This window comes from Variovorax sp. P5_A3 (genome assembly GCF_056400665.1).
Window position 1 is genome coordinate 1 of sequence record NZ_JBFUKW010000016.1, and the last position, 57,671, is coordinate 57,671.

The window sequence follows — 57,671 nt, forward strand, 5'->3', positions numbered from 1 at the left end:
CCTCAGCGCCGATGATAGTGCGGGTTCCCGTGTGAAAGTAGGTCATCGTCAGGCTCTTACAGCCCCCTCAAAGCCCAGCCCCACAAGGCTGGGCTTTTTGGCTTTTTACGGCTTCTACCGCAAGAAAAAGACGCAAATCTGAGCCGCGCCAATTTCAATTGACTGGCGAGCGGGCCTTGCTTCCACGTCGGTGCTGAATAAGGAACGCCAGCAATCTCGCTTCCGACGCGCGCAGATGGTGTGTGCTTCGGATGCCATTGGCGATCCTTGCCCAGATATCGTTAATGACCTCCGGGTCATCGGCAAGCGTCGCGCCGAGCGCGAGGACCGCTGGATGGACATAGGCACTCTTGCAGACGGCCGGGGTGTTGCCCAGCCGGGCTGCCACCGCTCCCAGGATTTCCTTCGCGTTGTATCGCCGGACATTCGGCCCCTTGTCTGCATCGCCACCATCGCATGCCAGGCGAGTGAGTTCCAGCGCTTGTGCGGTCCCGTGCCAGGTCCGGAAATCCTTCGCCGTGAAGTTCTCGCCGGCCACTTCCCGCAGGTAGCCATTGACGTCGGTGGACGAGACGCCGTGGATCTCGCCGCTCCCATCCTGATACTGAAAGAGTTCCTGTCCCGGCAATTGCTGGCATCGGCGAACGATCATCGATATTCGCGCGTCGCTGATCTTCGCTTCATGCACGACCCCGCTCTTGCCGCGAAATTTGAGCTTGAGAGACGCGTCTCCAAAATCGGCGTGCTTGTTGCGAAGCGTGGTGAGGCCATAGGAGCCGTTGTTCGTCGCGTATTCCTCATTGCCGACTCGCAGAAAGGTCGTGTCGAGCAAACGCACGAGCGTGGCCAGCACCACCTTCCTGTCCAATGGCGCACGCGGCCTCGGCTGCAGGTCGCGGGCCACTCGGCTGCGAATCCTCGGCAGCGCGCGACCGAAGGCCTCGAGACGATCAAATTTGGTTTCATCCTTCAGTGAGCGCCAGTCCACGTGATAGCGATACTGCTTGCGGCCCCGAGCGTCGAAACCGGTCGCTTGAAGATGCCCGTTCGCCAACGGGCAAATCCAGACGTCCCGATAGGCAGGCGGAATCGCCAACTGCCGAATGCGCGAAATCTCGTCGACGTCGCGCAACCACTGCCCGTCCGCGTCGCGATAGCCAAACCCCGTGCCGCGTTTAACCCGCCGCCATCCCGGCATACCGGCGTCGACATACACAAGCCGGTTGACGGGCGGAGGAGGGCGATGATTCGATGCAGGCATGAGGTTTGCGACAATCGCGTGCAGGACGCGCCATGAAGTGCGTCGAAGCGTGATAGCACCGGATCTGCGCCGGTGTAGGACGCGACAAACGTTGCCGGTGCGTTGCGCACCTGTGTCGACGTCCCTTCCCTTTTCTTCGGAGAGTTTCCATGTCCCCAGTCTGGTCCGCTCGCGCCCGTTGGTTGGCGCTGCCTGTCGTCGTCGCACTTGCCGCAGGTTGCGCGTCTACCCCTGCGCCGAAAGTCGCCGAACCCGTCAAGGTCAAAGTCTTCGTCGCCGCCATGTTCGAGATCGGCCAGAACACCGGCGATCGCGCGGGCGAATTCCAGCATTGGTACGAGCGCTATTGGAAGGCCGCCACGCCCATCACCGTGCCGGGAGCGCTGTCGCCCGTGTATTGCAACGCCGACGGCGTCTGCGGCTCGGTGCTCGGGATGGGCAAGGTCAACTCGTCGTCGTCGATGCAAGCGATCTTGCTGAATCCGAACTTCGACTTCTCCAAGGCCTACTACGTGATTTCTGGCGTGGCCGGGACGCCGCCGTCGCGCGGCACGATCGGCGAAGTCAGTTGGGCCACCTGGCTGGTCGACTACGACCTCGGCCACCGCTGGGCGCCGGAAGAGAACAAGGCCGGCGAGCCGACCTTCATGCCGCGCAAGGGCTATGAGGAATACCGCCGATTCAAGCTCAACCCCGAACTCGTCGTGTGGGCCATGAAACTGTCCGCCGACACGCCCCTGAAGGACGCAGACTCCGCACGCGCCTACCGCATGCGCTATCCGCAAGCCGCCGCGCGGCGCGCACCCTTCGTAGGCACCGGCACGCACATGACCGGTGACACCTTCTTCCATGGCCCCGGCATGTCGAACCAGGCGCAGTACATCGCCAAGCTGTACGGCGCGGACGACTATGTGATCACCGAAATGGAAGCCGCCGCGATCACCCTGGTGATCAAGCGCACGCACGGCACCGATCGCGTGATGAGCCTGCGCGGCGCCGTCAACTTCGACCAGGGCAACCCACGCGAAACCACGCTGCAGCACCTGGATCCGGCCCCCGGCGAAACAGCCGGTGGGTTTGCCGAAACGGTCCAGAACATCGAACTCGTCGGCAGCCGCGTGGTGGATCACATCGTCACGAACTGGCCGCAGTGGCAGGGCGGCGTCCCTGCGCGCTGAAGCTCGCGCTAGAAAAGCGACGCGGTCATCGCTGCCGAGCCCGCATCGTCCGGCGTTCGCCGACGACCGTTCGCCTTGGCCTGATCGACCGCCTGCGCGGCCGCATCGCCAACCTTGGCGAGCGCGCCCACGCGTACCCCGAGCAGGCGCAGCGGCCGCTCGAGCGGCACCCGCTTGAGACACTGGCCCGCGATCTGCCGGATCGCCCCGGCGTCAGCCGTGAAGTGATCGATCGTCTGGTCGCGCGTCGCGATCCTGAAGTCGTCGTAACGCAGCTTGATCCCGATCGTCTTGCCAACATAGCCCTTGCGCTGCAGGTCCTCGGCGACTTTCTCGCAGAGGTGCGTGAAGATGGCGCCGAGCTCGGCACGGTCTCGCACCGCCTGCAGGTCGCGATCGAAGGTGGTCTCGCGGCTCATCGAGACGGGCTCGCTCTCGGTGACGACGGGACGGCTGTCACGCCCCCAGGCAACCTCGTGCATCCACGCCCCGGTGGCCTTGCCGAAGGTGGCGATCAGCCAGTCGCGATCGCGGGCCGCGAGGTCTCCGATGGTGCGAATCTCGTACCGCTGCAGCTTTTCGTCGGCCTTGGGGCCGATGCCGTTGACCTTCCGGCACGGTAGCGGCCAGATGCGCGATCGAAGGTCGTCCTCGAACACCACCGAGATGCCGTTGGGCTTGTCGAACTCGCTCGCCATCTTGGCCAGCAGCTTGTTGGGCGCGATGCCGATCGAGCAGGTGAGCCCCGTCGCGTCGAAGATCGACTTCTGGATCAGCCGCGCGAGCACTCGCCCGCCTTCGCGCTGACCACCGGGCACTTCGGTGAAATCGATGTAGACCTCGTCGACACCCCGGTCCTCCATGACCGGTGCGATCTCGGTGATGACCTGCTTGAACCGTCGCGAAAACCTGCGGTACTCATCGAAGTCCACCGGCAGGATGATCGCCTGGGGACAAAGCTTCGCAGCCTTCATGAGCCCCATCGCGGAGCCGACGCCGAACTGCCGGGCCGGGTACGTAGCGGTCGTGATCACGCCGCGGCCCGCGTAGTCCTTGAGCAACGGAAACGCCTCGATCGGAATCTCCCCCAGCGTGGCGCCCTCGGGCAGGTCGCGGATCGCCTCGTCGACCTTGCGCCGCCCACCGCCGATCACCACCGGCAGACCCCTGAGCTGCGGGTAGCGCAGCAACTCGACCGATGCATAGAAAGCATCCATGTCGAGGTGGGCGATGCGGCGGATCGGTGCTGTCGTCACGGCCGACATTGTCGTCTGACGGGCGCCGGGCATGCATGGGCGAGCCAGCGCGGACAGCGCACCGACCGCTAAACTCGCGCCGCCATGTTCGCCGCCATCGCACGTCTCACGCGGCGCCTGCCGCAGACCGCCACCGCGCCCTTCTGCCCTTCGGAAGTGCGCGGCACCGTCGACGTCCGGACCGGATGGCCATCGTCCTGCAACTGATGTCGATGCTCGGCCTGGTGGGCACCATTGCCGTGTGCTTCCTGGTCGAGATGATCCTCGTGCAGCCACCGGTGCGCGCCCTGCTGGGTGGTCTGGTGCCGCGGCCTCGCGAGATGGTCAAGCCCGAGTTCTGGTATCTCACCGTCGGCGTGATCGGCGCCACGGTGATGCCGCACAACCTCTATCTGCATTCGTCGATCGTGCAGACGCGCATCGTGCGCAACGACGAGGCCAGCAAGCGCGATGCGATGCGCCTCCTGCGCTGGGACACCATCGGCTCGCTCGCGATTGCGTTGATGATCAACGCCGCGATCATGGTGCTGGCCGCCAGGGCCTTTCATGCCAGCGGCAACACGCAGGTCGCGGACATCCAGGAAGCCTTCCACCTGCTCGATCACGAGCAATCGCACCCAAATGGGGCCCTTTGCCAACACGCCCCTGGTGCGGCGCACCGCTTGGACCATCTTCGGCATGGTCTGCGCCGCCAATCTCTACGTGCTCTGGACGCTCCTGACCTGAGCACGAATGGCGTGGATGAAATCGAGGCTTGCGCTTCGCAGGCGCCCGGTGCCATCATCGCCGTATGCAAACCGTCGCATTCATGCTCTGGCGCCGCCTCGGCACACCGGGTCATGATGTGTGCCGTCTCGATCGCAACGGCGAGAACTGGCAGATCGACGGTGCCGCGGCTTTCCGCAACGAAGACGGCCGCGCGGCCCAACTGCACTACAGGGTGCGCTGCGACCGCGCCTGGCACACGCAGTGGGCGACAGTGCGCGGCTGGCTCGGCGGCGAGGCGATCGACATGTCCATCGTGCGCGACGCGCATGGGAGCTGGAAGTTCAACGACGCGGCAGTGCCCGAACTGGGCCACTGCGTCGACCTTGATCTCGGCTTCACGCCGGCCACCAACCTGTTGCCCCTGCGCCGGCTGCACCTGGCGCAAGGCGAGGCGTCCGCCGCTCCCGCGGCGTGGGTCGACCTGGACAACGGTAGCCTGGCGGAACTCCAGCAGCACTACGAGCGGCGCGGCGAGGCCGAGTACTGGTACACCGCGCCGCGCTTCGACTACGCGGCCATGCTCGAAGTCACCTCCGACGGCTTCGTCCGCCGCTACCCAACCCTGTGGGAAGCCGAGGCCTGAAGCCGCGAGCCTCTCTCCCACGCGATCTCAGGCGGTCGCGGCCGGCCGGATGTTCTGGTTGACGCGAAACAGGTTACCCGGGTCGTACTGCCGCTTGATTGCCGCGAGCCTGTCGTAGTGCTCGCGGTAGGTGGCCTTCACACGGTCCTCGCCCTCGTCCATCATGAAGTTGATGTATGCGCCGCCCGCCGAGTACGGATGCAGCGCGTCCCAGTACTTCTTGCACCATTCGCTGATCCGGTCCCCGTTGGCGGGGTCGGGGTCCACGCCGACGATCACCGAAGCAAATCGCGCGTCGCGGTAGCTGAAGGGCGTGTCCTTGCGCCCCACGCGCTGCACCGCACCGTCGATCGGGTACAGGTGCATCGACGATTGCATCGTCGGCATCTGCGCGCCGTACTCCACGTGCAGACCGATCGCTTCTTCCGGCAGTTCGTTCACGAAGTCGGCGCGCCAGTACCACTGGTGTCCGGGTGGGTACAGGGCATCGAAGGCACTCTGGAGCATCGGATAAGGCATCGGCCCGACGCCGTACAGCGCGGGGTCCATCGCCCGCACCGGCGCGAAAGCCTCGTCGGCCTGTGCCGGATCACCGCTGTAGCACCAGACCACGCCGCACATCTTCTTCAGGTGCAGTTCCTCCGGGAAGGGCGGGCCGGGCGGCACGGTGAGAAACGCGAAGAAGCCCCCCAGCTCCGTCGGCGCCTTGCCGATGAAGTCGCGATACCACTTGAACACCTCGGCCGCGCGCTCCATCGGCCACAGGGTCGGCCCTGCGATCACCGTACTGACCGGATGCAGGCGGTATTCGAAGGACGTCACCACGCCGAAATTGCCACCGCCGCCGCGCACCGCCCAGAACAGGTCGGCGTTCTCCTTGGCATTGGCGGTGACGAAGCTCCCGTCGGCCAGCACCATGTCCACGCCCAGCAGGTTGTCGATCGTCAATCCGAAGCGCCGCGACAGGTGTCCGATTCCCCCACCCAGCGTCAGTCCGCCGACGCCGGTGGTGGAGATGATGCCGGCCGGCGTCGCCATGCCGAAGGCGTGGGTGGCGTGATCGACGTCGCCCCAGGTGCAGCCGCCCTCGGCGCGCACGGTATGGGCCTTGGGGTCGATCCGAATGCCCCGCAATCCAGTGAGGTCGATCACCAGCCCGTCATCGCAAGTGCCCAGTCCGCCACCGTTGTGTCCGCCGCCCCGCACGGCGAGCAGCAGCTTGTTGTCGCGGGCGAAATTGACCGACGCGATCACGTCCGCCACGTCGGTGCAGCGCGCGATCAGGCGCGGCCGCTTGTCGATCATCGCGTTGTAGACCTTGCGGGCCTCGTCGTAGCCGGCGTCTTCCGGCTGGATCAGGCTGCCGCGCAGTTGCGTCTTGTAGGCGGCGAGTTGGGCTTCATTGAACATGGTTCGCTCCTTGAATGTGGAGCAAAGTCTAGGAAGCCGCGGTCGTGTTGACGATCCACCGGACTGATCATTTTGCGCAGGCCCTCGCGCCCCCGAATGATCAGAATTGACTATGCGTCGCACGTTGACCACGCAGCGGATTTGTCGCCCAATCGCTGGCGCGGGGCCGATCGGGCACCCGCACGACAGGAGAGGGGTATGGCACTGTTCCTTATCGAGCGCCAGTACGCGGAAGAGCTGGAGATCGCGGCGGCGGACGTCGCGAACATCCAGCGCATCAATGCCGACGTCGGCGTGAACTGGTTGTTCTCGTTTCTTTCCGCGGATCGCAAGAAGACCTACTGCCTCTACGAGGCTCCCAGCCCCGAAGAGATCCGCACGGCGGCACGCCTGGCGCATCTGCCGGCCGATGTGGTGATCGAAGTCAGCCAGATTCGCCCTGAAGCCGTCGTGTAGCGGCCTTGCACGCAGGGAACCGGAGGACCCGCCGTGCACTGTGCCCGATGCGGACGCGAAAACCGGGCCGATGCCGCCTTCTGCGATGGCTGCGGTGCGGTGTTGCAGGGTGTGGCTACCGTGACCGCGACCGTCCATGACGACACCGCGCGGCCTTCGGGCGAACGATTCGTGGGCCGCGAGCGCGAACTCGCCACGCTCGAAAGCGGACTCGCGCGCGCCCTGGGCGGCACGGGCGGCACCGCGGCGCTCGCCGGCGAGCCCGGCATCGGCAAGTCGCATACCGCCCAGATCCTGGCGCAGCGCGCTGTCGCGCTCGGCATGCAGGTTCTCTGGGGCCGCTGCAACGAAGAGCCCGGCGCCCCGCCGTACTGGTCCTGGTTGCAACTGCTGCGCGGATGGATCGAAACCCACGACGACGAGACGGCACGGCGCGTCCTCGGTCATGACGATTCCGCGCTGGCCGAGATCCTGCCCCATCTGGCGCAACGGCTGCCTGCCGGGGCGCTGGTATTGCCGGCAATCGATCCCGCGCAGGCCCGTTTTCGCCTGTTCGACGCAATGGCCGGCTTCTGGAAGCGCGCCGCTGCCGAGCAGCCCCTGCTGCTTGTGCTCGACAACCTCCACTGGGCCGATGCCTCGTCCTTGCGCCTGCTCGAATTCATCGCGCCGGACCTCATGGCCAGCCGCATCCTGCTTGTCATCACCTACCGGGACATCGAGCTGTCGCGACAGCACCCGCTGTCGGGCACGCTCGGCGAGCTTGCGCGGCACCAGGGCTTCGAGCGCTTGCGTCTGACCGGCCTCGCCCGCGAGGAGACGGTCCGCATGATGATGCTGGCCGGCGGCGGTACGGTGCCGCCTGCGCTCGCCGACGCCGTCCACCGGCAGACCGAAGGCAACCCGCTCTTCGTCGCCGAGATGACGCGCCTGCTCATCCAGGAGCAGGTGCTCGGCGAAGGTCCGCGTGGCGGCGGCGCCCTGCTGGCCGTCGGTGGTCCGCGGCGCATTCCGGAAGGGGTGCGCGAGGTGATCGGCCGGCGGCTGAATCGCCTGTCCCCCATGGCCAACCAGGTGCTGGCCTGCGCGTCGGTGATCGGCCGTGCATTCGACATCGGCCTGCTGGTCCGCATCGTCGAGGATGTGGAGGAAGACGCCTGCACCGACGCGCTCGAAGAGGCGCTGCAATCCCGCGTCATCGAGGCTGTCGAAGGGCCGGGCCGCTACCACTTCGGCCACGCGCTGTTCCGCGAGACCCTGTACGACGAGATTCCGCCGCCTCGGCGCAGCCGCCTGCACCTCAAGGTCGGTCGCGCGATCGAGGACATCCATGGCGAAGATTCGGCGCTCCATCTGCCTGCGCTGGCCTACCACTACTGGGCCGCCTTGCCGGGCGGCGACGCGGCGCGTGCGAGCCACTACGCGCAGCGGGCGGCCGCGAGTTCCGATGCCCTCCTGGCCCATGAGGAAGCGGCGCGCTACTACCGTCTCGCGCTGCAGGCGATGGATGTCGGCCGTGGCGGTGATGCCCTCGTGCGCTGCCGCGTGCTGAATTCGCTGGGTGAAGCCCACACGCGCGGCGGCGAGTACCTGCAAGCACGCGAGGTGTTCGAACAGGCCGCGCGGACGAGCATGCAGTCCGACTTTTCCCTCGAACTGGCACGCGCCGCCCTCGGCTTCGAGATGGCAAGCTGGTGTCCGGGCCTTCCCGGTTTCTCGGCGGCACGCCTGCTGCGCGATGCGCTCAACGCGCTCGGCGCGGAGGACCGGGTCACGAAGGCGCAACTGCTGAGCGCGCTGGCCCGCGCACTGATCTTCAGCGGCGAGGAGACGCAGGCGATGAAGGTGCACGAGGAGGCCGTCACCGTGGCCCGCCGCGCCGGCGACCCGGGCACGCTCGCGACAACCTTGCTCGCCGCGCTCTCGGCCCGTTGGCAGCCCAATCGCATCGCCGAGCGCATGGCGAGTGCCGACGAGGCCATCCAGATCGCGCGACGGCACGGCGACCGCTTCCTGCTGTACTCGGCGCTCGCCTGGCGCATGTTCGACGCCTTCGAGCTGGGCGACATGGCGACCTGGCACGATCACCTCGAAGCCTACGCGCGAGGCGCGGAAGAACTGCGGCAACCCTTCTTCATGTACGTCGCGTCGTCGTCACGCACCCTTCACGCATTGTTCGAAGGCCGCTTCGACGATGCCGAGCGCTACGCCAAGCGCACCTTCGAGATCGGCGACCGCATGCCCGGGCTGGATGCGGCCGGCGTCTACGGCGTGCAGATGTTCACGCTGCGCCGCGAGCAAGGCCGCTTGAAGGAGGTCGCGCCCCTGGTGCGCCATTTCGTGCAGCAGAACGCCCAGACCAACGTGTGGCGGCCCGGGCTCGCGCTGATCTACGTCGAACTGGGGCAACTCGACGACGCGCGCACCGAGTTCGAGGTCCTGGCGAACGATCGCTTCCAGTCCTTTCCGCGCGACGGCGTCTGGCTGGCAAGCCTGGCCTACCTCGCGCAGGTCTGCGCCGCGTTGGGCGATGCGGCGCGTGCGGCGCAGCTCTACGAGCTGCTCGAGCCGTGGCGCGCGCGCAATCTGCTCGTGGGTACGTCCATCGCGTGTTTCGGCGCAGCCGATGCCTTTCTCGGCATGCTCTCGGCCACCATGCGGCAGTGGAGTGACGCCGATACGCACTTCCGGGCGGCACTGGAAATGAACGAACGGCAGAACGCCCGGCCGGCGCTGGCGCAGACGCGCCATGGCTATGCGCAGATGCTGCTTGCAAGAGATGACCCTGGCGATCGCGAAGCGGCGCTCGGCCAGCTCGAAGAAGCCGCGACGGAGACCGCAGCGTTGCAGATGCGCGCGCTGTCAGGGCGCGTCGATGCCTTGCGAGCGGGCGTTGCCTCCGTGTCGGTGATTCACTATCCGGCCGGATTGAGCGGCAGGGAGGCGCAGGTGCTGCGGCTCGTGGCCGTCGGCAAGGGCAACCGGCAGATCGCGCGAGAGCTCTTCGTCAGCCCCAACACGGTGGCGAACCACGTGCGAAGCATCCTGAGCAAGACGCACTCGGCGAATCGAACCGAAGCGGCCGCTTTCGCGATCCACCACGACCTGCTCAAGGAGGCCGATCGCCGACCACAGTGACTCAATGGTCGTGGTGCAGGTAGCTCGCCTGTCGCGGCAGGCGCAGGCTCACGACGAAGGCCAGCACCATCATCCCCGTCACGTACCAGTAGAACGCCGATTCGTGGCCCAGCGACTTGAGGCCCAGCGCCACGTATTCGGCCGAGCCGCCGAACAGGGCATTGGCCACTGCATACGCGAGGCCCACGCCGAGCGCGCGCACTTCAGGGGGGAACATCTCCGCCTTCACGATGCCGCTGATGGACGTGTAGAAGCTCACGATCGCGAGCGCCAGGATGATCAGCAGGAACGCCACGACCGGGCTCGTCACGCCTTGCAGCAGCGTGAGAATCGGCACCGTCATGAGCGCGCCGAGTCCGCCGAACAGCAGCATGTTGGTGCGGCGCCCGATGCGGTCCGACAGCGCGCCGAACACCGGCTGCATGCACATGTAGACGAAGAGCGCGAAGGTCATCACGTAGCTTGTGGTCTTGATCGGCATGCCCACCGTATTGACCAGGTACTTCTGCATGTAGGTCGTGAAGGTGTAGAAGATCAGCGAACCGCCGGCCGTGTAGCCCAGCACTGTGAAGAAGGCGGCCTTGTGGTGCTTGAAGAGCCCCGCGAGGCTGCCGGCCTCCTTGTTGGCCCGCGACTCTGCCGTCTGCGTCTCGTGCAGCGTTCGGCGCAGGAAGAGCGCGACCACCGCAGCGATGGCCCCGATCACGAAGGGGATGCGCCAGCCCCAGGCCTTCAGCTCGGCTTCGCTCAGCAGCTGTTCGAGGACCACGATCACCAGCACCGCCAGCAGTTGGCCGCCGATCAGCGTGACGTACTGGAACGACGAGAAGAAGCCCCGCTGCCCACGCAGCGCGACTTCGCTCATGTAGGTCGCGGTGGTGCCGTATTCGCCGCCCACCGACAGCCCCTGGAACAGCCGGCAGACCAGCAGCAGGAAGGGCGCCCACGCGCCGATGGCCGCATAGGTGGGCAGGCATGCAATCGCGAGCGAGCCGGCGCACATCATCGTGACCGAGATCAGCATCGACGTCCTGCGCCCGTACTTGTCGGCCACGCGGCCGAAGAGCCAGCCGCCGATGGGCCGCATCAGGAAGCCGGCCGCGAACACGCCCGCCGTATTTAGCAACTGCGCGGTGGGGTCCGACTTGGGAAAGAAGGAGGGCGCGAAATAGAGCGCGCTGAAGGCGTAGACGTAGAAGTCGAACCACTCGACCAGGTTGCCCGAGGAGGCCGCCATGATGGCGAAGATACGGTGCCGTTTCTCTTCGCTCGTGTAGGGTCGGTGGGAAGTGCCGGTATCGCCGGGCGCGGAGCCCGCGGCGGACGTGATTGTGCTCATGGAAAGGCGCCTCTCTGGCTGTCTGCGTGTTGTAGTGGCGCGCATCATTTTGCCTCGCTCCGGCCACCGGCGCTGTCGGCCGGTGACGCGATCCTGCACAGGGCTCAGAAGGTGCCGGGCAGCAGGATGCTCGAATCGACTTCGTCGATGTTCGTGCGGCCGCAGAAGGCCATCGTGACGTCGAGTTCCTTGTGGATGATCTGCAGCGCGCGTGTCACGCCGGCCTCGCCGAAGGCGCCCAGCGCATAGAGGAAGCTGCGGCCGATCATCGTGCCGTGCGCGCCGAGTGCGCGGGCCTTGAGAACGTCCTGGCCGCTGCGGATGCCACCGTCCATCCACACTTCGATCTCGGTGCCCACGGCCTCGGCAATCGCGGGCAGCGCCGCGATGGAGGAGGGCGCGCCATCGAGCTGGCGACCGCCGTGGTTGGAGACGATCAGCGCATCCGCGCCGCTGGCCGCGGCGAGCCGCGCATCCTCGACATCCATGATGCCCTTGAGGACCAGCTTGCCGCCCCAGAGCTTCTTGATCCACTCGACGTCGGCCCAGCTCAGCGTCGGATCGAACTGCTCCGCGGTCCACGACGAGAGAGAGGACAGGTCCTTCACGTCCTTGGCGTGGCCTGCGATGTTGCCGAAGGTGCGGCGCTTCGTGCCCAGCATGCCCATGCACCAGCGCGGCTTGGTCGCGAGGTTCATGAGGTTCTTGATCGTCGGCTTGGGCGGTGCGGTGAGGCCGTTCTTGATGTCCTTGTGCCGCTGGCCGAGGATCTGCAGGTCGAGCGTGAGCTGCAATGCCGACACGTTCGCGGCGCGCGCGCGCTCGATCAGCCGTTCGATGAAGTCGCGATCCCGCATCACGTAAAGCTGGAACCAGAACGGATGCCGGCCGGTGGCCTCGGCGATGTCCTCGAGCGAGCAGATGCTCATCGTCGACAGCGTGAAAGGGATGCCGAAGGCCTTGGCCGCGCGGGCGCCGAGGATCTCGCCGTCGGCGTGCTGCATGCCGGTCATGCCGGTGGGCGCGATCGCCACGGGCATCGCGACCTCCTGGCCGATCATCGTCGTGCGGGTCGAGCGGCCTTCCATGTTGACGGCGACGCGCTGGCGCAGCTTGATCTTCTGGAAGTCGCTTTCATTGGCACGATAGGTTCCTTCGGTCCAGGCCCCGGAGTCCGCGTAGTCGTAGAACATGCGCGGCACCCGGCGCTCGGCAATGACTCGCAGGTCTTCGATGCTCGTGATCTTGGAGAGGTCTGGCACTGGGATGGGCTCCTTGGATTCTGTTGGTGGCGTGGTGCCTATTATCCGCAGAGCGTGCACCAGTCCGGCACGGGTGTTGCTTTCCCTTGGTGCATGGAGACCCCCGTCCTGCCGAAACCGGCCAGCCATCCTCTCTGGCAGCACCAGCTCGGCCTGTTGCTGGAGTCGACGGGCGAGGGCATCTTCGGCATCGACCTGGATGGCCATTGCATGTTCATCAATCGGGCCGGCGCGGAGATGCTGGGCCACGAGCGGTCCGCGGTGCTGGGCCGCAACATGCACGAGCTCACGCACCACTCTCATCCCGACGGCTCGCACTACGCCGACACCGATTGCCCGATCTTCAACGCGTTCCGGCGCGGCCTGCCGTGCCGCATCGACACCGAAGTGTTCTGGCGGCGCGATGGCAGCGCCTTCGCGGTCGAGTATTCGAGCCACCCGATCATGGACGGCGCGCAGGTGCGCGGGGCGGTCATCACCTTTGTCGACATCACGGAGCGGCGTCGTTCGGCGCTGGCGCTGCAGCACGCTAAAGATCAGCTCGGCCTGCGCGTCGAGGAGCGCACCCGGGAGCTGAGCGATGCCCTCTCGCAATTGCGAGAGCTGTCGGCATGGCTCGACAAGGTGCGCGAGGACGAACGCACGCGCATCGCACGCGAGGTGCATGACGAGCTCGGCAGCCTTCTCGTCGCGCTCAAGATGGACGTCAACTGGATCGGCAAGCGCCTCGGCGAACAGCAGGAGCGCACGCCCGAGGCCGCCGAGGACATGCGCACCCTCATGCGTTGCAAATGCCAGAACATGAGCGGACTGATCGAACGTGCGGTCGAGAACGTCGGCCGCATCATCACCGACCTTCGGCCGAGCATCCTCGACCACCAGGGGCTGTGGGCCGCGCTCGAATGGCAGGCCAACGAGTTCGTGCAGTCCGCGGAACTTGCGCTGGACTGGCACATGGAAGTCGAGCCCGGCGTCGATCTGCCCGAGGAGGCGGCGATCGCGGTGTTCCGCATCTTCCAGGAGATGCTGAGCAACGTCGGCCGCCACGCGAAAGCCGCCCGGCTCGACATCCGCATCGACGCGGTGGATTCGCGCCTGCAGATCAGCGTGCGCGACGACGGCATCGGCGCGCCGGCCCGCGCCTTCGAGGCCAGCACCGCCTACGGCGTGCAAGGCATGCGCGAGCGTGCGAGGCACTTCGGCGGACTCATCGACATCGAAAGCACGCCCGGCGCGGGCAGCACCTTCCGCCTGGAGATGCCGCTCGCATGAGTTCGCCGGCGGTCATCCGCGTGTTGATCGGCGACGACCATCGCATCGTGCGCGAGGGACTGAAGCAGGTCCTGGGCGACCTGTCGAACGGTGCGCCCGAGATGGTTGTGCAGGCCGAGGCGCAGACCGGCCCCGAGGTGCTCGATGGCGTTGCCGCCCTTGGCGGTCCGCAAGGCCTCGACATCGTGCTGTTGGACATCGCGCTGCCCGCCCGCGATGGCCTCGACGTGCTGCAGGCCCTGCGAAAGCAATGGCCGACGCTGCCCGTGCTGATGCTCAGCACCTACCCCGAGAAGCAGTACGCGGTTCGGTGCATCAAGCTCGGGGCGGCCGGCTATCTCAACAAGAGCGCGGATCCGGATGACATGGTGGGCGCGGTGCGCAAGGTAGCGGCAGGCGGCGTGTATGTGTCGGCGGCCACGGCCGAGGCGCTGGCCGCCGCCGTCGGCAAGTCGTCCTCGCAGGGTGCCGAAGCGCTCTCGCACCGCGAGCACCAGGTCTTCAGGCTGCTCACCGCGGGGCGGACCGTGAGCGAAATCGGTGCGCAGCTCGGGCTTGCGCCCAACACGGTCAGCACCTACCGCGCCCGCATCCTCGAGAAGACAGGCACGAAGAACGACGTGGAGCTCGCGCTGTATGCCGAGCGGCACGGCAAGGCCTCGCCCACTACCTGAAACGCACTTCGCATCGAGGGCCGTGTAGTGCTGGCCCTACATGGCATCGACCAGCGGCCCGCGATTTCATGCGAACCGGCCGAATGGGCACGCAACCGGCCCGGCCCTTGCATCGTCGCCTCATCTTTTCAACGAGGTGCATCATGTCCCGACTGCCCGAAGCCAAAGGCTGCGATCCCTACGACGCCGACCGGCCCCTGGTGATGCGCTGCGCCTGCGGCCAGAACCACGCGCCAGCCGACCACGTCGGCGCGATCGAGGACTCCAACTCGAAACTGGAGGCCAGCCTCATGAAGGCGCTGTTCCCGGTGGACAGCGTGCGCCGCAGCTTCCTGCGCGCAGTGGGTGCCAACACGGCGCGCGCAGCCATCCTGTCGGTGTTGCCGCTCGGCGCGCTGCAGGCCATGGCGCAGGACAAGGGTCCGATCGAGAAGAAGGACCTGAAGATCGGCTTCATCCCGATCACCTGCGCGACGCCGCTGATCATGGCGCACCCGCTGGGCTTCTATCAGAAGCAGGGGCTCAACGTCGACATCGTCAAGACGGCCGGTTGGGCGCTGATTCGCGACAAGATGCTCAACAAGGAGTACGACGCGACGCACTTCCTGTCGCCGATGCCGCTCGCGATCTCGATGGGCGCCGGCTCCAACGCGACTCCGATGAACGTCGCGACCATCCAGAACACCAACGGCCAGGCCATCACGCTCGCCAACAAGCACAAGGACAAGCGCGATCCGAAGCTGTGGAAGGGCTTCAAGTTCGCGGTGCCCTTCGAGTACAGCATGCACAACTTCCTGCTGCGCTACTACGTGGCGGAAGCGGGGCTGAACCCCGACACCGACATCCAGATCCGCGTCGTGCCACCGGCCGAGATGGTCGCCAACCTGCGTGCCGGCAACATCGACGGCTACCTCGGCCCCGACCCTTTCAACCAGCGGGCCGTGTTCGAGGAAGTCGGCTTCATCCATATCCTGACCAAGGAGATCTGGAACGGCCATCCCTGCTGCGCCTTCGGCACCTCGGCCGCCTTCATCCAGCAGAACCCCAATACCTTCGCCGCGCTGTACCGCGCCGTGCTCACCGCATCGGCGATGGCGCGCGACCCGAAGAACCGCGAGCTGATCGCGAAGGTGATCGCACCCGCGCAGTACCTGAACCAGCCCGAGACCGTGCTGACGCAGGTGCTCACCGGTCGCTTTGCCGATGGCCTGGGCAACATCCGCACCGTGCCCGACCGCATCGACTTCGACCCGATCCCCTGGCAATCGATGGCCGTGTGGATGCTCACGCAGATGAAGCGCTGGGGCTACGTCAAGGGCGAGGTCGACTACAAGCAGCTCGCCGAGAAGGTCTTCCTCATCACCGATGCCAAGAAGCACATGAAAGAGATCGGCCAGACGCCGCCCGAGGGCGCCTTCCCGAAGTTCACCATCATGGGCAAGGTGTTCGATCCGACGAAGCCAGACGACTACGTCCGCAGCTTCGCGATCAGCAAGCTGGCCGCCTGAACCGGGCCGCATCATGCGCAAGGCGCTCAACCTCAAGGCGGCGTTGCTGTCGGTATTGCTCTTCCTGGTGTTCATGGCGGTGTGGCAGGTCGCGACGATGCCGACGGGCGGCACGGTGTCCCAGGCCGGCATGTCGGCGGAACAGATCGAGTACCAGAAGATGCTCGGCAAGGACCCGGGCCAAGTGAAGTCGGCAGGTTTCCCGACTCCCGCTGAGATGGGCGCCACGGCCTGGAAGCACCTGTCGAACCCCTTCTACGACAACGGCCCCAACGACAAGGGCATCGCGATCCAGCTCGCCTGGTCGCTGGGTCGCGTCGCGCTCGGCTTCCTGCTGGCCTGCCTGTTGGCCGTGCCGCTGGGCTTCGTGATCGGCATGTCGCCGCTGCTGCAGAAGGCCTTCGATCCCTTCATCCAGGTGCTGAAGCCGATCTCGCCGCTGGCGTGGATGCCGCTGGCGCTCTACACCATCAAGGACTCATCGACCAGCGGCATCTTCGTGATCTTCATCTGCTCGGTGTGGCCGATGCTGCTCAACACGGCCTTCGGCGTGGCCTCGGTCAAGCGCGACTGGCTCAATGTCGCGAGCACGCTGGAGGTCAAGCCGCTGCGCCGCGCCTTCCGCGTGATCCTGCCCGCGGCCGCGCCGACCATCCTCACCGGCATGCGTATCAGCATGGGCATCGCATGGCTGGTGATCGTGGCGGCCGAGATGCTGGTGGGCGGCACGGGCATCGGCTACTTCGTGTGGAACGAGTGGAACAACCTCTCGCTCACCAACGTGATCTTCGCGATCGTGGTGATCGGCGTCGTCGGCATGCTGCTCGACATGGCCTTCGCCGGGCTGCAGAGGAAGGTGACCTATGTGGAGTGACCGAGGCATTGCGATGAAGCCCTCCGCCGACCCCACATTCACGACGCCGCTGCGTCCCGGCAGCGCGGCATTCCTGAGCGTGGAGGGGCTCTCCAAGTCCTTCGTGGAAGGCAAGCCCGTATTCGCCGACGTGAGCTTCGCGCTCGATCGCGGCGAGTTCGTCTGCATCATCGGCCACTCCGGCTGCGGCAAGACGACGATCCTCAACGTGCTGGCGGGCCTGGACACCGCTTCGGACGGCCACGTGATCATGGACGGGCGCGAGATCGCCGGGCCGAGCCTGGAGCGTGGCGTGGTCTTCCAGAGCCATGCGCTGATGCCGTGGCTCACCGTGCGACGCAACATTGCCTTCGCCGTCCAGTCGCGCTGGCCGGAGTGGCCGGCCGCGCAGGTCGACGAGCAGGTCCGCAAGTTCGTGGCGCTGGTGGGTCTCGAAGGCGCCATCGACAAGAAGCCTTCGCAACTCTCGGGCGGCATGAAGCAGCGCGTCGGCATCGCGCGCGCCTTCTCCATCCAGCCCAAGATGCTGCTCCTCGACGAGCCCTTCGGTGCACTCGACGCGCTCACGCGCGGCACCATCCAGGACGAGCTGATGAGCATCGTGCGGCAGACGCAGCAGACCGTGTTCATGATCACGCACGACGTGGACGAGGCGATCCTGCTGGCCGACCGCATCCTGCTGATGAGCAACGGCACCGAGACCGCGGCCGGCTACCGCCCGGGCCGCATCGCGGAGACGGTGGTCAACCCGCTGCCGCGCGAGCGCACGCGTGCAGGGCTGCATCACCTCGATGGCTACTACCCGCTGCGCAACCACATCGTCGATTTCCTCGTCACGCGGGCCAAGGCCACGTGACGCATTCACTTCCATTTCATACACAACCAACGCAAACAGGAGCATCCGCATGAACCGCAACGACGTCACCGAGAAGATCATCACCGTCAAGGTGGCCAAGGGCATCCAGTGGGCCGACGTGGCGAAGAAGGTCGGTCTTTCCAAGGAATGGACGACCGCTGCCTGCCTCGGCCAGATGACGCTCGACGCCGCGCAGGCCAAGGTCATCGGCAAGATATTCGGCCTGACGGCCGAGGAGCAGAAGTGGCTGCAGGTCGTGCCGTACAAGGGCTCGCTGCCGACGGCGGTGCCGACCGATCCGCTGATCTACCGCTGGTACGAAGTGGTGAGCGTGTACGGCACCACCATCAAGGAACTGATCCATGAGGAATTCGGCGACGGCATCATGAGTGCGATCGACTTCAGCATGGACATCCAGCGCCAGGCCGACCCGAAGGGCGACCGCGTGAACGTGGTGCTTTCGGGCAAGTTCCTGCCGTACAAGACGTACTGAGCCGGGTTTGCCAATCTGCAATCTGATCAGCGTCCGGAACGCTCCCCGCCCTCCGAGAGCATCCGCTCCAGCGTGGCCATGCCCGCCGGCACATTGAGAGTGGCTCCGTTGGCCTCCAGGCTCAGCCCGAACGCATGGAGCGTCCTGAAGAGGTTGTGCTCCCGGCACTGCTCTCCCATCTGGCCGATGCGCAGGATGTTCAAGCCGAAGGAGCCGGAAATCTCTACCTTGTGCGTGCGGGACATGTAGGTTCTTGCACGATCGGCATCCACGTTGTCGGGCAAGTTGATCCCGATGACCGAATTCAGCCTGGAGGGCTTGTCGACGAGCAGCGACAAGCCCATGGCCTCGATGCCCGCCTGGAGCGCTTCGGAGCACAGCCTGTGCCGGCGAAAGCGGGTCGGCAAGGTCTCCTCGCACACCAGTCGAAGGGCCTCGTGGATGGCCAGGATGCCGGAAACCGGGGCCGTGTAGTGGTACGAGTTCTGGTTCCAGAACTTGTCCGCGAGCCTTGCATCGAGGCACCAGTGCGGCATCTCGGCGTCGCGGCGCTCGATCCGGTCCCAGGCTGCTTGCGAGAACGCCAGCAGGGACACGCCCGGAATGGAAGACAGGCCCTTCTGCCCACCGGTGATGACGGCGTCGATCTGCCACGCGTCCATGTCCAGCGGCATCGTGCTGAGCGTGCAAACCGCGTCGACGATGACGAGGCAGCCATGGGACTTCGCCACGGCCGCGATCGCCTGCAGGTCGCGGTTGTGCACGGTGTTGGAGGTCTCGCCCTGCACCAGCGTCAGCACCTCGTACTTCTGCGCCCTGAGGTGCTCGTCGACAAGGTCCGGGCTCGCACTTCGGTTGCCCGGGATCTCCAGGACATCCACCAGGCCGCCGACACGGCGGGCCATCTCGGCCATGCGTTGGCTGAAGTAGCCGTTCGCGACGCTGAGCACCCGGTCGCCGGGTGCGACGAGATTGGTGATCGCCATTTCCATCGCCGCGGACCCGGGCCCGGCGACACCCAGCACATGCGACGAGGAAGTCTGAAAGACATACCTGCCCATGTCCTTGACCTGGCCGATGACCTTGCCCATCGTCTCGCCCAGATGGTTGATGACGATCGAGTTGGCATAGGCGACCCGGTGCGGAATGGGCACCGGCCCGGCGCCCATCATCAGCAGGGGTTCGTCGGGAAGGATGCTTTCGAGGGGAGCGATGCTCGGCGGTGAGAGGTGTGTGATGGTCATTCGAGGAAGTTTTCAAGTCCTATTGGTTCGCCTGCAGCATCGCGGCCATCTTCTGGTGGATCAGGTTGACCGCCTTGAGCGGGCGAAGCATCACCTTGAATTCGACGATCTTGCCTTCGTCGTTCCACTTGATCATGTCGACGCCATTGACCTTGATGCCGTCGATCTCGACCTCGAACTCCAGCACCGCATCGCGATCGCCGGCGATCTCCCGGACATAGCGAAACGACGGGTTGAAGAAGACCTGGAACGCGGCGGCGAGATACGCCTTCGTGATGGCCTTCCCGACCTGGGGCGTGTGCACCACCGGTGAGAGGAAGACCGCACCATCCGCAAGAAGCGCGTCGAGTCCGCGTACGTCGTGTTCCTTGACGAGCTGGTGCCAGTGGGCGATCGGGCTTTCGGGAGATGCGGAGGCGGTCATGGGGTTCCTCGTAGGGCAGCAGGCCGTGGTGATTGTGAACCCGGATGTCACGCGTTGCGTACGCGCGCGCCCGGTGCGGTCGTCGAAGGCGCCGCATTGTCGACAGGTCGGAAACGTCCGTCGACCTAAAGGCGTTATCCGTCTTCGTTCAACGATTTTTCTCGTTCCACAAATTCATCCGAATCAATAAAGTGGCCGGGCGCATTTTCTTCAAATGCGTACTACGACAAGTTTGTGATTTGATTTTGCCCCGGCCTGTAGGTCCATTTGGGCAATTCGAGTACCGCCTGTTTTTAAACCCCCTTGAGTATTGAGGTGTATTTGTGACTCAAAAGAAGACGGTCGTTCTGGTCAATAAAAGCGGCGATAACAACGGTCGCAACGCAAGTGATGCGAGCGCCCTTGGCAGCGCAAAACCGTCGAAGATCAAGGCCCAGCCGAACGTCAAGTACCTGCTCAAGGGAGAGGGCGATACCGCCCCCGCCAATGCCACGTTGACGCGCGTCGGCGACGACCTGCATATCACCCTCGAGGGCGAAAAATCTCCCGCCCTTGTATTGGAGGGCTATTTCAGCCTGGCCCAGCCGCCGGGTATTTATGGGGTGGCCCAGGACGGCCAACTTTATGCCTACGGCCGCACCGATGGCGGCGCCATCTTTTCGCTGGCCGATGGTGGATCGTCGATGATTGCACTGGCCGGAAATCCGATCCCGCCGGGTGAAGACGACGACTTCGCGTTCTGGCCTCTCATGCTTGTCGGTGGATTTGCGGCGGCTGGTTTTTCAGCCGTGAAAATCGGTGGCGGTTCGAAGTATTCCGCGCTCCCTGAGGTGGTCAAGGACGCTCCGCCGCCCGAAAAGTCCTGGATCGCCAGTGGCGTCAAGGGCGCCATCGACGACGTGGGTGCGGTCACGGGCCCGATCGCCAACGGGGAAGAGACCGACGACACGCGTCCCGAATTCAAGGGCAAGGGTGATGCCGGCTCCACCATCATCATCGAAGACAACGGCCAGCCCATCGGCACGGCCAAGGTCGGCGAAGACGGCACGTGGTCGTTCACCCCCGAGGTGGACCTGGCCGAGGGCGAGCATTCGATCGTCATCATCGAGACCGACAAGGCAGGCAACGAGAGCGACGCATCGGATCCGTACGAGTTCACCGTCGACACGACCCCTCCGGACGCGAGCAAGCTCGCCATCAACGGCGTCGCGGACGACGTGGGTGCGGTGACGGGCAATGTGGATCGCGGTCAAGCTACGGACGACAGCCGTCCGGTCATTAGCGGCACTGGCACGACGGGCGACACCATCATCGTGATGGTGAAGGACGATCTGGGCAGCCGCGAACTGGGCCGTACGACGGTCGACGAGAACGGCGAGTGGACGCTGGCGGTGACGACGCCGCTGGTGTCGGGCAACAACGAGTTCACTGCGATCGAGATGGACCTCGCGGGTAACGCGACCGCACCGAGCGCTCCGTATGCCGTGGTGGTGGATGTCACGGTGCCGACCGTGCCGGTGATCCAGAACGTGCAAGACGACAAGGGTGACGTGCACTTCATGCAGAAGGGCGAAGTGACCGACGACGCCAAGCCGACCATCATCGGCACGGCGGACAAGGGCAGCACCATCGCGATCTATGACGGCGCCACCCTGCTGGGCGCCGCGCAGGCCGATGCGAATGGCAACTGGAACTTCACGCCCACCGACGAACTGAAGGACGGCGCGCACAGCATCACGGCGACGGCCACCAACTCGGTGGGCCAGACCAGCGAAGCGACGGGCATCTGGAACTTCGCGGTCGATACCGCAAAGCCGGACGCAGTCAGCGACCTGGTCGTAACGGACGACGTGGGTGCCAGGACGGGCCCCTTGAGCAGCGGCGACACGACGGACGACAGTGCGCCGACCTTCGTGGGCACGGCCGAGCCGGGCAGCACGGTGTCGGTGTACGACAACGGGGTCAAGATCGGCGAAGCGGAGGTCGACGAAACGACCGGAGACTGGAGCTTCACGCCGAGCACGCCCCTGGCGGACGGCGATCACGCCTTCACGACAGTGGTGACCGACCCCGCGGGCAACGCCAGCGCGCCGAGCTCGCCGGTGAACGTGACGATCGATACCACGGATGTGACCGTGTCGATCGGCGCCCTGCTGGACGACCAGGGCGCCATCACGGACAACATTGCGCCCAACGGCGTGACGGACGACCTGCGCCCGGAAATCCAGGGCACGGGCAAGGCCGGCAGCACCATCACGGTGTACGACGGCGATACCGAACTAGGCACCACGGAAGTGAAGCCCGATGGCACCTGGAACTTCACGCCAGAGACGGACCTGAGCGAGGGTGAGCACAGCATCACGGCCACGGCCACCGACAAGGCGGGCGAGGTGAGCGAGCCGACCGCGCCGTTCAACTTCAGCGTGGACACGCAAAAGCCCGAGGTGCCGAGCATCGGCGTCGCAACGGACGACGTGGGTGCCATCCAAGGGCCGCTGGCCGATGGCGACACGACGGACGACCCGACGCCGACGCTGTCGGGCACGGCCGAGCGGGACAGCACGGTGTCGGTGTACGACAACGGCAACCTGCTGGGCACCGCCAAGGCCGACGACCAGGGCAACTGGAGGTACACGCCGACGACGCCGCTGCCTGAAGGCGAGCATGAGTTCACCGTCACGGCCACCGACAAGGCGGGCAACGTCAGCGACAAGTCGGACCCGTTTACTCTGATCACCGACTACACAGGGCCTGATGCGACCGTTGAAATCCTTGGCATCGCGGACGACACAGGCGTCCCGACTGACTTCATCACCAAGGATGACTCGATCACCGTGAGCGGCAGCATCAGCCGTCCGCTCGAAGATGGCGAACGTGTGCAAATTTCGTCTGACGGCGGCAGTACCTGGACCGACGTCAATGTCGTCGGGCAGACGTGGACCTCCGGTCAGACGTCGCTGTCTGAAGGCGAGAACACCTTCGACGTGCGCATCATCGACAAGGCGGGCAATCCCGGCGGCACCGACAACCAGGTCGTGACGCTCGACACCACGCCACCGACACAGACGGTCTCGATCGTCAGCTACGTGGACGACGAGGGCAGCATTGCGGGCGAATTCGACTTCAACAGCCATCCGACCACGGGCGACGCCAGCCCGCTGCTCAAGGGCACGCTGAGCGCAGGCCTTGCGGCAGGCGACTCGGTCGAGATCTATCGCGATGGCGTGCTGCTCGGCACGGCCAGCGTGAACGGCACCGACTGGACCTTCCAGGACGGCGGCTTGGACAATGGAGACCACGTCTACACCGCCAAGGTGGTCGACCTCGCCGGCAATGCCGGTGCGACCTCCGATCCGGCGGCGCTGACCCGCGAGTCCCTGCTCTCGCTGCAGGCGAACGACACCGTGGTCCACGAGGCCGCCCTGAATGGCGGAACGGGCAAGGACTGGCTGGCCGACGACGGCAGCGACACCAGCGACCTGAGCGCCAGCGGCACCTTCAACCTGGGCCCGACGGTGACGGGCATCACGATCACGCTCGGCGGGCAGCCCACCGGCCTCACACTGGCCGACCTGGCCTCCGGCAAGACCGTCACGGTCGGCGGCGACACGTTGACCATCACCAACCTGGGCAGCGGCCAGTACGGCTACACCTACACGCTGGTTGCACCGAAGAGCCACGACACCAGCGGCGCCAACGTGGGCGAGATCGTGAACAACGATTTCAAGATCACCGCGACCAACGACAGCGGCAGGTCGGTCTCGGCCACCGGCGAGATCCGGGTCGTCAACGACGAGGTGACCGCATCGCCCGATGACTTCGTCATCGACATGCCGAACGTTGCAGACGGCGTGGTGATCACGCTGATACTCGATCACTCGGGCAGCATGCTGACCACGGACGGAAATCCCATGTCGCGTTGGAATCTGGCCAAGGAGGCCACGCTGAATCTGCTCGACAAGTACGCAGAGAGCTATCCGGATTCGACGTCCTTCGAGATCAACCTCGTGGTGTTCGACGGCGCCTCCGGCGCCACCAACTACACCTCGATCGCGGCTGCCAAGGCGGCCATCAATGCGGTGCCCGATCCCACCAACGGCGGCACCAACTACAGGGCCGCACTCGAAGATGCCCAGAGGCTCATCCAGGCTTCCATGAGCAAGGACCCGGACCATGATCAGAAGGTCTACTTCATCACCGACGGCGTACCGTCAGTCGGCTTCGAGCAGCCCGCCGGCTGGTCGACTTTCGTGACCGACAACAAGGATGCCCTGGATGTCTACGCCGTCGGTCTCGGCCCGGCGGTGGACACGCCGACTGCGACCGACGAAATCAAGAAGGTTCTTGCTGCCGGCGATCCGACCGATCTGTTCATTCCCGTCGTGAATGCGGAAGACCTGTCCGATGCCCTGATGGAGACGCTTCCCATCGTCGACGGCAACCTCTTCGATGCGACAGCGAACGGCCGACTCGAGGGCGTGGCGCTCGGCGCCGACGGCGGCTTCACGATCTCCCAGGTGACGATCGGCGGCGTCGACTACACCCTCGACAGCGGCGGCGTCGTCACCATCAAGGTCGCCAGCGGGCTGACCATGACGCTCGACGAGCAGGGCAACTACAAGATCATCACCTCGGTGGCCTCCCCGAACCTGAAGGTGCCGATGACCTTCACGTTGACCGACGCGGACGGAGATACGTCGGTCGTCACGGAGCAGCTCCAGTTCGGCGATCCATCGCGCTCGCCGCTGGTCATCGCGGCCCACGAGACCGGCGTGCGCCGTGACGCGAGCGCAGCTCATGACGGAAGCTGGGTCGACGCGATGCACCGCGATGAAGGACTCGGTTCCTTCTTCGACGTCAAGGCGGCCGACGAACTGGTCGGCACTGCCGGTAACGACACATTCAGGGTCAACGCTGCGGACTTTGGCCATCTGGGCGGCGGCATCGGATTCGATACGCTGGTGATGGATGCCAGGGACATTCACATCAACGGCGCCGACGGCGAGGTAGATCTGCTCGGCGGAGAGGCAGGACCCGACGGCTGGGCCGCCGGAGGTGCGACCCAGGTGGGTGGTGTGACCTACAACGTCTACACCAACCTGGTAGGCACTGCCGAACTGCTGGTCGAAAACAAGGTCCACGTCGCGATCCTGTAAGCCTCTCATCGGGCGTGGCGGCCGGTCGGCTGCCACGCATCCGGCAAGCTTTCTCACAACGGCGCAGAATGCCCGGCCGTAGTCCAGAGAGAGAACTTCACATGCGATTCCTGGTAGTTGGCGCTGGCGCGCTGGGTGGTTATTTCGGCGGGCGTCTGCTGGCCGCCGGCGAGGACGTGACCTTTTTGCTGCGGCCCCGTCGCGCGGCGCAACTCGCGAAGACGGGCCTCGTGATCAAGAGCCCGCACGGGGACCTGACACTGCCATCGCCGCCGTCGGTGCAGGCTGATGCAATCGGTGGCCCCTTCGACGTCGTGATCGTGGGCTGCAAGGCCTATGACCTGCCCGAGACGATGAATTCGTTCGCGCCGGCCGTCGGCCCGGACACCGTGATCCTTCCCCTGCTCAACGGCATGCGTCACCTCGACGACCTCACGCAGCGCTTCGGCCGCGAACGCGTACTCGGCGGCCTGTGCATGATCTCGGCGGCGCTGGACGACCAGGGCACGGTTCTTCATCTCAGCGACGTGCACGGCCTGACCTATGGCGAAATCGACGGCTCGCGTTCGCCGCGCTTGCAGGCGCTGGAGGCGGCATTCGCCAAGGCCCGCTTCGATGCCGTCGCGTCCGACCACATCCTTCAGGACATGTGGGAGAAATGGGTGCTCATCGCCTCGGCCGCCAGCATGACCTGCCTCATGCGTGCCACCGTCGGCGACATCGTGGCGAGCGGGGCTGCCGATCTCGCCAACGGCATGGTGGGCGAATGCGTCGCCATCGCAAGCCACAACGGATACGCGCCACGGGCAATTGCCATCGAGCGGGCTCGCGCGGTCCTGACGACGCCCGGCTCGATGATGACCGCATCGATGTTCAAGGATATCGAGCGCGGCGCGCCCATCGAGGCCGATCACATCGTGGGGGATCTGCTGCGGCGCGGCGCGGAGGGCGGTGCGTTGTCCCTGCTGCGCGTGGCCTTCGCGCACCTCAAGGCTTACGAGGCGCGGCGGGCGAGGGAAGCGCGCCCGGCCGCCTGAGTCTGCTCCTTACTTCAGCCTGCAGAATGGCCAGCCTTCGATGTTGGCCCAGATGCTTGCGCGAATCCACGCGACCACGACATGCGGGTCTTGAGCTTGCGGCACGGTCGTCATCCTGATCAACATCATGGGCCTCCGTCAGTTGGATGTTCGAGCTGTTTTCATGATGTAGTTGTACGTGCGCCCGGCGGACTCCGCCCAGCGGCTCGCGGCGCACGATGTCGTGGGCTGCGGCGCGGCGTTCACGTCCGCCATTCGCCGATGTACGGTCGTCGGTGCCGGCTGACAGGCGTCAGACGCAAACCCGTACAACTCAACGATTCGCGCCCGCGGCCACGCCGGCGCCGCGCACCTCGAGCCTGAGCTCGTCGACCACCTGGCCGCGCGCATCGACCAGCTCGATCCGATGCCGGCCAGGCCAAGGCAACCACTGGGCGATGTTGCCGCGCGCGAAAGGCTTGCCGTCGATTCGCCACTGCAGCCCGCGGCCTTCACCCTCGAAGCGCACGCGCTGTCGATTCGGTGGGATGTCGGGGTCGAGCGCGATGATGGTGCCGTTGGACGGCGCCGTGATGCGCGGCGCCGATTCGGTCGCGGGTGCCTCGGGCGAGAGCGCGAACACCGCCTGTTCGGTGCCTGCGATGAACCACTCGCTGCGCTGAGCTTCGAGTTCGTCGCCGAAGCGAACGCGCGCCTGCACAAGGCCTGCTGGCGGCGCCGGAGCACGGCTGGCCTCGTTGCGATGCAGGAAGCCCATCACCTCGGCCCAGACCGGCGCCGCACCGCTCGTGCCGCTGACGTCCCACATCGGTGCACCGCTCGCATTGCCGACCCATACGCCGACGGTGTAGCGCTGCGACCATCCCACAGCCCAGTTGTCGCGCATGTCCTTGCTGGTGCCGGTCTTCACCGCAGTCCAGAAGCGGGTGCCGAGCACGCTGTCGAGGCCGAAGGTGCGGGCGCGTGCGTTGGTATCGCTCAGGATGTCGCCCACGATGAAGGCAGCGCGCGGATCGATGGCCGGGAGGTCGCGGCGCATCGGGCGTTGCGTCGCCATGAACCGCGTCTCTCCGAAACGGCCGCCGTTCGCGAGCGTCCGGTAGCCGTTCGTCAGTGCCAGCAGCGAGACTTCGGCACTGCCGAGTGCCAGGCTGTAGCCGTAGTAGTCGCCGCTCTGGGCGAGTGCCAGGCCAGCCAAGCGCAGCTGGCGAGCGAAGGCCTCGGGCGACACCATCACCAGCGTGCGAACCGCCGGCACGTTGAGCGAGGCGGCCAGTGCCGTCCGCACCGACACGTAGCCCTTGAACTGACGATCGTAGTTCTGCGGGATGTACAGGCCGCTCGCGGTGTTGATCTGGGCCGAGGAATCGTCGAGCAGCGAAGCGGCCGTCAGCCGCCGCTCGGCGATGGCCTCCGCGTAGAGGAAAGGCTTGAGCGTGGAGCCCGGCTGGCGCTGCGCGAGCACGCCGTCGACCTCGGCCGCTCGGCTGAGGCCACCGGACGATCCGACCCAGGCAAGCACTTCGCCGTTTGCGTTGTCGATCACGACCAGCGCGCCGTCTTCCACGTTGCGCCCGCGGAGTTCGCGCAGGTGGCGCTGCAGCGTGCCGAGCGCGAAGCGCTGGAGTGGCGCGCGCAATGTCGTCCGAACGGTCCCTGCGCCGGGGCCGGCTTCCTTCAATGCGCGCCGCGCGAGATGGGGCGCGATGCCTTCGCTCGCGTCGAAGCCGCGGCGCTGCAATGCCGCGGTCGCGAACATGTCGAGCGCGTCGCAATCCGGCTTGCGCTCCGACTCCATCGCGCCCATCAGCTCGCAGGTGCGCTGCGCGACGAGCGCCGGTTTGGCATTGGGCGCCCGCACCAGGGCCGCAGCCAAGGCGGCTTCGCGCGCATCCAGTCCGTGCGGCGCCTTGCCGAACAGGGTGCGCGAGAGCGCATCGATGCCGACGATCTCGCCGCGAAAAGGCACGGTGTTGAGGTACGCCTCGAGGATCTGGTCCTTGCGCCAGTTGCGCTCCAGCCGCTGCGCGGCCACCGTCTGGCCGAGCTTCTGGGTGAGGCTGCGGCCATCGCCGCCACGCCGCAGGTCGTCGTCGAGCAGGCCGGCGAGCTGCATGGTGATGGTCGATGCGCCGCGCGTGCGCGTGTTCCACAGGTTGCCCCATGCGGCGGCGGAAACGGCGCGCCAGTCGACGCCGCTGTGTTCGTAGAAGCGCTTGTCCTCGCTGAGCACCATCGCAGTGCGAAGGGCGGGGGAGATGTCCGCCAGCGCGATCCACTGGCCGCGGCGCACGGCGGTGTCGGTGCGCACGCGCTGCAGTGGCTCGCCGTCCCGGTCGAGCACCACCGTGTCGGAAGGGCGGAATTCGCTGCGGACTTCGTTGAAGGTCGGGAGCGCCCACGCGGACCCCGCGAGCGTGGCAGCCAGCGCGATGGCGAACAGGCGACGGTCCGGCACGGCGATGTTCCCGGCTCGCAGGTCAGGCCATGCCGGGCAATTGGGCCAGGTCAGGCGAGGCCACGTGCCGACAGATCGCTCCCGGCGTGGTGAACCAGATGTCGCCGCTGTCGCGCAGGCCCGCGAGATGCTGCAGCGCGCGGCGCAGATGCCGCAGGCGGTAGGGCTGGCCGACGATGTAGGGATGCAGCGCGACGCCCATCACCAGCGGCTGGCGGCGCGACTGCTCGACCATCTCGTCGGTGTTGTCGATGATCATCTGCGCGAAGTCCTTCGCATCCATCTTCCGCGCGATGATCATCGGGATATCGTTGAGCTCCTGCGGATAGGGCACAGCCCACAGCGTGCGGCCGCTGCGCGTGCGCATGGGCACCGGCTGGTCGTCATGGCACCAGTTGAGGGTGTAGCTGTAGCCGGCCTCTGCCAGCAGGTCGGGCGTGCGGTGGCTCTCGGAGATCCAGGGCGAGAGCCAGCCCGATGGCGCCATGCCGCTTTCCTCCAGCATGCGTGCGCGGCACCGGATGAGCAGGGCGCCTTCGTTTTTCTCGTCCATGTCGGCCTGGCGTTCCGAGTTGCTGTGGCCGTGACCGACGAGTTCGTCGCCGCGCGCGACGCAGGCTGCGACCAGTTCGGGACAGTGGTCGTAGAGCGCGGTGTTCAGCAGCGTGGCCGAAGGCAGGCCCAAGCTATCGAAAAGTTCGAGCATGCGCCACGCGCCGACCCGGTTGCCGTAATCGCGCCATGAGTGATTCAGCACGTCGGGATGCGGCGCCGCGGGACCGATGCATGCGCCCATGCCTTCACCGAACGCGAAGTGCTCGAGGTTGAGGCCGATGTAAACGGCCAGGCGAGCGCCGTTCGGCCACGCATGGTCCGCACGGCGCGTGATGGGCAGGTAGTCGAAGCGCTCATGCGTGGGCAGGGCGCCGAGGTAGCGAGCTTCGGGCATGCGGGAGGTCTCCGGGTTGGGCACGTCCCGTTTCGTCTGCAAGATGCATGCCGATTGTCAACAATTCGTGCCGCATCCTGTGCGCCTAAAGATGACGACATTGGTGACATTGGCTTCGCTCGGCTCACAGCACTTTCCACTTGACGAAAACGGCGACTGCGACCGGCAGGCAGAAGATGAGCAGGAAGATCGGCAGCTCTTCAAGGAACGAATAGCCCGCCTTCGCCACGCCGACCCACATGTTGGCGGCCGCGATGACGAACCACAGCGCGGCGAAGACGATCGTCGCCGTGCGCATCGAATCCGCCAGCCCGTTGGACATGAGCTTGGCCACGCCCACGCAGGCGCCGAACAACAAGAAGCCGCCGAGGATGAAGATGAGCGTGCGCATGAGGATCCTGTTTCGATCGCGGGAAATCGGGCGTCGAGCCCGGCCTTCATTCTGGCATTTGGTGACTCACCGGGTAACTCCGGTGTGTACAGCGCTTCGAGGACTTCTCTACGGCCTTGCCGTGCGGGCGGCTGCCGGCAGCTGATCGGCATCCGTCAGCGTCTTCAGGAACGCGACCACATCGCGAATCTCGGCTTCCGTCAGCGCGGGTTTGTCGCCGCGCTGCTGGCCGAAGGGCGGGTCGGTGTTGATGTTCCCGTGATATTGCGGCGGCAGATCGTCGAAGGGCTGCGTCCTGCCTCGGGCATCACGCCCATACCAGCGCTGCGGCGCCGTGTCGCGCTGCGCGTAGAAGCGCACCGCCTGTTCCAGCGAATGGAACACACCGTTGTGGAAGAACGCCTGCCGCACCGCCACGTTGCGCAAGGTCGGCGTGCGGAAGAGGCCGCAATATTCGGGATGGTCCTGCAGGTCGGTGCGGATCGGACCGCACAGCCCCAGGTCGTGGTAGGCCGGGTCGGCATTGGCCGCCAGCCCGCGGTGGCGCGGCACGCCGATCGCGATCATTCCGAAGTCGGTGAAGAGCGGAAACGCGCCTTCCTGGGTGCGATCGCTGAGATGGCATGAAGCGCAGTTCCCCTTGTCCTCGGCCTTGAAAAGACGCAGGCCGCGCGCTTCGGCGGGGCTGAGCTTCTGTTCGCCGCGCAGCACTGCATCGTATTTGCTCGTGAAGGGATAGAAGTCGGTCGGCGACTGCTGGAAGACTTCCAACGCAAGGCCCGCGGCGCGGAACGCCGTCGAGCCGTCGGCGAACACATCGGCACCGAAAGCGGCGCGCATCTCGTCCGCGTAGGTTGCGCGCTCCAGCTTGCGGGCTACCTCGTCGATCGATGCATTGGCCATCTCGGCCGGCGACAGCAGCGGCAGTCCGGCCTGTTCGTGCGCCGAACCTGCCCGGCCATCCCACATGTGCCCGCCGGTGGGGCCGGCGTCGATGCTGTCGTCGCCATCATTGTCGTGGTGATGCTCGGAGAAGGCGGTGAGCGTCTCCAGATAACGCAGCGATGGAGCGGCTCGCAGTCCTTGCGTGCGGCCGTCGACGCCGCCCAGCTGGACCGAAAGCGCGTTGGGCGGGCCGTAGGCGTGGCTCGGGTCGTGGCAACTGGCGCAAGATTGCGCGCCCGATGCCGACAAGGACGCATCGAAGAAGATCCGGCGGCCCAGCGCAGTCAACTGCGCGGCGCCGGGCTGCGGTTTGCCGGGTACGGGCGCGTAGGTCGCACCGACGTACGCAGGCACCGGCGCAGGCGTTGCCGCCACGGGAGCGGCCGGTGAGTTCGCGGAAGGGGGCGGTGCCTGCCGCTCGCAAGCGCCGAGGGCGAGAGACACCAGCGCGAGAAGACAGAGCCGGAAGTGGATCGACCGGAACAGATTGGAGATACGCATCGCAGGCACGCCGCCGCGGAACGGGCGGATCGTGCAGCTTAGGCACCGAAGGTGACAGACGGATGACGTCCGCCCTGCCGAATCGGCCGCCGAACGGCGATGCAGCCTTTTCCTGAAATGTGCCTGTCATTCGGCAGGACGAATATTGCCGACACCGGGCATCCGATCCGGGCTCATCGACACCTGATAACACCATGATGAAACTCTCTGGAACATCTCGCGCCGCATTGGCGCGATGGCTGCGCAACCCGACGGTTCGCCGCTCTCCCTGGCCCATTTCGATCGTGACCGCCGCCGTCGTCGCAGCCTGCGGCGGCAGCGACGGATCGGGCTTTACCCCGGTGCCCAGCGCGGCCACCACGTCCGGCGTGGTCACCGGCAGCTACTACCGCAACGCCAAGGTCTGCATCGACGCCAACAACAATGGCCGTTGCGACAGCAGCGAAGCCAGCGCGACGACCGACAATAACGGCGCCTTCACGGTAACCGGCCAAGGCGCTGTCGTGGCCGAGATCGGCACGTCGAGCAAGCGCTTCGACCCGGCCACCAGCGCCGAAAGTGCCGTGACGCAGCCGATCGTGTTCCGCGCTCCATCCGGCGCGAACGGCGTGGTCAGCGCCATCAGCACCGAACTCGCCGCGATGATGGACGACAACGGCGGCGACCTTGCGGCCGCGCGCGCCGCCCTCGCCAAGCGCCTGGGCGTGACCGAGGCGCAGTTGATGGGCGACCACAACAAGATCGACGACCGGGGCGTCAGGGCGCTCCTGCAGGCCGAGATCGACGAGGCCATCGAGCGAATCGCCGAAGCCGTTGCCGAGGCGAGTTCGGGCGGCGATGTCATCCAGGCGCTCCGCAACCGCCTCGCGCTCGACAAGATCCAGAACGTCGTCGTCATCTACGCCGAGAACCGCGGCTTCGACAATCTCTACGGGCTCTTCCCCGGCGCCAACGGCATTCCGGGCGTCAACGCGAAGTCGTCCCCGGGCAACCCCGAACCGCAGAAGGACTTCGACGGCTCCGCCTTGCCCGTGCTGCCTCCGGTGTGGGGCGGCGTGACCGCGGCGGGCCAGCCTGTCACGATCACGCAGGCGCAGACCGTCGGCATGCCGAACAGGATGTTCCGCATCGACGATCCGGCGGGCTTCTTCAACACCGGCATCGTGATCGGCCAGTCGACCATCACGCGCGACCTTGTGCATCGGTTCTACAACAACCAGATGCAGATCAACGGCGGCAAGAACGACAAGTTCGCTGCCTACTCCGACGCGGGCGCCCTGAGCATGGGCTACTTCGACGGCAGCCAGATGAAGATGTGGAAGATCGCCCAGCAGTACACACTGGCCGACAACTTCTACATGGGCGCCTTCGGCGGGTCGTTCCTGAACCACCAATACCTGGTTTGCGCCTGCGCGCCGACCTACCCGAACGCCGATGCCGCCACCTCCCCGGCCAAGGCCTCGATCTCGGCCATCGACGTGGATGCCGATGGCAACTTCGTCCGGCTGACGCCTGCGGCCACCTCGCCTGCCACGGTGCTCAACGGCGCGGCTGTCTACAAGAACGACAGCACGCTCACCCCGAAGGATGCCAGCGGCATGTTCTATGCCGTCAATACGATGCAGCCGGCCTATCAGCCCAGCGGCAACGCGCCCGCTGCCAGCGACACGACGGGCAAGCTGGCCGATCCCACCAAGGCCACGACGCTGCCGCCGCAGACCACCAAGACCATCGGAGACCTGCTCACCGCCAAGGGCCTGAGCTGGGCCTGGTACGCAGGCGCATGGAACGCCGCCAGCAGCGATCGCAGCGTGATCTACAACAACACGGTGCCCAACTTCCAGGCGCACCATCATCCGTTCAATTACTACGCCGCCTTCGATCCGGTGGCGCATCCCGATGCGCGCGCCGCGCACCTGAAGGACTTCGACAGCGACTTCCTGGCGGACGCAGCCGCCGGCAAGCTGCCTGCGGTGGCTTTCTACAAGCCGCAGGGCAACCTGAACCAGCACAACGGCTATGCCAACGTGACCGACGGCGATGCACACATCGCCGACCTGATCGCCAAGCTGCAGGCCAGCCCGCAATGGAAGAACATGCTGATCGTCGTCACGTACGACGAAAACGGCGGCTTCTACGACCACGCCACCGTGCCGAAGGGCGACCGCTGGGGCCCCGGCACGCGAATTCCGGCGCTGATCATCTCGCCGTTCGCCAAGAAGGGCTTCGTCGACAGCACGCAGTACGACACGGCATCCACCTTGCGCTTCATCACGCACCGCTGGTCGCTGCCGCCGCTGCCGGGCCTGGTCGAACGCGACGTTGCGCTGCTGAAGAACGGCGCCAAGCCAATGGGCGACCTGACGAGTGCGCTCGACTTCAACAGCAAGTAGACGCTTGCTCTTGCGGTCGCGGCGCGCCTAGGCGTCGAGGACGAGCTGGGTCTGCGTCACGACGGCGCACAGCTTGCCCTCGGCCGACCGGATGGTCGTCTGCCAGACCATCGTGGTACGCCCACGGTGGAGCGCCACGCATTCGCCGGTCACCGTGGTGTCGACGCGCGCGCCGCCGATGAACTTGGTGCTGGAGTCGGTCGTCGTCGTCCGCTTGCCTTGCGGCATGTTGACGACCGTGCCGACGGCGCCCAGCGTGTCGGCGAAGGCCATGTACGCGCCGCCGTGCAGGATGCCGCCGGTGGTGCAGAGGTCCGGACGCACCTTGAGTTCGGCGACGACGCGCTCCGGTTCGAGCGTGACGAGGCGCACGCCCATCAGGCCGGGGAAGACCGGGTCGAGGATTTGCTGGATTTGCTCGATGGTCGGCATGGAGGCTTCCTTTTCGCGCTGCGACTCAGTACCGGGCGTCGCCGAAACGGGCCGCCGTCCGGGCCCGAGCCCGCGCGGCCTCGATCTCGCGATCGCGCGGATCGGCGGTGGTCACCAGCGATTCGATGAGCGCGCGGGCCGCCGCCGTCACGTCCTCGACAGCACGGTCGAAGGCAGCCTCATTGGCTTTGGAGGGGTGGGCGAACCCGCTGAGCTTGCGAACGAACTGCAGTGCCGCAGCGCGCATTTCCTCTTCGGTCGCGGGCGGATCGAAGTTGAACAAGGTCTTGATACTTCTACACATATTTCGCTCACCCCCAGTCTTCGCGCACTTCGTGTCGCTTCGCCAACCCCCTGCCGGGGGCAATACCTGCGGCCCGGCGAAGCCGGTTCCGCGGTATTCCCGGGATCGGGTGGGGCACGTCGCGCGCTATTTGGTTGCTTCGACCTTCATTCTGGCATTGGGCGACTCTCCGAACATCTCTGGTGCGTATAGCGCCTCTACCCGGCTCGGTGGAAGGGCGAAGTCGCCGACGTTGTTCAGCCGCAGGGTGTATTCCATTTTCACGACGCCCTTGGGCAAGTACTCGTAGTAGCTGCGGAAGGCCTCGAAGCTGCGTTCCTCGAACGCGGGCCAGCCGGCGCCCGATCGCTTTTCGCCCTGCGTCGCGATCTGCGAGTCACGGCCGAGGCCGCCGCCGAGGATGGTCGCGCCGCCGGGGATCGGGTCGGTGATGGCGACCCAGGTCATGTCGGCGCTGGCGTTCACCTCCAGGCTCACGCGCAGGATGTCGCCGCGCGTGTAGATGCCCTTCACCGTCTGTTCGATGGGTGTGATGGTCTTCGTGATCGCGTAGCCCGCTGCGAAGGGCGCCTTGAGTTGGACCGCCGCGACCGATTGCAGCGTGAGCCAGGGCTTGCCGGAACCGGTTTGCGTGACGAGCAGCGTGTCGTGTGCCGCGGGCGGCTCTGGCCACGGGATGAACATCGTGTTGTTGCGCAGGTTGCCCGGCGATGCCGGTGCGCCGAAGGCGCTCACCTGGTTGGGTGCGCCTGAGGCGTCGCTGGTCTTGATTCGCTCCACCGTGCTCCAGTCGACCTGCGCCTTGGTCGCGCCGAGGCTCGCTGAGGTGATGCCGGTGACTGGCGCGCTCTCGAAGCGTTTCGAGAACTTTTCCAGCGCGAGCCCGCCCCACAGGTTGGCAGTGGTGGTGTGCCATGCGCCGTTCTGCTGGCGGCCGATGAAGCCGTTGGCGAGTCTGCCGATGTCGTCCTTCCACGCGGGATCGTTCATGACCGCGAGCAGCAGGCGGGCGGTGTTGACATCGCCGTTGGTCATCAGCCACCACCAGTGGTCGTCCTGCTCGGTGCTGAAGATCACCTTGGTGCCCTGGTAGCTCAGCCGCGCCTTCAGCACGTTGTTGGCTTCGTCGATGCGTTGCTGGCGTTGGGGCACGTCCTGCACGCGTCGGAGGATGTTGAGCCAGTCGATCACCGCGCTGGTCGGCCACTGGTTGGGCGCGATGGTGATGCTGCCGGTCATGCGGCCCTGGGCCTTGCCGTAGCGCGACAGCGCTTCGAGCGCGGCGAGCTTGCGCACATCGAGGTCCTTGCGGGGACTCCAGAACTCGCGCTGGATCCGGCCTTCGACGAAAGCCGCCAGTCCCTGTGCCATCGGGGCGACGGCCGATTCCGGCAACGCGAAGGCCGGATCGAGCGCGGCGGCTTCGTGCGTCGCGGCGAGCACATAGGACGTCAGGATGTCGCTGCCACGGTTGGACTCGCCGTCGCGCGGCGGGAAGTAGCTGGCCAGGCCGTCGCTGTCGAGATAGCTCGGCAACTGTGCAACCACCGCCTGCCAGGCCTTGCCGTCGCGCAGGCCGATGGACTTGCTGGCCTTCTGCTCCAGGCAGATGTAGGGGTAGGCGGTAAACCAGTCGCGCACGCCGGTGAGGCCTTCGGAGAGCCTGGGCTGCAACGAAAGCCGCAGGCCGCCGCGGCCGGGCAGCGCGTCGGCGGGCAGTCCCACATCGAGCGTGAAGGGGCCGTCGAGCTGCACCAGCGTTGCCTGCTGCACCGTGAGCGGCACGGCGGGCACGATGCGCTGTCGCACTTTCAGTGCGTCGCTTGCGCCGGACAGCGTGTCCTTCGCTTCGATCTCCCACAGGATGGCTTCGGCGCGCGTCTGCGCGAGCTGCGCCGGCGCGGTCACGGTCCACGCGAGTTCGCGGGCTTCCCCTGCCGGGATGTCGATCGACTGCGGCTCCAGCGTGAGCAGCGTGGCGCGCGGCGTCGCTTCGACCTTCATGGCCTGCTGCGTCGTGTTGCGCAGCGTGATCTGCGCGCGGAACTGGTCGTCCTCGCGCACCAGCGGCGGCAGGCCGCTGATGATCTGCAGGTCCTGCGTGGCCTGGATCGATGTCTGGCCAGTGCCGAACAGGCCGGTGCCGGCGTCGGCCACGGCGACGATCCGGAAGGTGGTGAGCGCATCGTTGAGCGGTACGGTCACCGTGGCCTGGCCGTTGGCATCGAGCACCACGGCGGGCCTCCACAGCAGCAGGGTGTCGAGCAGCTCGCGGGTTGCGCTCTTGCCGCCACCGCCGCCCGCCGGCACGGCCTTGCGGCCATAGTGCCGGCGTCCGACGATTTCCATCTGTGCGGTGGAGGTGCTCACGCCCCAGCTCCGCCGTTGCAGCATCGCGTCGAGCAGGTCCCAGCTGTCGTTGGGCATCAGCTCCAGCAATGCCTGGTCGACCGCCGCGACCGCCACTTCTGCGCCGGCCGCTGGCTTGCCATCGGGCAGCCGGCCGGTGATGGTGACCTGCGCCTGCCCGCGCACGGGGTAGCTGGTCTTGTCGCTCGTCACCTTCACATCGATGCGGTGCGCCTGCGTGCCGACGCGGATCTCGGCGAGTCCGAGGCGATAGGCGGGCTTGCTCAGGTCGACCAGCGCGGTGGGCGCGACGTACTCCTTGCCCTCGTACCAGAAGGCCGTCCACCATTCGCGCGGCGCCTTGAAGCCCCAGGTGAAGAAGCTGTACCACGGCACTTCGCGCAATCGGCCGCGCAACGCGAGCACGCTCACGTAGACATTCGGCCCCCAGTCCGGCTTGACGACCAGGCTCACGGTCGGGTCCTGTCCGTTGAGCTGCACCACGTGCGTCTCGATCACGCCCTCGCGTTCCACCGACACCAGCGCGGTCGCGAAGCGGAAGGGGCTGCGCACCTGGAACTTGGCGACCTCGCCGGGCTGGTAGCTCTTCTTCTCGGGCAGCACATCGATGCGGTCATGGTCCTCGCCGCCGAACCAGAGCTCGCCTTGGCGCGTGACATAGACCGAGCTGGCCGCGCGGCTGTCGCGGCCGTCCTTGTCGGTGGCGCTCGCGATGAGTTCGACCTGCCCCGGCTCCTTCAGCTCGACCTCGCACAGCAGCAGCCCGCGCGCATCGCTCTTGCCGGTGCAGATGGTGCCGATCTCCTTGACGTCGGTCTTGTTGTCGTAGGTGTAGAAGCCGCCCACCATGCGCTTGCGGCTGGTGGTGGTGATGCGCGCGATGGCGCGCACGTTGAGCGTCACGCCTTCCTGCGGCTTGCCGGCCAGGTCGAGCGCCAGCGCCTGGAAGCGGAGCTTCTGACTGGTCGAGACCCAGCCCTCGGTCTTGATGCCGGCGACCACGGCAGCGGGCCAGAGCGTGTGCGTGCTGCGCAGGGTCTGGACTTCGCCGTTGGGATCGGCATACGTCGCCTCCAGCAGCAGCTCGCGCGGCGCGGCTTTCGTCTGCGGGATCTTGTCGATGGTGAGCTTGCCCGCGCCGTTCCTGTCGAGCGTGAGCGGAACCTTGTCGGCGATCACCTTGGCGTCGTCGGCTGTGGACGTTTCGCCGGTGTCGGACGCACCCTCCTTGCTGGGCGGCGAGAAGCTGAAGGCATCGAAGTCCGCGAACGCCAGTGGCTTGCCGCGCACCATGGCCGACACGTGCACTGGCAGTTGGGCCGCGCCGCCGCCCGACACGTAGTTGATCTGCACGTCGACCGGCAGCGAAGTCACCGCCACCAGCGGCCGCTTGTCGCTCGGCGCGATGCGGCCTTCGAGCACCGGCAGGCGGAACTCCTCCACGCGGAACTGGCCGGTGCTGTAGCTGCGCTGGTCGCCTTCGCTACCGCTGCGCAACTCGACCTGGTAGACGCCGAGCTTGGCGGCCGGCGGGATCGCGAAGGTGTTCTCGGCGCTGCGGCCGCCGGTGGCGGTCTTGCGCCACTGGACCGGCTGCGTGAACTGCTGGCCGCTGCCGACGTGGGTCACGACCAGTGTGTCAGGAGAGGTTTCGGGCAGTCCGAAGCCCTTGCTGGTCTGCGTGCGGATCAGGTGCTTCATCGACACCGTTTCGCCGGCGCGGAACAGCGTGCGATCGAACACGGTGTGCGCGAGCTGGTCGGGTTGCGGGTCCATGCTGGTCGGCACGTTGAAGCGCCAGGGCTCGATGCCGCGCTGCCAGTCGCTCCAGGTGAAGGCCAGGTCGTCGACGCCCGCCTCGTCCTTCGCGCGGGCGCTGACGAACCAGGCGTCGGTGCTGTAGTCGTCCTCGCCGTTGCAGCTGGGCGAATTCGGCGAAAGGCCGGGGAAGTGCACGATGCCGCGGCTGTCGGTGGTGCCGCTGGCCACTTCCTTCCCGTCGCAGCCGGACGCGCGCACGGTGGCATCCGGAACCACCTTGCCCTTGTCCAGCGTCGTCACCCAGGCCACGGAGTTCTCGCGGCCGAGCTTGAAGTGCACCGCAAGATTGGTCGCGAGCGCTGTGGTGCGCACGTACATCGTGCGACCGTTGCCGTAGCGCTCGTCGAGCAGGGCATCGCCGAGCTTCTGCGATGCGATCTCAAGCACATGGAAGCCCGGCGTGAGCGGAATGCCGATCACCTCGAAGGGACGCGGGTCCGTGCCGTCGGACTTGGGCATGTCCAGCGCTTTCACTCCGCCCTGCCCGTTGAGCAGCGACACCATGCGCGTCTGGATGTCGTCGGCGTCTTCCTTGTCGATCACCTTCGGCAGCGCGCCCTTCACGTCTCGCGCGGCCTGCTTGCGCGTGATCGTGTAGTTGCTGTCGTAGCGGCGTACCTTGCGGAACCACGCGATGATCTCCGCGTCGGTCCTCGGGTTCATGTCGCTCACCCGGCCCGGCGTGAGCGCCTGGACCTGCAGTGCGGGCTCGACCCTTCGCACGGTGACGGGCATCATCGCCACGCCATCCGGCTCCGCCAGCCGCTCGATCACACCGAAGGGCGATGCGGCGAACTTCGCGAGCGGCGGCATCGCGCCGGTCGCGACCTTCATCGGAAAGCTGTCCGGCGATGCGAGCGCGCGGCCGGAGGCATCCTCGAATTTCGGCGGCAGTTCGATCGTGAACTGCGCCTGTTCGGCAAACGGCGGCGGGAAGCTCACCGACTCCACGATCGCATCGGCGTCGTTGGCGACGTTCTCGTCGAACCGGGGCTTGACGGTCTTTCCGCTGCCCTTGAGCGTGATCTCGCCGGCGAGCCTGCGCGCGACCGGTGCGTTGAACTGCAGCACCATCGGCCGCAGCGGCAGGCATGCGGCCTGCGCGTTCTCGCGCTCGCAGGTGAACGAGATGGCAAAGGGCTCGCGCACTTCGAAGTTGAGCCGCCGTTCGACGGTGTTGACGACCCCTGAAGGCGTGGCCACGCCCTTGCCATAGACCAACTGCACGCGGCTGCCCGGTGTCAGCGTGCGATTGCATTGCAGGGTGACGAAGCGCAAGGGCTCTTTCTCGGCTTCCTTGTCGCGACCGAAGGCCTTGAGCAGGGCCGCGCGCTGCTCGCCGTCGACCCGCCGGACCGGAATGCGCTCGCCGATGTCGCCGGCCGCGCACCAGACGTTGTCCTGAATGCTCTGGAGGGTGGCTGCGCCGTTGAGTTCGAGCATGAACAACTGCTGCTCGTCGATCTTTCCGTAGCTCGGCTGCCAGCTGCGAATGAAGGGGCCGCCGCTGTTGAACTGGTAGCGCTCCGGGCCGGTGAGGGCGGAGCCCGAGGGCGACTTGAAGCCGGCGACGCGCGTGGCCGTGCAGCGCACGCCGGGCGGCAGGTCGTTCTCGAAGTCGAACACCCATTGCTTCTCGCCGGTCCAGCGGCCGGTGCCTTTCGTGGCCTGCGCGTCCGTACAACTCAGTGCCAGCGGGGCGGGCGCCTTGGGGTCTCCGAAGTTGACGGCCGGCTGGTCGAACCTGGCAACGACCTGGCGGATGCGCGCCACTTCACCCTGCGGCGTCAGGCTGGTGATCTGCAGGGCATGGCTGTGCCCGGCCAGGAATGCGGTGGCGGCCAGCAGAAGACTCGTGATCGATCGACTCAAACGGTATCCCTCCTCTCGGGGAGCGTAGCCGATTTGGCCCTGTGCAAAGGGTGTCCCAAGGGCCGTTCCTTACAATTCGAGGCTCGTCGTGCGGGTGTCGCGCGGACCGCCTCACTGATCACGCCGCTGATGAAACGCTACTGGGAAATCGATGCATTGCGCGGGCTCATGCTCGTGCTGATGACCATCACCCACCTTCCCACCCGCCTGACCGACCCACTGGGGCAGCCCTTCGGCTTTGTTTCGGCGGCCGAGGGCTTCGTGCTGCTGTCGGCCTTCGTGGCGGGGTTGGTCTACAGCCGCATCAGCTACAGCCGCGGCGTGGACGCGATGCGCCAGGCGTTCTGGCGGCGCGCCCTCAAGGTGTACCTGAGCCAGGCGGCGACGCTGCTCTTCCTGTTCACCATCATCACGGCGCTGAGCGTGCGGATCGACCAGCCGGCGGTGAAGAACCTGCTGTCCTTCTACCTGGCGAATCCGCGCGAGGGCTTCATCTATTCGCTGCTGCTGGTGTACGAGCCCGCGCTGCTCGACATCCTGCCGATGTACATCTTCTTCATGCTGATGAGCCCGTGGGTGCTGGCCTATGCGCTGCGCCACGGATGGACCGGCGTGATGGTGGCGAGCGCGGCGGTCTGGGCGCTGGCCCAGTTCGGGCTGAGCGAATGGCTCTATGAATTCGCGGTTCGCCACTTCGGCCTGCCGGTGCCGTTCCACGAAATGGGCGCGTTCAACGCTTTCGCTTGGCAGTTCCTGTGGTTCGCGGGCATGTGGATGGGCGCGAGCCGCAATGCGCCCGATGCGCAGCCCTTCCGCTTTCCGAAGTGGCTGGTGGCGGTGGCGGGTGCAGCGGCGCTGTACGGCTTTTATTGGCGCCACCATGGCATCAACGGCCAGGCGCCTTTCGGTGGGGACGTGGAGCTCAACCTGCTCTTCGACAAGTGGCAACTGGGCCCGCTGCGCATCGTGAATCTCGTCGTGCTCGGCATCGTGGCGATCCGGTTCGGTCCGGACTTCATGCGCCGCATACCCCGCCTGCACTGGCTGGAGGCCATGGGGCGGGCTTCGCTGCCGGTATTCTGTGCGCACCTCGTGGCGGTGTTGACGGTGCTCGCTGTCTTCGGCGACAGCCAGACCGCCAGGCCCTGGTGGGGCGATGTGCTGCTGCTGGGTGTGGTGTTCTCGGGGCTCTACGGCGTGGCGCGCGCCGTGCAGTGGTGGGACGAGCGGGGGCAGCCCCCCGCGACGCTAGCGGAGCCCCTGCGCGACTGAGGCGTTCCGCGCCGTCGGGTCCGGAAGGTGCTGCGCGATCACCGACTGCCAGAGCCGGTAGCCTTCGTCGTTCATGTGAAGCTGGTCGCCTCGAAACAGCTCCCCGCGTGGCCGGCCATCGGCGCCCATCATCGGTGTGAAGACATCGATGTACTCGCTGTTGGGCAGGCGGTTCAGGTAGGCCGCGATCACGTTGTTGGTCTCGCGAATCTGCGGGATGAGCTTCTCGCGCGAGGGGCTGGGCTTGACCGAGATGTAGGCGATGCGCGTGTCCGGCAGTTCAGCCCGCACGGTGTTGGTGAAATTCGCGAAGCTCTCCAGGATCTGCAGCGGCGTGCGGCCTTCGGCGAGGTCGTTGTCGCCTGCATACACCAGCACCAGCCGGGGCTTGTACCGCACCACCAGCTCGTGTGCGAACAGGCTGCATTCGGCCATGGTCGAGCCGCCGAAGCCGCGGTTGATGACCACCGGCTGCTGCCGGAAATCCTGCGCGATGTTGGACCACATCCGGATGGTGGAACTGCCGACGAACAGCACGCCGTCGGCGGCGGGCAGGCCGGCCTTGTCGGCGTTCGCGAAGGCGCTGATTTCGCCCTGCCAGCGGCTCTGGGCAGCGGCGGTACCCGGGACGGATTGAGCCTGCGATGCCAGCGTTGCGAACAACGCGAGCGATAGAGCGACAAGGCGAACAGCTTTCATCGACACCATGGAATCCAAACGTCCTTCGACCTGAGTACGTTGGCAAGTTCCAGCCGACGTGTCGCGGAATGGTAACGGGTCGTCGTGAGGCCCTGCCGTCCGGGGCAGTCATTGGCCGGATGGCAACGTTCTGAAACATATACTGGATTTCCCTCTCTGGAGCGTCCATGCACGAGCAAAGCGGCCCTGCACCCCGACCGTTCTGGCACCGCCTGAACACCTTCTTCGCGTTCCCGTTCCAGTGGGAGCCGTTGGCGTATGCGGTGGTGCTGTCGCTGTGCGCCTTGCTGTTTCACGTGTTGATCATCCTGCCGCAGGCCTTGGCCATCCTTCTCGTGGAGCTCGGCATCGTGCTGGCTGCCACGCGCTATGGATTCAAGGTGATGGCGCTCGGCTCGCGCGGCATCGTGCGTGCGAGCGACTTCCCGCGGACGCTGGACGACGAGTGGACGAACCTGCCCTGGAAGCTGTTCGCGCTGGTGCTCGTGCAAGGCTTTGCCGTTGGCTTCCTGGCCGCGATGAATCCGGCGCTGGGCCAGATCGCGCTGTTCGTCGTGTCGTTTACGTTGCCGGCCACCACGATGGTGCTGGTGCAGTCGGGCAGCCTCTTCCAGGCACTGAACCCTGCACTGGTGTGGGAGACGATGCGCGCGGTCGGCTGGCCCTATGCGCTGCTGTGCGTGTTTCTCTTCCTGCTGAATACCGGCGCGCAGATCGCGATGGTCATGGTGCTGCCGTTGATGAAAGGCTGGCTGGCGCTGCCGGTCTTCAATTTCGTGATGATCTATTTCGGCTGGGTCATGGCCAGCCTGCTCGGCTACGTGATGTACCAGAACCATGCCGCACTCGGGATCGAGCTGCTGCCGGGCGCGGGCGACGACGACCGCCAGATCGACACGCGCACGCCGGCGCAGATCGCCCAGCAGCAGACCGACGCGCTGGTCGCGCAGATGGTGACCGACGGCGACACGGTCGGCGCACTCGCGCTCGCCTACGAGGCGCAGCGCACGCAGCCTGACGACCTGGCGGCCCAGCGCCGCTACCACCGCATGCTGCTGCTGGCGCCCGACAAAAAGGCGACGCTGCTGGACCACGCCCGCAGGCTGATCGACATGCTGGTGCGTCGCGATCTCCAGTCCGAAGCGCTCAAGGTCTACAAGGACTGCCGCGAGAAGGACGCAGGCTTCTCCATCGACGACCCGGCCGTGACGATGGCGCTCAGCCGTGTCGAATGGCGCAATGGCGATGCGCGCGCGGCGCTCGCGCTGCTGTCCGGATTCGACAAGCGCTTTCGGGGGCACGCGTTGATTCCGCAGGCCTACGAGCTGGCGGCGCGTGTGTTGGTGCAGGGGCTGAACCGGCGCGACATGGCGCAGCCGATCCTCGCCACGCTCGAAGCTCGCTACCCCGACAGCGAGCAGACCTCGGAAGTGCGCTGGTTGCTGCGCGAAGTCCCTCAGGCCTGAACCCGGCCCGTCGGTCAGCCCTTCTGCAGCGTGCGCGTCACCATGTCCTGCGGCGCGAGGCGCAACAACTCCGGAAGCCAGCCCATGGCCTGTTCGCGGCGGCCTGCCTGCAGCAGGCCATTGGCGCACAGGGAAAGGGTGTCGGCCAGTTCAGGATGGTCGGGTGCGGTCTTCAGCAGCGCCTGGCAAAGCCGCTCCGCGTCGCCGAACTGCCGCGCCCGCGTGAAGCGCCGCGCAAGCCGTGCCATGTCGTCCGGCTTGAGTCGCGCACCGGGCTTCGCATGGTCGAGGTAGGTCTTGTAGCTCGTGTACTGCAGCTCCAGCGTGGCCGGATCGTTGGGCTTCAGCCTGAAGATGCGGTGCGCTGCGCGGTGGAAGTCCTCGCCCGACGGCCAGAGCCTCGCGGTGTTGAACCACGCACGGAGGGTGTCAGCGTCATCGGGCCGTAACCTGGCCGCCGCGCGCCACTCGGCGCAGGCGGATTCGAACTTCATGTCGGCTGCGAGACGGCGCGCCGATGCGACGTGCTGGTCGAAGGGATCAGGTGCTGCGACGGGGGCCGTAGCGGGCAACAGGAGTTGCCGCCAGCGCATCGTCCCGGCCATGAGCAGCGCGCCCGTCAGCAGCCCGCCCAGGTGGGCCATGTACGCAATGCCCTGGCCGCCGACGAAGTGCTGCAGCAGCTCGTTGGCGATCCAGGCCGGCAGCAGGATCAGCGCGGGCGCCGTGACGTAGTTGAAATAGAAGAACAGCTGGTAGAAGAAGCGGATGCGCCGCAGCCGGTACATCACCGCGTACATGCCCATCAGCGCAGAGACTGCGCCGGAAGCGCCCAGCCCGTAGCCGCCGTTTCCCGCGTAGGCCCAGGCGGCCAGTGCCGACGCTCCCACTGCCCCGAGCAGGTAGAAGCCGAGGTAGAGGCCGCGCCCCAGTGCGAGTTCGACCGAAAAGCCGAACAGGAACAGGAAGAGCATGTTGCCCAGCAAGTGGCCCGTGTTCCCGTGCAGGAAGGCGGAAGTGACCCAGGTCCACGGCTTGAAGTCGGCGCCCTGGTTGTGGTCCTGCGCCCAGCGCTCCGTGAACGGCGCCGGCAGCATGGCCTCGTAGTCGCGGCGCTCGCTCTTCCATTGGGCATAGCTTGGGTTGCCGGGCGTCACGACCGCATCGGCGTGCAGCTTCTGGAGGAAGGCCTTGTCGCGCTGCAGGCCTTCGAGCAGGTTCTCGACGTCGCCGCGTGCCAGCAGCCGCTTCGCGGTCTTGGCGTGCGGCGAGCCGGTTTCCTCGAGCCAGGCGACGAAAGCCGGCAACTCCAGCCGGGGCAACTCGCTTTGCGTGTAGAAATGCGCTGCGCGCTGCTCCGCTTTTTCCTCGGCGCGCTGCGGACCCCAGAACACGAGCATGTTCACGAGGATGAGCAGCACGGTCATCCATGGCGGATTGCGCCAGGTCGGCCGGCTCTCGAGCGGGATCGCGTAGAACAAGTCGCTTCGGGCCCGCCGCTCAGAGGCTGTTGCGCCCGATGCCCTGGTAGACGATGCCGGCTTCCTTCATCGTGGTCGGCTCGTACAGATTGCGGCCGTCGAAGATGACGGGCGCTTTCATCATTGCCTTGAGGCGCTCGAGGTTGGGGCTGCGATAGGCCTTCCACTCGGTCACGATGATGAGCGCGTCGGCGCCGTCGAGCGCCTGCATCGGGTCCTTGGCCGGGACGAAGCTGATGCTTTCGAGCAGCGAGGGTGCATCGGCGAAGTCCAGCTCCAGCACGCGCCGCGTCTCGTCGACCGCGATCGGATCGTGCGCCACCACGCGCGCACCGGCGCGCAGCAGCACGTCAATCACCACGCGGCTGGGTGCCTCGCGCATGTCGTCGGTGTTCGGCTTGAAGGCCAGCCCCCAGAGGGCGAAGGTGCGGTCGCTCAGGTCATTGCCGAAGCGGGCGAGCACCTTGTTGGTCAGCACCTGTTTCTGCTCGTCATTGACCGCTTCGACCGATTCGAGCACGCGCAAGGCCTGTCCGTGTTCGCGCGCGGTGCGCGTCAGGGCCTGGATGTCCTTGGGGAAGCAACTGCCGCCATAGCCTGTGCCGGCATAGAGAAAGCTGTAGCCGATGCGCGGATCGGAGCCGATGCCCTGGCGCACGGCCTCGATGTCGGCGCCCACGCGGTCGGCGAGATTGGCCAGTTCGTTCATGAAGCTGATGCGGGTGGCGAGCATCGCGTTGGCCGCGTACTTCGTGAACTCCGCGGAGCGCACGTCCATCACACGCGTGCGCTCGTGGTTGCGGTTGAAAGGCGCGTAGAGCCGGCGCATCCAGCCCAGCGCCTCGCGGCCGTTGTCGTCGCTGGTATGGCCGATGACGATGCGGTCGGGCCGCATGAAATCCTCGACGGCCGCGCCTTCCTTCAGGAACTCGGGATTGCTGACGACCGAGAAGCGCAGGTCGGAGCGCCCACGCTTGTCCAGTTCTTCCTGGATCGCGGCCGTGACGCGGTCGGCGGTGCCCACGGGCACCGTGGATTTGTCGACCACGACCTTGAAGCCGTTCATGTAGCGCCCGATGCTGCGGGCCGCGGCCAGCACGTACTGCAGATCGGCGCTGCCGTCTTCGTCGGGCGGAGTGCCCACGGCGATGAACTGCACGTCGCCGTGCGCGACGGAGGCCTCGACGTCGGTGGAAAACGAGAGCCGCCCTGCCGCGGCATTCGATTCGACCAGATCGCCGAGGCCCGGTTCGTAGATCGGGATGCCGCCTGCATTGAGCGTCGCGATCTTGCGCGCATCGACGTCCAGACAGAACACGTGGTTGCCGATGTCCGCCAGGCAGGCGCCGGTGACGAGGCCGACGTAGCCGGTTCCGATGATCGAGATGTTCATGAGATCAGGTTGCCTTGGGTTCCGAAAGGATCTGGTCGAAGTATGCGATGGTCTTCGTCAGGCCTTCCTCCAGTTGGGTGCGCGGCGCCCAGCCACCGAGCTCCTTCTGCGCGAGCGAGATGTCGGGACGGCGTTGCTTGGGGTCGTCGGCGGGCAAGGGCATGCGCACCAGCTTGCTCTTGGAGCCTGTCAGTTCGATGACCTTGTTGGCCAGCTCCAGCATCGAGAACTCGCCCGGGTTGCCGATGTTGACCGGGCCCGGGACCTCGTCGCCGGTGTTCATCATGCGCATCATCGCTTCGAGGAGATCGTCCACGTAGCAGAAGCTGCGCGTCTGCTGGCCATCGCCGTAGATCGTGATGTCCTCGCCCTTGAGCGCCTGCACGATGAAGTTCGACACCACGCGGCCGTCGTTCATGTGCATGCGCGGCCCGTAGGTATTGAAGATGCGCACGACCTTGATGCGCAGCTTGTGCTGGCGGTGGTAGTCGAAGAACAGCGTCTCGGCGCAGCGCTTGCCTTCGTCGTAGCAACTGCGGATGCCGATCGGGTTCACGCGGCCCCAGTAGGCCTCGACCTGCGGATGGATCTCGGGGTCGCCGTAGACCTCGCTGGTCGACGCCTGCAGGATCTTGGCGCGCACCCGCTTGGCGAGCCCGAGCATGTTGATGGCGCCGTGCACGCTGGTCTTGGTGGTCTGCACCGGGTCGTGCTGGTAGTGGATCGGCGAGGCGGGGCAGGCGAGATTGAAGATCTCGTCCACCTCGATGTAGAGCGGGAAGGTCACGTCGTGCCGCATCAGCTCGAAGCGCGGGTGATCGAGCAGGTGCTCGACATTGCGCTTGGTGCCGGTGAAGAAGTTGTCGACACACAGGACGTCGTGCCCCTGTTCGATGAGCCGGTCGCAGAGATGGCTGCCCAGGAAACCGGCGCCGCCGGTGACGAGCATCCGCTTGGAAGCGTTGTATTGCCGCATGCGCGTGATCACTCCGTAAAAAAGGGTCAATCGGTCAGGGTCGCTGGGACCGCTGTTCGTACATCTTCGCGTCGACCAGCATACGAAACCACAGGGCCTGGAAGAAGGCAAAGTAAAAGCCGGTCTTGCCGTCCAGGAAGCCCAGGCGGAAGACGTAGCGGTAGACGAAGTAGCTGAGCGAGCGGATGCCCGTGGGCAGCTTGTAGTAGAGCTCCTTGATGAAGCGCGTGCGCTCGCGGGCGTCGCCCATCAGGCGCGGCTGCAGCACGTTGCTGCCGGCCACGCGGGGGTTGAGCTTTTCCTTCGCCTCGGCGTCGCTCCAGCGGTTGTGGCTCGCGATCCAGTCGCTGAGGCGGGCCGAATTCTTGTCATGCATGAAGCCATTGAGCCGTCCCGGCTTCGCGGTGCTGATGAAGTGCTGGTCGTACAGCCGCGCTTCGCAGTGCCCCAGGCCCGAACGGAAGAGCCTCAGGTGCCAGGGATTCACGCCGCTGAAGCGCAGCATCTTGCCCATGAAATAGTCGCGGCGACGGATCAGGTAGGCGTCGAATTCCGGCGTGCCCGAGAGCACGGCGTTGATCTCGCCCACCGAACGGTCGTCTAGCACCTCGTCGGCGTCCAGGTGGATCTGCCAGGCGTACGAACCCTCGATCTGGGCGATGGCCCAGTTGCGTTGGTCGCTGTAGTTGGAGAAGGGGCGCTGCACAACGGTGCATCCCATTTCTTCAAGGATCGCGGGCGTGCCGTCGGACGAATGGGAGTCGACCACGTAGACGTGGGGACTCACCTTCTTCGCCTGCGCGACCGTTTCCCGAATGATCGAGGCGGAATTGAAGGTCAGGATGACGACGACGCAGCGAGGTAGTTCCATGAGATTGGGGCGCTCGAATTGCGGATCGGGCGGCGGGGTTGCCACTTTCCCAAGCGCGAAGCGTGCCAAACTTTAGCACTACATTCTTACGTTTTGGAACACATCCGACGGCCGGCCAGCCCTCACCCAACGGCCTATGACCTTGGGTTGCTACTGTTGTGATAGCAGGAAAGCCAATGCCAGTCAGGCATTGTTCGTGTTTCGGGTAAACCCGAGGGCTTCAGGCCAGCCGTTCGCGGTGTCGCGCGATCTGTTGCCGGACCTGCGCCGGGGCCGTGCCGCCCAGGATGTTCCGCGCCGTCAGCGATCCGCGCAGGCTCAGGACCCCGTAGACGTCCTTCTCGATCTTCGGATGGAAGGTCTGCAGCACGGCCAGCGGCAGTTCGGACAGATCCACCTTGTGCGAGATCGCTGCCTTGACCGCGTGCGCCACCGTTTCGTGCGCGTCGCGGAAGGGCAGACCCTTCTTCACGAGGTAGTCGGCCAGGTCGGTGGCGGTCGCGTAGCCGCGCAGGGCGGCGTTTTCCATCGCCTCGGGCTTGACGGTGATGCCGCCCACCATTTCCGCGAAGATGCGCAGGGTGTCCTTGAGCGTGTCGACGGTGTCGAACAGCGGCTCCTTGTCTTCCTGGTTGTCCTTGTTGTAGGCCAGCGGCTGGCCCTTCATGAGCGTGATCAGCGCCATCAGGTGGCCGACCACGCGGCCGGTCTTGCCGCGGGCGAGTTCGGGCACGTCCGGGTTCTTCTTCTGCGGCATGATCGAACTGCCGGTGCAGAAGCGGTCCGCGATGTCGATGAAGCCGAAGGACTGGCTCATCCACAGCACCAGTTCCTCGCTCAGGCGGCTGATGTGCACCATCGCGAGCGAAGCCGCTGCGGTGAATTCGATCGCGAAGTCGCGGTCACTGACGGCGTCCAGGCTGTTCTGGCAGACCTCGTCCATGCCGAGCGCGCGCGCCACCGCTTCGCGGTCCAGCGGGTAGCTGGTGCCGGCCAGCGCCGCGGCGCCGAGCGGCAGCCGGTTCACGCGCTTGCGCACATCGGCCATGCGTTCGGCGTCGCGCGCGAACATCTCGACGTAGGCCAGCATGTGGTGCCCGAAGCTCACGGGCTGGGCCACCTGCAGGTGCGTGAAGCCGGGCAGGATCACCTCGACGTTCCGGTCGGCGATCTCGATCAGCGACTTCTGCAGGTCGACCAGCAGGCCGCCGATCAGGTCGATCTCGCCGCGCAGCCAGAGCCGCACATCGGTCGCCACCTGGTCGTTGCGGCTGCGGCCGGTGTGCAAGCGCTTGCCCGCATCGCCCACCAGTTGCGTGAGACGGGCCTCGATGTTCAGGTGCACGTCTTCGAGGTCGAGCTTCCACTCGAAGGCGCCCGATTCGATTTCCTCGCGAATCTGCTTCATCCCGCGCTGGATATCGGCGTGGTCCTGCGCGGCGATGATGCCCTGCGCCGCCAACATACCGGCATGCGCCAGCGAACCCTCGATGTCAGCCTGCCACAGACGTTTGTCGAAGAAGACGCTCGCGGTGTAGCGCTTCACCAGGTCGCTCATCGGTTCGGAGAACAGGGCGGACCAGGCTTCGGATTTCTTGTCGAGTTGGTTTTGGGTCATGGGGGCCGTTCGGGAGGCAATAATGGGTTTGTCACCCAATGTTTCTGTGATGCGCAACCCGTCGATTTTATCGGCCACCCCTTCGTCGTCCGCGACGACCCCTGCGGCGTCCTCGCAGGCTCGGACGCGGCCGCCCGCGCGGGGTGGCGTTGTGTTGTTCGATGCCTGCCAGATCGGGGTGGTGCTGCGCGCTGTGCTATTCGTCGAAGTGGTTGTGGCCGTCAGCGCCCTGTTCCTGGCGGCGACCTTTTCGGAATGGCTGCTGTTGACCGCGACGGTCACCGGCGGCGCCTTGCCTGCGACCCTGCTCTGGCTGCTGGTCGCATGTGCGCTCAAGAAGTTGCTTGGCCGACTGCCCCTCCAGGCGCAGTACGCGGTGGGTGCCGTGCTCGGCGCGCTGTCCGGCCTGTACGGTTGCGGATTGCTTCGCCTGACGGGCGTGGTCGGCAGTGCGCCCTGGCTGGGGAGTGCCCTGGCCGGCGCGTTGTTCGCGGGCCTGATGATGGCGGCGCTGGTCCTGCGCGCGCGCGGGCAAACGCCGGCGGCGACCACTGCGCGACTCGAGGAATTGCAGTCGCGCATCCGACCCCACTTTCTCTTCAACACCCTCAACAGCGCGATCGCACTGGTGCGCGAGGAACCGGCCAAGGCCGAGGCCATGCTGGAAGACCTGAGTGAATTGTTCCGGCAGGCGCTGGCGGACCCGGGCGAGTCGGTCACGCTCGCGGACGAGATCGCGCTGGCCCAGCGCTATCTCGCCATCGAGCAGGTCCGTTTCGGCGACCGCCTCCGGATCCGCTGGGACATCGACCCCGACGCCAACACGGCCCGTCTCCCTCCGCTGCTGCTGCAGCCGCTGGTCGAGAACGCCGTCAAGCACGGCGTGGAGCCGAGCCCCGAGGGCGCCAAGCTGCGCATCCGCACGGAACGCCGCGGCAGCATGGTGCTGATCGAGGTGATCAACAGCCTGCCGCCCTTGCGCTGGGCCGACCAGCCCCTGCCGAGAGGACACGGCATAGCGCTGGACAACGTCCGCGACCGGCTCCGACTGTTGCACGACATGCAGGCGCAATTCAGCGCCGGCATGGACCAGAAGAGCTATCGCGTCCGCATCGCCATTCCCGCAGACACATGACCCCACTCCGTACCCTGATCGTCGATGACGAAGCGCTGGCGCGTTCGCGCCTTCGGTCGCTCCTGGCCGATTGCCGTTCGCCCGCCGCCGAGGTCGTCGCCGAGGCGGCGCACGGCGAAGGCGCGCTGAACCAACTCGCCAGCACCCACTTCGACCTCGTGCTCCTGGACGTCCATATGCCCGGCATCGACGGTGTCGAGCTGGCGCGCAAGCTGCACGGCCGGCCGGGCGCGCCGGCGGTCGTGTTCGTCACGGCCTTCGCCGCGCATGCGGTCACGGCCTTCGAACTGGAGGCGGTCGATTACCTGACCAAGCCGGTGCGGGCCGAACGCCTGCAGCAGGCGCTGCAGAAGGTCGAGCGCCACCTCAAGGACCGGCGGCCGGCCGCAGCGCAGGGGCCGCAGGATGTCCTCGTCATCCAGGACCGTGGCCGCACCGAGCGCGTGCCTGTGCACGAGGTGCTTTACCTGAAGTCCGAGTTCAAGTACCTCACGGTGCGCACGGCGTCGCGCAGCCACATCTTCGACGGCTCGCTGGCCGAACTGGAGGAACGCTTTCCCGCGCGATTCGTGCGCGTGCACCGCAATGCGCTGGTCGCGCGCGCGGCCATCCGTGCGCTCGAGAAGTACGACGACGGCGAAGACGCCGAAGGCTGGGCCTTGCGGCTCGACGGCATTCCGGAACCGATCGTGGTGTCGCGCCGGCAGTTGTCCACGGTCCGCGAACTGCTCAAGGATCCTCGGTGACCGAGGAAAACAAGTCCCTGGTCGAGGAGGTACTGGCCGAGGCCGATGAGTCCGGTCGCGTCCTGCTCCACATGCCGGTCGATGTGCGCAGCGTGTCGCTGGTGGTGCTGGCGGTGCTCGCGAGCGTCTTCGCGCTGCGTTGGGCGGCCGCGGTGTTCATCCCGCTGATGGTGAGCCTGATGCTCACCTACGCGCTCGCGCCGCTGGTCGACCAGCTCGAACGCTGGAAGATCTCGCGCTGGATCGGCGCGGCCGTGATCCTGCTCGGCCTGGGCGGGGCTTTCGGGTGGACCGGCTACTCGCTCTCCGGCAACGCCTCCGAGTTGCTCGATGCGTTGCCTGTCGCGGCGCAAAAGCTGCGTATCGGGATGCGCGGCAACAACCGCCCCGCCGACCCGAGCGCGCTCGACACGGTGCAGAAGGCGGCCGCGCAACTCGAACAGGCCGCCGAGGAGAACTCGGCCAAGGTCGCGGCGCGCAAGGGCGTGGCGCGCGTGATCATCGAGCGTCCCTCCTTCAACGTTCGCGACTACCTGTGGAGCGGTACCGTGGGCCTGATTGCTGCGGTGGGGCAGCTCACGCTGGTGGGCTTCCTCACTTTCTTCGCGCTCGGGTCGGGCGATACGTTCCGCCGCAAGCTGGTCAAGATCACCGGGCCCAGCTTGCAGAAGAAAAAGATCACCGTGCATGTGCTGGACGACATCACGAAGCACATCGAGCGCTATCTGATCGTGCAGATCCTCACCAGTGCACTGGTGGGCGTCGCGACCGGGCTCGCGTTCTGGGCCATCGGGCTGGAGAACGCGGCGGTCTGGGGCATCGTGGCGGCGGTGACCAATCTCATCCCCTACATCGGCTCCGTCATCGTGATGGCGGCGGCGGGGCTGGTCGCGTTCCTGCAGTTCAACGGCATCGAGTTGGCGCTGCTGGTCGGGGGCACGTCGCTGGTGATCCACACGCTCGTGGGCAATCTGCTGGTGCCCGTCCTCACGAGCCGCACGAGCCGGATGAATCCGGTGGCGGTGTTCGTCGGCGTGATCTTCTGGGGATGGCTCTGGGGGATCTGGGGGCTGCTGCTGGGCATTCCGATCATGATGGTGGCGAAGGCCATCTGCGATCACGTCGAGGACCTGCAACCTATCGGCGAACTCCTCGGGGAGTAGCGCTCGCCCCCAGGCTTGCCCACTTCGTGTGGCCGCCTACCCCCGGCCGGGGGCAATACCGGCAGACCGGCGGAGCCGGATCTGCGGTATTTCCCGACTTGTCATCCGACCTTGATGACTGATTGTTCCGGTAGCACGCGCCAGATGATCCATTCACCGATGGCGATGTAGTGTGTCGCAGCTGATGCTTCTGGGGGGCTGCCGTGCTGCAGCGTGAACTTGCGGCCTGCAAGGCGCAGCACGATCTCGAAGCCGGGCCAGCCTTGCGGCACGCGGGGGGTGAGGGAGAGCTGGTCGCCGCGCACTGTCAGGCCCAGCAGGGTCTCGACCGCTGCGCGGTGCATCCAGGCCGCGGAGCCTGTGTACCAGCTCCATCCGCCGCGGCCTGCGTAGGGGGCTGCGCCGTAGACGTCGCCGGCCATCACGTAGGGTTCGAGTTCGTACAGGGGGCCGCGCTCCGGGTCGCGCGCGCGATGCGCGGGGCTCAAGCCCTCGAAGGTCTGCCATGCCGCCTCGATGTCGCCATGCAGCGCCTGCGCCATCATGGCCCACACGGCGGCGTGCGAATACTGGCCACCGTTCTCGCGCACGCCGGGCGGGTAGGCCTGGATATAGCCCGGGTTGTTGGTGGAGCGCGCCAGCGGTGGATGCAGCAGGCGCATCAAGCCGTGTGGCTTGTCGTGCAACTGCTGCTTCATCGAGGCGAGTGCCTGCGTGGTGTGTATGTCGTCCGACGCGCCCGAGAGCAGGGACCAGGCTTGCGCGATAAGGTCGATGCGGCATTCCTCGTTGATCGACGAGCCCAGCGGTGCGCCGTTGTCGAAGAACGCGCGCCGGAACCACGCGCCGTCCCAGCCGGCTGCGTGGAGGGCACTGATCCAGCCTTGTCGGGCCGCGAGCCAGCGCTGCGCACGCTCGTTCTCGCCGCGGGCCTGGGCGAAGGGCGCGAAACGCTCGACCACGCTGCACAGGAACCACGCGAGCCAGACGGATTCGCCGCGGCCTTCGTTGCCGACGCGGTTCATGCCGTCGTTCCAGTCGCCGGTGCCCATCAACGGGAGGCCATGCGCACCGGTCGCGAGACTGCGGTCGATGGTGCGCGCGCTGTGCTCGTAGAGGGTGGCGGTCCGGGTGCCGATCTGCGGCGCGTAGTAGGCATCCTCCGCGCCGGGCGGAATTTCCGGGCCTTCGACGAAGGGCACGATCTCGTCGAGCACGGACCGGTCCGCGGTGACGTCGACATAGTGGGACGCGGCATACGGCAGCCAGAGCAGGTCGTCGGAGAAATGCGTGCGCACGCCGGCACCACCGGGCATGTGCCACCAGTGCTGCACATCGCCTTCGGGGAACTGCCGCGCCGCGTTGACGAGGATCTGCTCGCGCAGGCGCGCCGGATCGGTCATCGCGAAGGCCATCGCGTCCTGCAACTGGTCGCGGAAGCCGAAGGCGCCGCCGGCCTGGTAGAACCCGGCCTTGGACCAGAGCCGGCACACCAGCGTCTGGTACATCAGCCAACGGTTGACCATGGCATCGAAGAGCGGGTCCGGTGTCCTGACCTGCAGGCGACCCAGCAACTCGTCCCAGAATCCGCGCGCCTGTGCCAGCGCCTCGGCCACGTCGCGCTGCTGCCAGCGTCGCGCCAGTTGCATGGCGGCCTCGGGGGCGTCCGCGTGCCCCAGCATGAAAGTGAAAGTGGCGCCTTCGCCGGCCGCGAGCTTGAACTCGCCGGCGATCGCGGCGCAGGCATCGAGGCCGCTGCCGCCGCGCCCGCCCAGGGCCTCGGGCAGCTCGATCGCGCCGCGGCCGGCAAAGAATTCGCTGCGATCGCAGGTCCACTGCGTCGCGCCGTTGAAGCCGGCGAGTTGAACGAAACCGGTGCTCCCGCCGAAGCCTGCACTCGACTCGCGCTGCTGACCGAACACCGCCGGCAGGTCCTCGGGCTTCCATGTGTGGACGGTCCGCCGTTCGCCGCGGGCCGCCCCCAGTTGCCACTCGACCATCGCCATGGCCCGCATGCGGCGAGCGCCGATGCCTTCGTTGCGGATGCTCACGTGCACCAGCTTCATCCGATCGTCCCGATCGGCGAAGAAGGTGGTTTCCAGCACCACGTTGCGATGCAGGCATTCGAACACCGTGTAGCCCTGACCATGGCGCACACGGTGCCGCGCGGCGGCGACACCGCGGCCGGCCGGCGTGAGAGGGAAGAGTTCGCGGGTGTCGAGATCCTGCAGCAGGTAGTGCTCGAAGGCCGGATCCTGGACCGGATCATTCGACCACGGCGTGACCTGGTGAAGCCGGCTGTTGGTTGCCCAGGTGTAGCCCGTGCCCGATTCGGAGATCTGGAAGCCGAATGAGGCATTGGCGATCACGTTGACCCAGGGCCGCACGGTGCGCCGGTTCACGTCGACTTCGAAGCGGAACTCGCCGCTCCCCGCATCGAAGCCGCCTTGCGGCGCGACCAGGGCATCGTTGATGTGGGCGGTGGGCGGCAGTGTCGAGAGCGCGACGCGAGTCCCCGCGTCTTCGTTCGTCGGCCCGGCGGCAGTCTCGCGCAGCGACGCCACCTGCGATTCGAGCGCTCGCCCGTCGGCGGTGAATACGACCCGGGCCAGGCTCGACAGCGCCGCCTTCTCCGATGGCGCGACATCGGAGTCGCGCAGCAGGTAGAAGCCTGCGGCATCGTTGCGCGGAAAGCTGTTCTGCGTCTGCTGTGCGACACGGACACGCAACGCCTCGATGTCCCTCTGCAGCGGCATCAGGTACGAGTGCGGTTCGCTGTTGAGCACCACGAGATCGCAGGCCACGCCGCCGAAGCCCCACCAGGGCTGGGCGCGCAGCAGCGTGTCGACCAGTCCCTTGCCGGCCATGGAATGGATGTAGACCAGCACGATCGGCTTGTCGCCCGAGATGCCGAAGCGCCAGATCTGGCGCAGGTCGATCAGTCCCCGGTCGCGCATCGCGCGGGGCGTCGTGTAGGTCAGGACGGTGGTGAGGTCCTGCAACGCGAGGTTCTTGGCGGGGTCGATGCTCAGGTCGCGCAGCCGCACCTGCGCCAGCGTGGCGGCCATGCGCGCTGCGCGCTCGACGTGCATGGGCTGCAGGTAGCGGTCGATGCCGGGCATCAGGGCTTCCACATCGTCGTCGGCCGAGGTCGCGAAAGTCACGCGCGCGGTGGCGCCCGGCGGGATCGACAGTCGCACGCGCAGGCAGGCGATCGGGTCGAGACCGTTGATCGGCGTGCCATCGGCCCCGAGCGGTTGCGGCTCGAGGGCTGGCGTGGCCAGCGTGCGGTTGCGTCCGATGAAGGCGCGCCGGTCGGTCATGCAGTCGACGGACAGTACCTGCGCATCCACCGACGCGACGAAGTGCGCTGCCGCGACCACCGGGTCCCCGTGCAGGCGCGGTTTGCGCGACATCAGCAGTGCACGCCAGCCCGGCTCCCAGCGGCTCTCGACGAACAGGTTCGCGAAGGCGGGATGCGCCTCGTCGGCCTTGGGGTTGGACAGCACCGGCTCGAAGTAGGAGATGAGTTCCAGCGTGCGTGTCTCGCTGCCGGTGTTGTGCAGCGAGACGGTGCGCAGTTCGGTGTCGTCCTCGGGGCTGATGAGCACCGTGGTGCGCGCCTGCAAGCCGGGGCCGGTCGCGTCGAACTGCACCTGGTCGGCCAGGAAGCGGGCCTTGTAGCGCCAGTGCTCGCCCGGCGCGGGCAGGGCGGTGAGCGAGGTGAGCGCGCGGCTGTGGGCATCGCGCACGTAGAAGAAGGTGCCGTAGCTGTCGCGCAGCGGATCGTCGCGCCAACGTGTCACGTTGAAGGAACGCCAGCGGCTGACGCCCGCACCGTTGGCGCGCAACGCGACCGTGTAGCGGCCGTTCGACAACAGGTGCGTCGGCTGGAAGCCCGGCTCCATCGGATCGACGACGCGCGGCTGGAAGATCGGCGGCGCTTCGGCGGTGGCCGGTTCCGGCGGCGTACGTGGATCGGCGCTGCCGATGATCTGCCGCGGCGTGCGCTCGTGAAGCAGCGACGCGTACGCCTCGACCAGTGGCGCGCTGCCGAACCAGCGGCACGGCGCATCGTCGCGAACGGCGTTGCACAGGGCCACGAGCGTCATGCCGTGGTGATGCGCCATGACATTGCGCACGACGGTGTACGGTTGGCCCTCCGGCTGGCGCGAGACGGTGAAATCGATGGCGTCGAAGAAGCCGAACTCGCCGCGCGCACCGAG

At 66.4% G+C, this 57,671-nt stretch carries 39 protein-coding genes and 1 pseudogene (1 of these 40 running past the window's edge); 19 read left to right on the forward strand and 21 right to left on the reverse strand.

Going from position 1 to position 57,671, the window contains the following annotated elements; genetic code table 11:
- Window positions 1-154: 154 nt before the first annotated feature.
- The gene (locus AC1D3B_RS22740) at window positions 155-1,261 is read right to left on the reverse strand and encodes a DNA topoisomerase IB (protein WP_478192942.1); all 1,107 of its coding nucleotides are present in this window, start codon (window positions 1,259-1,261) and stop codon (window positions 155-157) included.
- 149 nt (window positions 1,262-1,410) lie between these two features.
- On the opposite strand from AC1D3B_RS22740, the gene AC1D3B_RS22745 reads away from it, so the two are divergent.
- Window positions 1,411-2,439 carry a purine-nucleoside phosphorylase gene (locus tag AC1D3B_RS22745; RefSeq protein ID WP_478192943.1) on the forward strand — a complete coding sequence of 343 codons (1,029 nt, stop codon included), beginning with the start codon at window positions 1,411-1,413 and terminating at the stop codon, window positions 2,437-2,439.
- 8 nt (window positions 2,440-2,447) lie between these two features.
- Here AC1D3B_RS22745 and AC1D3B_RS22750 read toward each other — a convergent pair whose 3' ends face one another.
- Window positions 2,448-3,704, reverse strand: a complete 1,257-nt coding sequence (locus tag AC1D3B_RS22750; protein WP_478193035.1) for a Y-family DNA polymerase — start codon at window positions 3,702-3,704, stop codon at window positions 2,448-2,450.
- Window positions 3,705-3,952: 248 nt separating this feature from the next.
- Here AC1D3B_RS22750 and AC1D3B_RS22755 point away from each other — a divergent pair.
- Both AC1D3B_RS22755 and AC1D3B_RS22760 read left to right on the forward strand, forming a co-directional pair.
- A pseudogene (locus AC1D3B_RS22755) lies at window positions 3,953-4,237 on the forward strand (divalent metal cation transporter); the annotation flags it as partial.
- A gap of 248 nt (window positions 4,238-4,485) precedes the next feature.
- On the forward strand, window positions 4,486-5,046 hold the full coding sequence (locus AC1D3B_RS22760) for a putative glycolipid-binding domain-containing protein (protein WP_478192944.1): 561 nt from the start codon (window positions 4,486-4,488) through the stop codon (window positions 5,044-5,046).
- Between the two features lie 27 nt (window positions 5,047-5,073).
- On the opposite strand, the gene AC1D3B_RS22765 is transcribed toward AC1D3B_RS22760, so the two are convergent.
- Window positions 5,074-6,456, reverse strand: a complete 1,383-nt coding sequence (locus AC1D3B_RS22765; RefSeq protein WP_478192945.1) for an FAD-binding oxidoreductase — start codon at window positions 6,454-6,456, stop codon at window positions 5,074-5,076.
- Between the two features lie 198 nt (window positions 6,457-6,654).
- Here AC1D3B_RS22765 and AC1D3B_RS22770 point away from each other — a divergent pair, with 198 nt between their 5' ends.
- The gene (locus AC1D3B_RS22770; RefSeq protein WP_435515904.1) at window positions 6,655-6,912 is read left to right on the forward strand and encodes a DUF4242 domain-containing protein; all 258 of its coding nucleotides are present in this window, start codon (window positions 6,655-6,657) and stop codon (window positions 6,910-6,912) included.
- Window positions 6,913-6,945: 33 nt separating this feature from the next.
- Window positions 6,946-10,050, forward strand: a complete 3,105-nt coding sequence (locus AC1D3B_RS22775) for a helix-turn-helix transcriptional regulator (RefSeq protein WP_478192946.1) — start codon at window positions 6,946-6,948, stop codon at window positions 10,048-10,050.
- A gap of 1 nt (window position 10,051) precedes the next feature.
- On the opposite strand, the gene AC1D3B_RS22780 is transcribed toward AC1D3B_RS22775, so the two are convergent.
- Both AC1D3B_RS22780 and AC1D3B_RS22785 read right to left on the reverse strand, forming a co-directional pair.
- Window positions 10,052-11,389: an MFS family transporter gene (locus AC1D3B_RS22780; protein WP_478192947.1), complete on the reverse strand. Its 1,338-nt coding sequence runs from the start codon at window positions 11,387-11,389 to the stop codon at window positions 10,052-10,054.
- A gap of 104 nt (window positions 11,390-11,493) precedes the next feature.
- Complete coding sequence (locus AC1D3B_RS22785) at window positions 11,494-12,651, reverse strand: alpha-hydroxy acid oxidase (protein WP_478192948.1); 1,158 nt, start codon at window positions 12,649-12,651, stop codon at window positions 11,494-11,496.
- A 93-nt stretch (window positions 12,652-12,744) separates the two neighbouring features.
- Here AC1D3B_RS22785 and AC1D3B_RS22790 point away from each other — a divergent pair, with 93 nt between their 5' ends.
- The 6 genes from AC1D3B_RS22790 (at window position 12,745) to cynS (ending at window position 18,328) form a co-directional block, all read left to right on the forward strand.
- The gene (locus tag AC1D3B_RS22790; RefSeq protein ID WP_478192949.1) at window positions 12,745-13,923 is read left to right on the forward strand and encodes a sensor histidine kinase; all 1,179 of its coding nucleotides are present in this window, start codon (window positions 12,745-12,747) and stop codon (window positions 13,921-13,923) included.
- A complete protein-coding gene (locus AC1D3B_RS22795; RefSeq protein WP_478192950.1) occupies window positions 13,920-14,597 on the forward strand; it encodes a response regulator in 678 nt (225 codons plus the stop codon). Before AC1D3B_RS22790 ends, AC1D3B_RS22795 begins: the two co-directional genes overlap by 4 nt.
- A 143-nt stretch (window positions 14,598-14,740) precedes the next feature.
- Complete coding sequence (locus AC1D3B_RS22800) at window positions 14,741-16,105, forward strand: CmpA/NrtA family ABC transporter substrate-binding protein (protein ID WP_478192951.1); 1,365 nt, start codon at window positions 14,741-14,743, stop codon at window positions 16,103-16,105.
- Window positions 16,106-16,118: 13 nt separating this feature from the next.
- Window positions 16,119-16,979, forward strand: coding sequence for a nitrate ABC transporter permease (gene ntrB / locus AC1D3B_RS22805; protein ID WP_478192952.1), 861 nt, complete (start codon window positions 16,119-16,121; stop codon window positions 16,977-16,979).
- Window positions 16,980-16,992: 13 nt separating this feature from the next.
- On the forward strand, window positions 16,993-17,835 hold the full coding sequence (locus tag AC1D3B_RS22810) for an ABC transporter ATP-binding protein (RefSeq protein WP_478192953.1): 843 nt from the start codon (window positions 16,993-16,995) through the stop codon (window positions 17,833-17,835).
- Between the two features lie 49 nt (window positions 17,836-17,884).
- Entirely contained in the window at window positions 17,885-18,328 is a 444-nt protein-coding gene (gene cynS / locus AC1D3B_RS22815; RefSeq protein WP_478192954.1) for a cyanase, read from the forward strand.
- Window positions 18,329-18,354: 26 nt separating this feature from the next.
- On the opposite strand, the gene AC1D3B_RS22820 is transcribed toward cynS, so the two are convergent.
- Window positions 18,355-19,572 (reverse strand): pyridoxal-phosphate-dependent aminotransferase family protein, encoded by a 1,218-nt coding sequence (locus AC1D3B_RS22820; protein ID WP_478192955.1) that lies wholly within the window; start codon window positions 19,570-19,572, stop codon window positions 18,355-18,357.
- Window positions 19,573-19,591: 19 nt separating this feature from the next.
- A complete protein-coding gene (locus tag AC1D3B_RS22825) occupies window positions 19,592-19,996 on the reverse strand; it encodes a nuclear transport factor 2 family protein (protein WP_478192956.1) in 405 nt (134 codons plus the stop codon).
- Between the two features lie 323 nt (window positions 19,997-20,319).
- Here AC1D3B_RS22825 and AC1D3B_RS22830 point away from each other — a divergent pair, with 323 nt between their 5' ends.
- Together AC1D3B_RS22830 and panE are read left to right on the forward strand one after the other, a co-directional pair.
- Window positions 20,320-25,152: an Ig-like domain-containing protein gene (locus AC1D3B_RS22830; protein WP_478192957.1), complete on the forward strand. Its 4,833-nt coding sequence runs from the start codon at window positions 20,320-20,322 to the stop codon at window positions 25,150-25,152.
- Between the two features lie 101 nt (window positions 25,153-25,253).
- On the forward strand, window positions 25,254-26,189 hold the full coding sequence (panE, locus tag AC1D3B_RS22835; protein ID WP_478192958.1) for a 2-dehydropantoate 2-reductase: 936 nt from the start codon (window positions 25,254-25,256) through the stop codon (window positions 26,187-26,189).
- 313 nt (window positions 26,190-26,502) lie between these two features.
- Here panE and pbpC read toward each other — a convergent pair whose 3' ends face one another.
- From pbpC to AC1D3B_RS22855, 4 genes are all read right to left on the reverse strand, one after another.
- Window positions 26,503-28,647 carry a penicillin-binding protein 1C gene (gene pbpC / locus AC1D3B_RS22840; RefSeq protein ID WP_478192959.1) on the reverse strand — a complete coding sequence of 715 codons (2,145 nt, stop codon included), beginning with the start codon at window positions 28,645-28,647 and terminating at the stop codon, window positions 26,503-26,505.
- 22 nt (window positions 28,648-28,669) lie between these two features.
- A complete protein-coding gene (locus AC1D3B_RS22845) occupies window positions 28,670-29,596 on the reverse strand; it encodes a polysaccharide deacetylase family protein (RefSeq protein ID WP_478192960.1) in 927 nt (308 codons plus the stop codon).
- A gap of 124 nt (window positions 29,597-29,720) precedes the next feature.
- The gene (locus AC1D3B_RS22850; RefSeq protein ID WP_478192961.1) at window positions 29,721-29,987 is read right to left on the reverse strand and encodes a hypothetical protein; all 267 of its coding nucleotides are present in this window, start codon (window positions 29,985-29,987) and stop codon (window positions 29,721-29,723) included.
- Window positions 29,988-30,095: 108 nt separating this feature from the next.
- Entirely contained in the window at window positions 30,096-31,433 is a 1,338-nt protein-coding gene (locus AC1D3B_RS22855; RefSeq protein ID WP_478192962.1) for a cytochrome-c peroxidase, read from the reverse strand.
- 194 nt (window positions 31,434-31,627) lie between these two features.
- On the opposite strand from AC1D3B_RS22855, the gene acpA reads away from it, so the two are divergent.
- On the forward strand, window positions 31,628-33,826 hold the full coding sequence (acpA, locus tag AC1D3B_RS22860; RefSeq protein WP_478192963.1) for an acid phosphatase: 2,199 nt from the start codon (window positions 31,628-31,630) through the stop codon (window positions 33,824-33,826).
- A 27-nt stretch (window positions 33,827-33,853) separates the two neighbouring features.
- Here the strand turns inward: acpA and AC1D3B_RS22865 are convergent, their stop codons facing one another.
- The 3 genes from AC1D3B_RS22865 to AC1D3B_RS22875 form a co-directional block, all read right to left on the reverse strand.
- Complete coding sequence (locus AC1D3B_RS22865; RefSeq protein WP_478192964.1) at window positions 33,854-34,258, reverse strand: PaaI family thioesterase; 405 nt, start codon at window positions 34,256-34,258, stop codon at window positions 33,854-33,856.
- A 25-nt stretch (window positions 34,259-34,283) separates the two neighbouring features.
- Window positions 34,284-34,562, reverse strand: a complete 279-nt coding sequence (locus AC1D3B_RS22870; RefSeq protein WP_478192965.1) for a DUF2277 domain-containing protein — start codon at window positions 34,560-34,562, stop codon at window positions 34,284-34,286.
- A 126-nt stretch (window positions 34,563-34,688) separates the two neighbouring features.
- The gene (locus AC1D3B_RS22875; RefSeq protein WP_478192966.1) at window positions 34,689-40,625 is read right to left on the reverse strand and encodes an alpha-2-macroglobulin family protein; all 5,937 of its coding nucleotides are present in this window, start codon (window positions 40,623-40,625) and stop codon (window positions 34,689-34,691) included.
- Window positions 40,626-40,754: 129 nt separating this feature from the next.
- Between AC1D3B_RS22875 and opgC the strand changes: the two genes are divergently transcribed.
- Entirely contained in the window at window positions 40,755-41,897 is a 1,143-nt protein-coding gene (opgC, locus tag AC1D3B_RS22880; RefSeq protein ID WP_478192967.1) for an OpgC domain-containing protein, read from the forward strand.
- Here the strand turns inward: opgC and AC1D3B_RS22885 are convergent.
- The gene (locus tag AC1D3B_RS22885) at window positions 41,874-42,605 is read right to left on the reverse strand and encodes an SGNH/GDSL hydrolase family protein (protein WP_478192968.1); all 732 of its coding nucleotides are present in this window, start codon (window positions 42,603-42,605) and stop codon (window positions 41,874-41,876) included. The two genes, opgC and AC1D3B_RS22885, sit on opposite strands and share 24 nt — an antisense overlap.
- A gap of 158 nt (window positions 42,606-42,763) precedes the next feature.
- Here AC1D3B_RS22885 and AC1D3B_RS22890 point away from each other — a divergent pair, with 158 nt between their 5' ends.
- Entirely contained in the window at window positions 42,764-44,062 is a 1,299-nt protein-coding gene (locus AC1D3B_RS22890) for a hypothetical protein (RefSeq protein WP_478192969.1), read from the forward strand.
- Between the two features lie 14 nt (window positions 44,063-44,076).
- Here the strand turns inward: AC1D3B_RS22890 and AC1D3B_RS22895 are convergent, their stop codons facing one another.
- The 5 genes from AC1D3B_RS22895 to argH form a co-directional block, all read right to left on the reverse strand.
- Complete coding sequence (locus AC1D3B_RS22895; protein WP_478192970.1) at window positions 44,077-45,543, reverse strand: rhomboid family intramembrane serine protease; 1,467 nt, start codon at window positions 45,541-45,543, stop codon at window positions 44,077-44,079.
- A gap of 19 nt (window positions 45,544-45,562) precedes the next feature.
- The gene (locus AC1D3B_RS22900; protein WP_478192971.1) at window positions 45,563-46,936 is read right to left on the reverse strand and encodes a UDP-glucose dehydrogenase family protein; all 1,374 of its coding nucleotides are present in this window, start codon (window positions 46,934-46,936) and stop codon (window positions 45,563-45,565) included.
- A 4-nt stretch (window positions 46,937-46,940) separates the two neighbouring features.
- Window positions 46,941-47,912, reverse strand: coding sequence for a UDP-glucuronic acid decarboxylase family protein (locus AC1D3B_RS22905; protein ID WP_478192972.1), 972 nt, complete (start codon window positions 47,910-47,912; stop codon window positions 46,941-46,943).
- 34 nt (window positions 47,913-47,946) lie between these two features.
- Window positions 47,947-48,783, reverse strand: a complete 837-nt coding sequence (locus AC1D3B_RS22910; RefSeq protein WP_478192973.1) for a glycosyltransferase family 2 protein — start codon at window positions 48,781-48,783, stop codon at window positions 47,947-47,949.
- A gap of 220 nt (window positions 48,784-49,003) precedes the next feature.
- Window positions 49,004-50,401 carry an argininosuccinate lyase gene (gene argH, locus AC1D3B_RS22915; RefSeq protein ID WP_478192974.1) on the reverse strand — a complete coding sequence of 466 codons (1,398 nt, stop codon included), beginning with the start codon at window positions 50,399-50,401 and terminating at the stop codon, window positions 49,004-49,006.
- Between the two features lie 49 nt (window positions 50,402-50,450).
- Here argH and AC1D3B_RS22920 point away from each other — a divergent pair, with 49 nt between their 5' ends.
- Genes AC1D3B_RS22920 through AC1D3B_RS22930 form a run of 3 tightly spaced genes read left to right on the forward strand, consistent with a single transcriptional unit; the run spans window position 50,451 to window position 53,445 of the window.
- Window positions 50,451-51,536: a sensor histidine kinase gene (locus AC1D3B_RS22920; RefSeq protein WP_478192975.1), complete on the forward strand. Its 1,086-nt coding sequence runs from the start codon at window positions 50,451-50,453 to the stop codon at window positions 51,534-51,536.
- Window positions 51,533-52,282, forward strand: coding sequence for a LytR/AlgR family response regulator transcription factor (locus AC1D3B_RS22925; protein ID WP_478192976.1), 750 nt, complete (start codon window positions 51,533-51,535; stop codon window positions 52,280-52,282). Before AC1D3B_RS22920 ends, AC1D3B_RS22925 begins: the two co-directional genes overlap by 4 nt.
- Complete coding sequence (locus AC1D3B_RS22930) at window positions 52,279-53,445, forward strand: AI-2E family transporter (RefSeq protein WP_478192977.1); 1,167 nt, start codon at window positions 52,279-52,281, stop codon at window positions 53,443-53,445. The genes AC1D3B_RS22925 and AC1D3B_RS22930 overlap by 4 nt, the downstream gene beginning before the upstream one ends.
- A 101-nt stretch (window positions 53,446-53,546) precedes the next feature.
- On the opposite strand, the gene AC1D3B_RS22935 is transcribed toward AC1D3B_RS22930, so the two are convergent.
- Window positions 53,547-57,671, reverse strand: the 3' portion of a protein-coding gene (locus tag AC1D3B_RS22935) for a glycoside hydrolase family 94 protein (RefSeq protein WP_478192978.1). Its footprint extends 4,041 nt past the window's final position; the window shows 4,125 of its 8,166 coding nt (coding positions 4,042-8,166); its start codon lies off the right edge, out of view; its stop codon occupies window positions 53,547-53,549.

Coding starts and splice junctions, on each gene's coding strand:
- AC1D3B_RS22740 (WP_478192942.1), bottom strand. CDS start 1,261: ATGCCTGCATCGAATCATCGCCCTCCTCCGCCCGTCAACCGGCTTGTG.
- AC1D3B_RS22745 (WP_478192943.1), top strand. CDS start 1,411: ATGTCCCCAGTCTGGTCCGCTCGCGCCCGTTGGTTGGCGCTGCCTGTC.
- AC1D3B_RS22750 (WP_478193035.1), bottom strand. CDS start 3,704: ATGTCGGCCGTGACGACAGCACCGATCCGCCGCATCGCCCACCTCGAC.
- AC1D3B_RS22760 (WP_478192944.1), top strand. CDS start 4,486: ATGCAAACCGTCGCATTCATGCTCTGGCGCCGCCTCGGCACACCGGGT.
- AC1D3B_RS22765 (WP_478192945.1), bottom strand. CDS start 6,456: ATGTTCAATGAAGCCCAACTCGCCGCCTACAAGACGCAACTGCGCGGC.
- AC1D3B_RS22770 (WP_435515904.1), top strand. CDS start 6,655: ATGGCACTGTTCCTTATCGAGCGCCAGTACGCGGAAGAGCTGGAGATC.
- AC1D3B_RS22780 (WP_478192947.1), bottom strand. CDS start 11,389: ATGAGCACAATCACGTCCGCCGCGGGCTCCGCGCCCGGCGATACCGGC.
- AC1D3B_RS22790 (WP_478192949.1), top strand. CDS start 12,745: ATGGAGACCCCCGTCCTGCCGAAACCGGCCAGCCATCCTCTCTGGCAG.
- AC1D3B_RS22795 (WP_478192950.1), top strand. CDS start 13,920: ATGAGTTCGCCGGCGGTCATCCGCGTGTTGATCGGCGACGACCATCGC.
- AC1D3B_RS22800 (WP_478192951.1), top strand. CDS start 14,741: ATGTCCCGACTGCCCGAAGCCAAAGGCTGCGATCCCTACGACGCCGAC.
- ntrB (WP_478192952.1), top strand. CDS start 16,119: ATGCGCAAGGCGCTCAACCTCAAGGCGGCGTTGCTGTCGGTATTGCTC.
- AC1D3B_RS22810 (WP_478192953.1), top strand. CDS start 16,993: ATGAAGCCCTCCGCCGACCCCACATTCACGACGCCGCTGCGTCCCGGC.
- cynS (WP_478192954.1), top strand. CDS start 17,885: ATGAACCGCAACGACGTCACCGAGAAGATCATCACCGTCAAGGTGGCC.
- AC1D3B_RS22820 (WP_478192955.1), bottom strand. CDS start 19,572: ATGACCATCACACACCTCTCACCGCCGAGCATCGCTCCCCTCGAAAGC.
- AC1D3B_RS22825 (WP_478192956.1), bottom strand. CDS start 19,996: ATGACCGCCTCCGCATCTCCCGAAAGCCCGATCGCCCACTGGCACCAG.
- panE (WP_478192958.1), top strand. CDS start 25,254: ATGCGATTCCTGGTAGTTGGCGCTGGCGCGCTGGGTGGTTATTTCGGC.
- AC1D3B_RS22845 (WP_478192960.1), bottom strand. CDS start 29,596: ATGCCCGAAGCTCGCTACCTCGGCGCCCTGCCCACGCATGAGCGCTTC.
- AC1D3B_RS22850 (WP_478192961.1), bottom strand. CDS start 29,987: ATGCGCACGCTCATCTTCATCCTCGGCGGCTTCTTGTTGTTCGGCGCC.
- AC1D3B_RS22855 (WP_478192962.1), bottom strand. CDS start 31,433: ATGCGTATCTCCAATCTGTTCCGGTCGATCCACTTCCGGCTCTGTCTT.
- acpA (WP_478192963.1), top strand. CDS start 31,628: ATGATGAAACTCTCTGGAACATCTCGCGCCGCATTGGCGCGATGGCTG.
- AC1D3B_RS22865 (WP_478192964.1), bottom strand. CDS start 34,258: ATGCCGACCATCGAGCAAATCCAGCAAATCCTCGACCCGGTCTTCCCC.
- AC1D3B_RS22870 (WP_478192965.1), bottom strand. CDS start 34,562: ATGTGTAGAAGTATCAAGACCTTGTTCAACTTCGATCCGCCCGCGACC.
- opgC (WP_478192967.1), top strand. CDS start 40,755: ATGAAACGCTACTGGGAAATCGATGCATTGCGCGGGCTCATGCTCGTG.
- AC1D3B_RS22885 (WP_478192968.1), bottom strand. CDS start 42,605: ATGGTGTCGATGAAAGCTGTTCGCCTTGTCGCTCTATCGCTCGCGTTG.
- AC1D3B_RS22890 (WP_478192969.1), top strand. CDS start 42,764: ATGCACGAGCAAAGCGGCCCTGCACCCCGACCGTTCTGGCACCGCCTG.
- AC1D3B_RS22900 (WP_478192971.1), bottom strand. CDS start 46,936: ATGAACATCTCGATCATCGGAACCGGCTACGTCGGCCTCGTCACCGGC.
- AC1D3B_RS22905 (WP_478192972.1), bottom strand. CDS start 47,912: ATGCGGCAATACAACGCTTCCAAGCGGATGCTCGTCACCGGCGGCGCC.
- AC1D3B_RS22910 (WP_478192973.1), bottom strand. CDS start 48,783: ATGGAACTACCTCGCTGCGTCGTCGTCATCCTGACCTTCAATTCCGCC.
- argH (WP_478192974.1), bottom strand. CDS start 50,401: ATGACCCAAAACCAACTCGACAAGAAATCCGAAGCCTGGTCCGCCCTG.
- AC1D3B_RS22920 (WP_478192975.1), top strand. CDS start 50,451: ATGCGCAACCCGTCGATTTTATCGGCCACCCCTTCGTCGTCCGCGACG.
- AC1D3B_RS22925 (WP_478192976.1), top strand. CDS start 51,533: ATGACCCCACTCCGTACCCTGATCGTCGATGACGAAGCGCTGGCGCGT.